At 43.8% G+C, this 57671-nt stretch carries 53 protein-coding genes and 1 riboswitch (1 of these 54 running past the window's edge); of the genes, 36 read left to right on the top strand and 17 right to left on the bottom strand.

Annotated features, from left to right (window positions below; genetic code table 11):
* Positions 1 to 521, bottom strand: partial view of a Xaa-Pro dipeptidyl-peptidase gene (locus K1J10_RS02435; protein ID WP_156676978.1) — the 5' end (the start) only. 1759 nt of this gene lie to the left of the window's left edge; the window shows 521 of its 2280 coding nt (coding positions 1-521); the start codon lies at positions 519 to 521; the stop codon falls past the left edge of the window.
* 101 nt (positions 522 to 622) lie between these two features.
* Between K1J10_RS02435 and K1J10_RS02430 the strand changes: the two genes are divergently transcribed.
* The 7 genes from K1J10_RS02430 (at position 623) to fni (ending at position 7672) form a co-directional block, all read left to right on the top strand.
* Positions 623 to 1903 (top strand): DUF308 domain-containing protein, encoded by a 1281-nt coding sequence (locus tag K1J10_RS02430; RefSeq protein WP_223355759.1) that lies wholly within the window; start codon positions 623 to 625, stop codon positions 1901 to 1903.
* 105 nt (positions 1904 to 2008) lie between these two features.
* The gene (locus tag K1J10_RS02425) at positions 2009 to 2743 is read left to right on the top strand and encodes a CppA family protein (RefSeq protein ID WP_223355758.1); all 735 of its coding nucleotides are present in this window, start codon (positions 2009 to 2011) and stop codon (positions 2741 to 2743) included.
* Between the two features lie 35 nt (positions 2744 to 2778).
* A complete protein-coding gene (locus K1J10_RS02420; RefSeq protein ID WP_223355757.1) occupies positions 2779 to 3732 on the top strand; it encodes a serine hydrolase domain-containing protein in 954 nt (317 codons plus the stop codon).
* Positions 3733 to 3852: 120 nt separating this feature from the next.
* Positions 3853 to 4731 carry a mevalonate kinase gene (mvk, locus tag K1J10_RS02415; protein WP_223355756.1) on the top strand — a complete coding sequence of 293 codons (879 nt, stop codon included), beginning with the start codon at positions 3853 to 3855 and terminating at the stop codon, positions 4729 to 4731.
* Entirely contained in the window at positions 4713 to 5663 is a 951-nt protein-coding gene (gene mvaD, locus K1J10_RS02410; protein ID WP_223355755.1) for a diphosphomevalonate decarboxylase, read from the top strand. Before mvk ends, mvaD begins: the two co-directional genes overlap by 19 nt.
* A complete protein-coding gene (locus tag K1J10_RS02405; protein ID WP_223355754.1) occupies positions 5653 to 6678 on the top strand; it encodes a phosphomevalonate kinase in 1026 nt (341 codons plus the stop codon). The genes mvaD and K1J10_RS02405 overlap by 11 nt, the downstream gene beginning before the upstream one ends.
* On the top strand, positions 6656 to 7672 hold the full coding sequence (gene fni / locus K1J10_RS02400) for a type 2 isopentenyl-diphosphate Delta-isomerase (RefSeq protein ID WP_223355753.1): 1017 nt from the start codon (positions 6656 to 6658) through the stop codon (positions 7670 to 7672). The genes K1J10_RS02405 and fni overlap by 23 nt, the downstream gene beginning before the upstream one ends.
* A 513-nt stretch (positions 7673 to 8185) precedes the next feature.
* On the opposite strand, the gene K1J10_RS02395 is transcribed toward fni, so the two are convergent.
* The 6 genes from K1J10_RS02395 to pflB all read right to left on the bottom strand — a co-directional run bounded on the left by K1J10_RS02395 (position 8186) and on the right by pflB (position 14839).
* Complete coding sequence (locus K1J10_RS02395; RefSeq protein ID WP_223355752.1) at positions 8186 to 9454, bottom strand: hydroxymethylglutaryl-CoA reductase, degradative; 1269 nt, start codon at positions 9452 to 9454, stop codon at positions 8186 to 8188.
* Positions 9447 to 10625: a hydroxymethylglutaryl-CoA synthase gene (locus tag K1J10_RS02390; RefSeq protein WP_223355751.1), complete on the bottom strand. Its 1179-nt coding sequence runs from the start codon at positions 10623 to 10625 to the stop codon at positions 9447 to 9449. Before K1J10_RS02390 ends, K1J10_RS02395 begins: the two co-directional genes overlap by 8 nt.
* A gap of 189 nt (positions 10626 to 10814) precedes the next feature.
* Entirely contained in the window at positions 10815 to 11045 is a 231-nt protein-coding gene (locus K1J10_RS02385; protein ID WP_156676983.1) for a hypothetical protein, read from the bottom strand.
* A gap of 107 nt (positions 11046 to 11152) precedes the next feature.
* A complete protein-coding gene (locus K1J10_RS02380) occupies positions 11153 to 11620 on the bottom strand; it encodes a threonine/serine exporter family protein (RefSeq protein WP_006595564.1) in 468 nt (155 codons plus the stop codon).
* A 4-nt stretch (positions 11621 to 11624) separates the two neighbouring features.
* Complete coding sequence (locus tag K1J10_RS02375) at positions 11625 to 12383, bottom strand: threonine/serine exporter family protein (RefSeq protein ID WP_048688400.1); 759 nt, start codon at positions 12381 to 12383, stop codon at positions 11625 to 11627.
* Between the two features lie 140 nt (positions 12384 to 12523).
* Complete coding sequence (gene pflB, locus K1J10_RS02370) at positions 12524 to 14839, bottom strand: formate C-acetyltransferase (protein WP_223355750.1); 2316 nt, start codon at positions 14837 to 14839, stop codon at positions 12524 to 12526.
* Between the two features lie 225 nt (positions 14840 to 15064).
* Here pflB and dinB point away from each other — a divergent pair, with 225 nt between their 5' ends.
* Positions 15065 to 16177 (top strand): DNA polymerase IV, encoded by a 1113-nt coding sequence (dinB, locus tag K1J10_RS02365; RefSeq protein ID WP_223355749.1) that lies wholly within the window; start codon positions 15065 to 15067, stop codon positions 16175 to 16177.
* Between the two features lie 28 nt (positions 16178 to 16205).
* Here the strand turns inward: dinB and recD2 are convergent, their stop codons facing one another.
* From recD2 to K1J10_RS02345, 4 genes are all read right to left on the bottom strand, one after another.
* Entirely contained in the window at positions 16206 to 18641 is a 2436-nt protein-coding gene (recD2, locus tag K1J10_RS02360; protein WP_223355748.1) for an SF1B family DNA helicase RecD2, read from the bottom strand.
* 93 nt (positions 18642 to 18734) lie between these two features.
* Positions 18735 to 19373 carry a signal peptidase I gene (gene lepB, locus K1J10_RS02355; protein WP_223355747.1) on the bottom strand — a complete coding sequence of 213 codons (639 nt, stop codon included), beginning with the start codon at positions 19371 to 19373 and terminating at the stop codon, positions 18735 to 18737.
* Between the two features lie 3 nt (positions 19374 to 19376).
* Entirely contained in the window at positions 19377 to 20267 is an 891-nt protein-coding gene (gene rnhC, locus K1J10_RS02350) for a ribonuclease HIII (protein ID WP_223355746.1), read from the bottom strand.
* Positions 20268 to 20322: 55 nt separating this feature from the next.
* Positions 20323 to 20802 carry a glutathione peroxidase gene (locus K1J10_RS02345; RefSeq protein ID WP_223355745.1) on the bottom strand — a complete coding sequence of 160 codons (480 nt, stop codon included), beginning with the start codon at positions 20800 to 20802 and terminating at the stop codon, positions 20323 to 20325.
* Positions 20803 to 20954: 152 nt separating this feature from the next.
* On the opposite strand from K1J10_RS02345, the gene zapA reads away from it, so the two are divergent.
* The 5 genes from zapA (at position 20955) to K1J10_RS02320 (ending at position 27467) form a co-directional block, all read left to right on the top strand.
* Positions 20955 to 21245 carry a cell division protein ZapA gene (gene zapA, locus K1J10_RS02340; RefSeq protein WP_023024429.1) on the top strand — a complete coding sequence of 97 codons (291 nt, stop codon included), beginning with the start codon at positions 20955 to 20957 and terminating at the stop codon, positions 21243 to 21245.
* 10 nt (positions 21246 to 21255) lie between these two features.
* The gene (locus tag K1J10_RS02335) at positions 21256 to 21810 is read left to right on the top strand and encodes a CvpA family protein (protein WP_223355744.1); all 555 of its coding nucleotides are present in this window, start codon (positions 21256 to 21258) and stop codon (positions 21808 to 21810) included.
* A 96-nt stretch (positions 21811 to 21906) separates the two neighbouring features.
* The gene (locus K1J10_RS02330; RefSeq protein WP_223355743.1) at positions 21907 to 24243 is read left to right on the top strand and encodes an endonuclease MutS2; all 2337 of its coding nucleotides are present in this window, start codon (positions 21907 to 21909) and stop codon (positions 24241 to 24243) included.
* Between the two features lie 80 nt (positions 24244 to 24323).
* Entirely contained in the window at positions 24324 to 25742 is a 1419-nt protein-coding gene (locus tag K1J10_RS02325) for a C69 family dipeptidase (RefSeq protein WP_223355742.1), read from the top strand.
* 137 nt (positions 25743 to 25879) lie between these two features.
* Positions 25880 to 25970, top strand: a riboswitch (glycine riboswitch).
* 156 nt (positions 25971 to 26126) lie between these two features.
* Positions 26127 to 27467, top strand: a complete 1341-nt coding sequence (locus tag K1J10_RS02320; protein WP_223355741.1) for an alanine/glycine:cation symporter family protein — start codon at positions 26127 to 26129, stop codon at positions 27465 to 27467.
* A gap of 29 nt (positions 27468 to 27496) precedes the next feature.
* Here K1J10_RS02320 and sstT read toward each other — a convergent pair whose 3' ends face one another.
* Positions 27497 to 28714, bottom strand: a complete 1218-nt coding sequence (sstT, locus tag K1J10_RS02315; protein ID WP_223355740.1) for a serine/threonine transporter SstT — start codon at positions 28712 to 28714, stop codon at positions 27497 to 27499.
* Between the two features lie 149 nt (positions 28715 to 28863).
* Here sstT and K1J10_RS02310 point away from each other — a divergent pair, with 149 nt between their 5' ends.
* Complete coding sequence (locus K1J10_RS02310) at positions 28864 to 29715, top strand: mechanosensitive ion channel family protein (protein ID WP_223355739.1); 852 nt, start codon at positions 28864 to 28866, stop codon at positions 29713 to 29715.
* A gap of 27 nt (positions 29716 to 29742) precedes the next feature.
* Here the strand turns inward: K1J10_RS02310 and def are convergent, their stop codons facing one another.
* The gene (gene def, locus K1J10_RS02305) at positions 29743 to 30357 is read right to left on the bottom strand and encodes a peptide deformylase (RefSeq protein ID WP_223355738.1); all 615 of its coding nucleotides are present in this window, start codon (positions 30355 to 30357) and stop codon (positions 29743 to 29745) included.
* A 169-nt stretch (positions 30358 to 30526) separates the two neighbouring features.
* On the opposite strand from def, the gene K1J10_RS02300 reads away from it, so the two are divergent.
* The 4 genes from K1J10_RS02300 (at position 30527) to trxA (ending at position 32765) form a co-directional block, all read left to right on the top strand.
* A complete protein-coding gene (locus K1J10_RS02300) occupies positions 30527 to 31255 on the top strand; it encodes a pseudouridine synthase (RefSeq protein ID WP_223355737.1) in 729 nt (242 codons plus the stop codon).
* 175 nt (positions 31256 to 31430) lie between these two features.
* A complete protein-coding gene (gene rpsO, locus K1J10_RS02295) occupies positions 31431 to 31700 on the top strand; it encodes a 30S ribosomal protein S15 (protein WP_004193424.1) in 270 nt (89 codons plus the stop codon).
* Between the two features lie 513 nt (positions 31701 to 32213).
* Positions 32214 to 32438 (top strand): DUF4649 family protein, encoded by a 225-nt coding sequence (locus tag K1J10_RS02290; RefSeq protein ID WP_223355736.1) that lies wholly within the window; start codon positions 32214 to 32216, stop codon positions 32436 to 32438.
* Between the two features lie 12 nt (positions 32439 to 32450).
* The gene (gene trxA / locus K1J10_RS02285) at positions 32451 to 32765 is read left to right on the top strand and encodes a thioredoxin (protein ID WP_223355735.1); all 315 of its coding nucleotides are present in this window, start codon (positions 32451 to 32453) and stop codon (positions 32763 to 32765) included.
* Positions 32766 to 32839: 74 nt separating this feature from the next.
* Here the strand turns inward: trxA and K1J10_RS02280 are convergent, their stop codons facing one another.
* Entirely contained in the window at positions 32840 to 33631 is a 792-nt protein-coding gene (locus K1J10_RS02280) for a DUF2785 domain-containing protein (RefSeq protein ID WP_223355734.1), read from the bottom strand.
* Positions 33632 to 33685: 54 nt separating this feature from the next.
* Positions 33686 to 35482 (bottom strand): oligoendopeptidase F, encoded by a 1797-nt coding sequence (gene pepF, locus K1J10_RS02275; protein WP_223355733.1) that lies wholly within the window; start codon positions 35480 to 35482, stop codon positions 33686 to 33688.
* Between the two features lie 175 nt (positions 35483 to 35657).
* On the opposite strand from pepF, the gene K1J10_RS02270 reads away from it, so the two are divergent.
* The 9 genes from K1J10_RS02270 to K1J10_RS02230 all read left to right on the top strand — a co-directional run bounded on the left by K1J10_RS02270 (position 35658) and on the right by K1J10_RS02230 (position 46436).
* Positions 35658 to 36635, top strand: coding sequence for a hypothetical protein (locus K1J10_RS02270; RefSeq protein WP_223355732.1), 978 nt, complete (start codon positions 35658 to 35660; stop codon positions 36633 to 36635).
* A 54-nt stretch (positions 36636 to 36689) separates the two neighbouring features.
* Positions 36690 to 37145, top strand: a complete 456-nt coding sequence (locus K1J10_RS02265; protein ID WP_223355731.1) for a hypothetical protein — start codon at positions 36690 to 36692, stop codon at positions 37143 to 37145.
* Positions 37146 to 37763: 618 nt separating this feature from the next.
* Positions 37764 to 39980 carry a polyribonucleotide nucleotidyltransferase gene (pnp, locus tag K1J10_RS02260; protein ID WP_223355730.1) on the top strand — a complete coding sequence of 739 codons (2217 nt, stop codon included), beginning with the start codon at positions 37764 to 37766 and terminating at the stop codon, positions 39978 to 39980.
* A 24-nt stretch (positions 39981 to 40004) separates the two neighbouring features.
* Complete coding sequence (cysE, locus tag K1J10_RS02255) at positions 40005 to 40622, top strand: serine O-acetyltransferase (RefSeq protein WP_135782826.1); 618 nt, start codon at positions 40005 to 40007, stop codon at positions 40620 to 40622.
* A 233-nt stretch (positions 40623 to 40855) separates the two neighbouring features.
* Positions 40856 to 42199 carry a cysteine--tRNA ligase gene (gene cysS / locus K1J10_RS02250; RefSeq protein ID WP_223355760.1) on the top strand — a complete coding sequence of 448 codons (1344 nt, stop codon included), beginning with the start codon at positions 40856 to 40858 and terminating at the stop codon, positions 42197 to 42199.
* Positions 42192 to 42587 carry a Mini-ribonuclease 3 gene (locus K1J10_RS02245; protein ID WP_223355729.1) on the top strand — a complete coding sequence of 132 codons (396 nt, stop codon included), beginning with the start codon at positions 42192 to 42194 and terminating at the stop codon, positions 42585 to 42587. Before cysS ends, K1J10_RS02245 begins: the two co-directional genes overlap by 8 nt.
* On the top strand, positions 42587 to 43447 hold the full coding sequence (locus K1J10_RS02240; RefSeq protein ID WP_223355728.1) for a helix-turn-helix domain-containing protein: 861 nt from the start codon (positions 42587 to 42589) through the stop codon (positions 43445 to 43447). Before K1J10_RS02245 ends, K1J10_RS02240 begins: the two co-directional genes overlap by 1 nt.
* 124 nt (positions 43448 to 43571) lie before the next feature.
* Positions 43572 to 44702, top strand: a complete 1131-nt coding sequence (locus tag K1J10_RS02235) for an ABC transporter ATP-binding protein (RefSeq protein ID WP_006595597.1) — start codon at positions 43572 to 43574, stop codon at positions 44700 to 44702.
* A gap of 66 nt (positions 44703 to 44768) precedes the next feature.
* A complete protein-coding gene (locus K1J10_RS02230; protein WP_223355727.1) occupies positions 44769 to 46436 on the top strand; it encodes an alpha-glucosidase in 1668 nt (555 codons plus the stop codon).
* Positions 46437 to 46494: 58 nt separating this feature from the next.
* Here the strand turns inward: K1J10_RS02230 and K1J10_RS02225 are convergent, their stop codons facing one another.
* Together K1J10_RS02225 and K1J10_RS02220 are read right to left on the bottom strand one after the other, a co-directional pair.
* Complete coding sequence (locus tag K1J10_RS02225; RefSeq protein ID WP_223355726.1) at positions 46495 to 49710, bottom strand: LPXTG-anchored zinc carboxypeptidase; 3216 nt, start codon at positions 49708 to 49710, stop codon at positions 46495 to 46497.
* Between the two features lie 152 nt (positions 49711 to 49862).
* Positions 49863 to 50828 carry an aromatic acid exporter family protein gene (locus K1J10_RS02220; protein WP_223355725.1) on the bottom strand — a complete coding sequence of 322 codons (966 nt, stop codon included), beginning with the start codon at positions 50826 to 50828 and terminating at the stop codon, positions 49863 to 49865.
* A 104-nt stretch (positions 50829 to 50932) separates the two neighbouring features.
* Between K1J10_RS02220 and rlmB the strand changes: the two genes are divergently transcribed.
* The 9 genes from rlmB (at position 50933) to K1J10_RS02175 (ending at position 56856) form a co-directional block, all read left to right on the top strand.
* The gene (gene rlmB, locus K1J10_RS02215; RefSeq protein ID WP_006595601.1) at positions 50933 to 51661 is read left to right on the top strand and encodes a 23S rRNA (guanosine(2251)-2'-O)-methyltransferase RlmB; all 729 of its coding nucleotides are present in this window, start codon (positions 50933 to 50935) and stop codon (positions 51659 to 51661) included.
* A gap of 30 nt (positions 51662 to 51691) precedes the next feature.
* Positions 51692 to 52207, top strand: coding sequence for an NYN domain-containing protein (locus tag K1J10_RS02210; RefSeq protein ID WP_223355724.1), 516 nt, complete (start codon positions 51692 to 51694; stop codon positions 52205 to 52207).
* Complete coding sequence (locus K1J10_RS02205) at positions 52204 to 53067, top strand: DegV family protein (protein ID WP_223355723.1); 864 nt, start codon at positions 52204 to 52206, stop codon at positions 53065 to 53067. Before K1J10_RS02210 ends, K1J10_RS02205 begins: the two co-directional genes overlap by 4 nt.
* Before the next feature lie 152 nt (positions 53068 to 53219).
* The gene (gene rplM / locus K1J10_RS02200; RefSeq protein WP_002876943.1) at positions 53220 to 53666 is read left to right on the top strand and encodes a 50S ribosomal protein L13; all 447 of its coding nucleotides are present in this window, start codon (positions 53220 to 53222) and stop codon (positions 53664 to 53666) included.
* 18 nt (positions 53667 to 53684) lie between these two features.
* Entirely contained in the window at positions 53685 to 54077 is a 393-nt protein-coding gene (rpsI, locus tag K1J10_RS02195; RefSeq protein ID WP_000075969.1) for a 30S ribosomal protein S9, read from the top strand.
* Between the two features lie 150 nt (positions 54078 to 54227).
* A complete protein-coding gene (locus tag K1J10_RS02190) occupies positions 54228 to 54818 on the top strand; it encodes a hypothetical protein (protein ID WP_223355722.1) in 591 nt (196 codons plus the stop codon).
* Between the two features lies 1 nt (position 54819).
* Entirely contained in the window at positions 54820 to 56211 is a 1392-nt protein-coding gene (locus tag K1J10_RS02185) for a hypothetical protein (RefSeq protein WP_223355721.1), read from the top strand.
* Between the two features lie 13 nt (positions 56212 to 56224).
* Positions 56225 to 56521 carry a hypothetical protein gene (locus tag K1J10_RS02180; protein WP_223355720.1) on the top strand — a complete coding sequence of 99 codons (297 nt, stop codon included), beginning with the start codon at positions 56225 to 56227 and terminating at the stop codon, positions 56519 to 56521.
* A gap of 8 nt (positions 56522 to 56529) precedes the next feature.
* Positions 56530 to 56856: a hypothetical protein gene (locus K1J10_RS02175; RefSeq protein ID WP_223355719.1), complete on the top strand. Its 327-nt coding sequence runs from the start codon at positions 56530 to 56532 to the stop codon at positions 56854 to 56856.
* Positions 56857 to 57671: the final 815 nt, after the last annotated feature.

Here is a 57671-nt window from a genome sequence, read left to right as displayed (position 1 = left end):
TCCACATAGACCACTTCACGGATTACATCATGGCAGTTAAAGGTAGCTAGACTTTTTCCGTTGAAAAAGTGGTAGCGATTGTCCTCGGGGATCAAGCCATCGCTGACCAACTGCTCAATTAGTAAATTCCCTTTGACTGTTCGAGTATTGAGGAGGTGATAGAGGTTCTCAACCAAGTTTCCATACTCAATCGGAATTTGGACTTCTTTTAAGAAGCTGTCCGTATTTTCAAAGTCAATAAAATAGCGGAAACCGAGCAATTGGAGGGCCACTGTGTAGAAAATATTTGGAGACCATTCGCGGTCAGATTGGAAATAGCTCAGGAGATCTGTTTCAGCATCCGCCACTAGGTTAGAGAGAGGATAATCTGTATTTTTGTAGGTGAAATAAACCTTGCGAACAAACCATTCAAACAGTTCTTTCTCTGTAAGATGAAGGGGAAGGTCAAACCCGATTTCTTTCAGTTCCTTTAGAATGTCTGCTTGGTCGACTGGTAGATAGCTATATTGATTGAATTTCATAGGATGCTCCTTTTATCAGCTTCACTGTTTCTTTACTTCTTATATTATACTTGATAAAATAGTATTTGTCTAAAGACCTTTCATCTCTGAAGGAGGGTGTCATGGTGAGAACATTATCTGTTGAAGAAGTTGCAAGAAGACGGACTTTATTGTTTGGGGTTCTTGCCGTCATTTTTGGGATCCTCATTTTTCGAAACGGCGTTGGTTTCACCAAATTTTCCTTGGATCTATTAGCTGTTTACTTTTTAGTCGATGGACTAGGAAGCTTTCTTCTTCGCTTTATGTTGCGTCGCAAGTCTATTTCCTATAGCCACTCTATTTGGTTTATTTTTCTTTCACTTGCTTTGAGCTGGCTGAATCGATTGAGTAGTCTGCCCGTAAACTTAGTTGTGATTTGTTTAGGGGCATATCAGTTGGGGACTGCCATTGTCTATGGGATTACATTTTGGCTTTATAAGGCCAATCGGGTAAAAGGAGGCTGGCTCTATTTATGGGATGCGCTTTTAAACGGTGGGATTGGTCTAGCAAGTGTCTTGGGACCAGGTTCAGATGGACACTTCCAATTTATCCTCTTGGGGGCTTATCTGGTCTTGTTGGGGATTTCTAATATTCGAGATGGTATTTTATTTGACAAAGACCAACAAGGCCAAGAGTTAAAACGTCGCTTTCGTATTAGCCTACCGGTTATCTTTGCAGCCTTTATCCCAGCTGAGGAGTTAAAACGGTTTAACCAGTTTCTTCAAAAAGGGAGCTCGGCGGGACACACAGGCCCCTATCGGCTGGTGAAAAAAGAAGAAGAGGCAAGGGAATTAGAAATTTTGGTTCATACTTCTGACAGCAACTTATTTGGAGCGATTGGGCATGTAGATATTTTTTATCAGGGGAAGGTCATTTCTTACGGAAGTTACGATCCCTTTTCAGAGCGTCTGTTTGGGACGATTGGGGATGGCGTACTGTTTAAAGTGGATAAGGAACCATATATCGAACTATGTAAAAGAGAGAGTCACAAGACGCTGTTTGGCTACAGCCTATCCCTTACCGAAGAAGAGAGTCAGGCAGTGGAGAAGCGTCTAGCTGAAATTGATCAGTTGTTAGAACCTTGGGATCCACCTAGGAGGTTACAGGAAGATGGTCAGCCGACCTACGCTTACAAATTGAAATATGATTTAGGGGCTGAATTATATAAATTTACTTCTTCGCGTTTTAAATCTTATTTTATTCTATCTACGAATTGCTGCCTGTTAGCAGATTCCATTGTGGGACAGGCGGGAACGGCTGTATTAGATGTGCGTGGAGTGATTGCACCAGGGACCTATCAGGATTACTTAGAATACGAATTTGAAGCTCCAAACGGGCGGGTCCATACACGAACAGTATATTAAGTAAAGAAAGACAGATTCAAAATTTTGAGAAATCTGTCTTTTTTGCACAAGATTTCTTGTAAAAAAAAAGAAAATCTTTTAAAATATAAAAGACTTGGAGGAATTATGTGCATAAATAAGATTAGTAGTATTTCACCTGTATTAAAAACAAACAATCGAAATGTCAATCAAGAATTTTTTGAAAAGGTCTTAGGAATGAAAACCCTGTTGGAAGATGGGGCTTTATTATCCCTTGGAGATCAATCGAAGACAGATCGCCTCTATTTAGAGGAATCCCCTAGTATGAGAACCCGCAAGGTGGAGGGTCCAAAACGCCTGGCTTGCTTAAAGATTCGCGTGACCAACCCACAAGAAATTGAGTGGCTTCTGGCTCGGGGGCATCAAGTTGATCGCCTCTTCAAAGGAAAAAATGGCTATGCCTTTGAAGCCCTTTCGCCAGAAGGAGATCGTATCTTGCTCCATGCGGAAGAGCAAGTGGACAGTTTAACTGAAATTGAGGAAGCTCCAGATTTTCAAGCGAATGAAGAGTTTACAACCTTGACGGAGTTTTTCGTAGAAAAGATGGTGCTTCGTGTACCTAATGTAGAGACTTCTACAGCTTTCTATCAACAACTACCTGGCTTAGAAGAGTATTTAGACTTAGAAGCATCAGATGGTCCGGACCTCACACTAGCAAATGGACAGACTTGGGACCTTTGTCAGGTCAAGGTCATTCTAGAGCCATTTGTAGCAAGTGAAGTAGCCTCCTGCTTTGGAGATCAGGTAACTTTTGTACCAAAAAGGCAACAATTTGTCTTGGTTGAGGATCCAAGCAAGATTGAATGGTGGTTCGAAGCTTAAGCAAGTCTTTGGCTGATTGAAATGAGTGAAGAAAAATGGAAAAAATCATCCAAAAAATTCAAGAGCAAATAGGAGCAGGCATCTACCCAGGTGCCTCTCTTGCGCTCTATCAGAAGGGAAGCTGGCAGGAGTATTACTTGGGACTGGCTGATCCAGCCAAGCAAGAGCCAGTTGTAGCCGGCTTGACCTATGATTTGGCCAGTGTGAGTAAGGTCGTCGGAGTTGGTACGGTTCTTGCTTTTCTGGTCCAACAAGGGCAAATCGATATCGATCGCCCCTTAGCTTCCTACTATCCGGATATGGAGCAGGCAGAGGTGACCATCCGTCAGCTCTTGACCCATACTTCTGGGCTGGATCCTTTCATCCCCGGACGAGATGACTTGGATGCTAAAGGACTAAAAGAAGCCCTGCACCGTTTGAAGCTCAAGGACAATCGCCAGTTCCACTATACAGATGTCAATTTTCTTTTGTTGGGCTTTCTTCTGGAGAAGTGGTATGGTCAGGATTTGGCCCAGATTTTTCAGGAGCAAGTCTTTGCACCTTGGCAAATGAAGGAGACTACTTTTGGCCCGGTTTCTCAAGCGGTGCCAACCCTTCGTGGCGTTCCAGCTGGTGTCGTCCATGATCCGAAAGCGCGTGTACTGGGAGTCCATGCCGGAAGTGCTGGTCTGTTTTCAACTATTAAAGATATGGAAATATTCTTGGAGCACTACTTACAGGATCCTTTTTCAGAAATCCTCTCCCAGAACTATGCCTTAGAGGAAGGGAAGACGCGCTCTCTGGCCTGGAACCTGGAAGGAGACTGGCTGGACCATACAGGTTATACAGGAACCTTCCTTCTCTATAACCGCAAGCTCCAATTGGCAGCTATTTTCCTATCCAATCGGACCTATGAAAAAGATGAGCGGGCCCAATGGATTATAGATCGGAATCAACTCATGGAGCTCATCAAAACAGAAATGGAGGGGACCGGCAAAAATCCTTCCTAAGACGGAGAAAGAAGCGTGGTTTAGCCATCGCTTTTTTCCTTTTTTTATATTAAAATGGAAGGAGAGAAGATTGTATCTAGCAATCTATAGCAGAAAAGAATGAAGATAACTGAGAGACGTATGACGAAATCGATAGGTGTCGGCCAGGCACATAGCAAGATTATTTTAATAGGAGAGCATGCGGTTGTTTATGGCTATCCAGCCATTGCCCTGCCCCTCCTTCACATTCAGGTCACTTGTCAGATTGTACCTGCGGAGCGTCCGTGGGTCCTTTTTGAGAATGACAGCTTATCGATGGCAGTCTATGCTTCCTTAGAGTATTTGGGGATCGAGGATGCGGCCATCGCTTGCAGGATTGACTCCATGATTCCAGCTCAGCGGGGGATGGGATCCTCGGCTGCTGTCAGTATCGCGGCAATTCGGGCGGTCTTTGATTACTTCAAGCGAGATTTGAGTCAAGAAACCTTGGAAATCTTGGTTAATCGAGCAGAAATGATTGCCCATATGAATCCAAGTGGGCTGGATGCCAAGACTTGCCTAAGTGATCAGCCGATTAAATTCATTCGCAATGTCGGTTTTAGTGAGTTAGAAGTTGATTTGGGTGCCAAGCTGGTCATTGCAGATACAGGTATCCATGGACATACCAAAGAAGCCATTCAGAAAGTCAAGGACTTGGGAACAGCGGCACTTGCTAGTTTCCATGAAATCGGGCTTCTTACCGAGCAAGCAGAAAAAGCCCTTGCTCAAAAAGATGCTCCCACCTTGGGACGTATCTTAACAGACTGCCATCATCATTTGCAGGCAGTGGGAGTGAGTTGTCCAGAAGCCGATCAACTGGTGGAACTAGCCTTAGCTAGTGGAGCCTTGGGAGCCAAAATGAGCGGTGGTGGGCTCGGTGGCTGTATCATTGCCCTTGCTGCAGACCAGGAACAAGCAGAAATCATCGCAAAAGAACTAAGAAATAAAGGAGTGAAGGAGTTATGGATCGAAAGCCTGTAAGTGTAAAATCGTATGCCAATATCGCCATTATTAAGTATTGGGGCAAGGAAAACAGTGAAGCCATGGTGCCATCAACTAGTTCCATTTCCTTGACCTTGGAAAATATGTATACAGAGACGCGCCTCAGTCCTTTAGGTCCTGAGGCCAAGGCCCATGCCTTCTATATTGATGGGGTCTTCCAAAATGAAGCGGAGCAGGCCAAGATTGGAGCAGTCATCGACCGCTTTAAACCAGAAGGGGAAACAGGCTTTGTGCGGGTTGATACCAGCAACAACATGCCGACAGCTGCAGGACTTTCTTCTAGTTCCAGTGGTCTATCTGCCTTAGTAAAAGCCTGCAATCGCTATTACCAACTGGGGATGACGCAGGCAGAACAAGCTCAAGTGGCTAAGTTTGCCTCCGGTTCGTCTTCCCGTTCTTTCTTTGGCCCTTTAGCGGCTTGGGACAAGGATACCGGAGCGATCTACCAGGTGGAAACAGATCTCAAACTGGCTATGATTATGTTGGTGTTAAATGACCAGCAAAAGATTCTTTCTAGTCGGGAAGGGATGAAACGGTGCACGGAAACCTCTAGCAATTTCCAAGAATGGATTCGCCAGTCAGCTCAGGATTACCAAGATATGCTGGCATACCTGAAGGACAATGACTTTGAAAAAGTAGGGGAATTGACCGAACGGAATGCTCTTCTCATGCATTCTACAACCAAGACTGCTAGCCCAGCCTTCTCCTATTTGACGGAAAAAAGCTACGAGGCCATGGATTTCGTGCGCTCTCTTCGTAACGAAGGAAAACGGTGCTACTTCACCATGGATGCAGGACCGAATGTAAAAGTCCTCTGTCTAGAAGAGGATCTGGAAGAGTTGGTTCCACTTTTTGAACAAGACTATCGTATCATTGTTTCCAAGACCAAGGATCTAACCCATGAAGAATAAGAAAGCAGTTCAAGCAGGTGGGAAGCTGTATATCGCTGGGGAATATTCTATCCTAACCCCGGGACAAACAGCCATTATTCAGTTTATTCCCATTTACATGCAGGCAGAAATCCAACCAGCATCTACTTATCGGGTTCAGTCGGACATGTTTTCCTTTGCGGTTGATTTGACTCCGCAGGCAGACTATGCCCTGATCCAAGAAACCGTGCATCTGATGAATGCCTACCTCCAGTCACAAGGAGTGGCACTTGCTCCCTTTGATTTATGTATTGGGGGGAAATTTGAGCGAGAGGGTAAGAAATTCGGAATTGGCTCTAGTGGCAGTGTGGTCTTGTTGACCCTCAAAGCCATGGCAGCTCTTTACGATTTTCCCCTGTCAGCAGATTTGCTCTTTCGTTTGGCCTGTTTGGTCTTGATTCAGCGTGGAGACAATGGCTCTATGGGAGACCTAGCTTGTATTGCCTATGAAGACTTGGTTAGCTACCGCTCTTTTGACCGACGGGCACTGGCTCAGCAATTACAAGATCAGGATTTAAACCAAATCTTAGCCCTGGATTGGGGATATGAAATCCACCCTCTTGCTCCTCAGTTGTCCTATACTTTCTTGGTGGGCTGGACCCAGGAACCTGCTATTTCAAGAGACTTGATTAACCAGGTTCGTTCAGCTATTGATTCTGTCTTCTTAGAGGGGACGGAGCAGGCTGTACAAGACCTTTTAGTGGCCTTTCAAGATGCAGACCGAGACTTGGCCTGGTCTTCTATCAGTCGGGCTAGTGATTTACTTCGATCTCTCAATGAGGTGATTTATACCAAAAAATTGGCCCAATTAAAGAGGGCAGAAGAGGGACTAGAGGCCATTGCAAAATCCAGTGGCGCTGGAGGAGGAGATTGTGGGATCGCCCTCGCATTTGATGAGGCTGCTGCCCAAGAAATCGTCAGACGCTGGCAAAAAGCAGGGATTGATTTATTATATGCAGAAAGGATGGGAGAGTATGACGACCAACCGAAAGGATGAACATATTCGCTTGGCCTTGGAGCAAACTCCGGGTTACAATAGCTTTGATGAGGTTGAGTTGATTCATTCCTCTTTACCAACTATCGATTTAGATCAGGTGGATGTGACGACCCATTTTGCAGGCCGTGACTGGGACTACCCTTTTTATATCAATGCCATGACAGGTGGTAGTGCCAAGGGAGGAGAAATCAATCGAAAATTGGCTCAGGTGGCAGAAGCCTGTGGCATTCTCTTTGTGACGGGTTCCTATAGTGCAGCTTTAAAGGATCCCCAGGACAGCTCCTATCGAGTCAAGGACCTTTATCCGGACCTTCTCTTTGCGACCAATATCGGGATTGACAAAACGCTTGAACTGGGCTTACAGACCATTGAGGAGACCCAGCCTCTCTTTCTCCAACTGCATGTCAACCTCATGCAGGAGCTTCTCATGCCCGAAGGGGAACGAAGCTTTAGAAACTGGCAAGACCATTTAGCAGACTATGCAAAGCAACTACCAGTGCCGTTGGTGCTAAAAGAGGTCGGTTTTGGTATGGACGCCAGAACTATCCAAAGAGCCATCGAACTAGGTGTCAGGACCGTTGATATTTCTGGTAGAGGCGGGACCAGTTTTGCCTATATCGAAAACCGTCGAGGAGGCAATCGTTCCTATCTCAATGACTGGGGACAAACAACGGTTCAAGCCTTGCTTGGAGCTCAACCATTGATGGATCAGGTCGAGGTTCTCGCCTCTGGTGGCGTTCGTCATCCTTTGGATATGATCAAGGCACTGGTTCTAGGAGCCAAGGGGGTCGGTCTTTCTCGGACCATTTTAGAATTGGTAGAGACACAGCCGATTGAAAAGGTCATCGCCCAAGTCAATGCTTGGAAAGAGGATTTACGCCTGATCATGTGTGCTCTTTCTTGTCAGACACTTGCCGATTTGAGAAAGGTTCCCTACCTTCTTTATGGCCGCGTAAAAGAAGGATACGAACAAATCTCCTCTATTCATGATTAACTTTAGGAAACTAGCAAAAATCCCTCCGTGTAAACGGAAGGATTTCAGATTGAAGATAAAGTAATTTTAGAAACTTTCCTTAGGTGAGTACGGACGTTAGGTGAAATTATCCAGTGGATGATTTCAGCAATCCAGGAAGTTCCATGACTAATTAAGATACGAAGGGCGTTTGCGGATAAAGTCAAAATAGGAAGTTTGACGCAGAATCTTTAGATTCTAGGAGAACTTATCTTTTTGACACAATCCGCAGCCCGTGTTCAATTAGTTTTGAACCCCCCTCGCTCTTTAATTTCCGGGCTCAGGCTAAAACAGTTTCCCAAACTGTTTTACTCTCAAAACTCCCGAGTGCCTGAAACACAGTTGTTTCAGGCACTTTTCTCACGGCGTAAAGTTTTTCATCTTCTTAAATGACTAAAAAATGAAAGTTATTTTTTGAAAATCATCCAGCTGTTTTATAAAAAAATAATAGTTTGTCTGCATTAAAAAATCCCTCCGTGTGAACGGAGGGATTTTTTAATTGCTTTGACGAATGTTCTCTAATATAGCTTGGGCTTTTTCCAGGTTAAAGGGTTTGTCTTCTAGCAGGGCTTGGACCACCGGAGCTACCTCTGACGGACTAGCGCCAGCAAGTAGGGCAAGTGACTTAGCTTGGAGTTTCATATGCCCATGCTGAATACCGGTGCTGACCAAGGCCTTAAGCGCTGCAAAGTTTTGAGCCAGGCCAACGGAAACAATGATCCGCGCAAGAGTTTGGGCGTCGGGATTTCCAAGTAGGTCATGAGCCACTTGGACACTTGGATTGAGTCCGATGGAGCCTCCCTTGGTAGCGATAGGCATGGGAAGGGTCAGCTGGCCTTTTAGGACTTGCTGATCTGGATGAGCTATCCAATTAGATAGTCCTTGAGCTTGTCCAGATCGACTAGCATAGGTATGGCCACCCGCTTCAATCGCCCGCCAATCATTCCCAGTTGCCAAGACGACAGCATCGATGCCATTGAAAATTCCCTTGTTGTGAGTCGCTGCTCGATAAGGATCAACAGCCGCTAATTGACTGGCCAGAGCTATTTTCTGAGCGATTTCGGCAGCTTCTTTGGGATCGCGACTGAGGAAGCGGTAGTCTATGTGACAGCTTGCCGTGACCAGGGCATCTGTAGCTAAGTTAGATAGAATAGCCATTAATCCTTGCCCCTCGGATAAATCTTCTAAAGGGTCGACCAGGGCTTCCAACATAGTGTTGAGCATATTAGCCCCCATGGCCTCTTTTGGATCAACGGATAGGTAGCAAATGAGAAAGTCACCTTTCACCTCTGTCCAGAGATCTCGTGCCCCACCTCCCCGTTTAACGATGGAAGGATAGGCTTGATTGGCCAGTTGGAGCAGTTCTTCTTTAGCTTCTGCAATCGCCTGACTGGCCTTTTCTTTATGGCTAACGTCATAAAGAGCTACTTGACCGATCATTTGACGCTTGTGAACCTGGGTCTGAAACCCACCTGAGCGCTTGATTAGTCCAGCAGCGTAAGAAGCAGCAGCGATGACAGAGGGTTCTTCCGTCACCATTGGGACTTGGATTTCCTGACCATCTACCTGGAAGCCAGGAGCCAGACCAAAGGGTAAAGCCAAGGTGCCGAGGACGTTTTCGACCATTTCATTGGCAAGAGAAAGGGGCAATGTGTCATTGTCCCTTACTGTTTGTAGACCTTCTTCTGAGAGGAGTCCGGCCTGAACCAGTTTCTCGATGCGCTCTGCTGGACTTGCTTTTGAAAAACCAGTTAATTTAACCATGGTGTTCTACCTTTACATAGGTTCGTTGGTGTTCGTTGATTTCTGATAAGGCATAAGTTTGATCTTGGTAACCTTGGAAGGTTTGATTGCCTTCAGCATCTAATTGTGCCTCTTCGAAGAAGATCTTCTCATATTCGGCAATCGTAAGAGCTTTTCGCTGATCCAATTCTGCCATACGATTTGGATGGAGCATTCGCTCATATCCTTCGACCAAGTGAGCACTAAAAATCTCAGCGACTGCACCACTTCCATATCCATAGAGGGCGATGCGATCGCCAGCCACTAGTTGAGGCTGATTCTCTAAGAGAGAAAGCAAACCTAGGAAGAGGGAACCCGTATAGATATTCCCAACCTTTTGGCTGTAGAGAATGGATTGTTCAAAATTGTATTGCAATTGGGCTTGTTTCTCAGGAGAAAGACTCTTGTCAAGAATCTTTTTTAAGCCCTTTAGAGCGAGCTTGGGATAAGGCAAGTGGAAGCAGACCGCCGCAAAATCATCCAAGGTTAAGCCAGTTCGTTTTTGATACTCTGTCCAAGTTGTTTTCAAGCAATCCAAGTACTGTTGGGTCGAATAAATCCCATTGACAAAGGGTGTGCTTGAATAGTTGGGACGCCAGAAATCCATCACATCACGGGTCTGAGCTACATTATCATCATTAAATGCTAGGATACGTGGGTTCTGCGTCACCAGCATAGCGACAGATCCAGCTCCTTGAGTCGGTTCTCCAGGGGTGTCGATCCCATATTTTGCAATATCGCTGGCAATGACCAAGACCTTGCTCTGTGGGAACTTTTCAACATGAAGTTTAGCATAGTCCAAAGCGGCCGTTGCAGCATAGCAGGCTTCCTTCATTTCAAAGCTCCGAGCAAAGGGTTGGATTCTTAGGAGACCGTGAACGAAAACAGCAGCAGCCTTACTCTGATCAATTCCTGACTCGGTCGCTAAGATGACCATATCGATTTCTTCTTTTTCTTCTTCGGTTAAAATACTATGGCTGGCACTTGCTCCAAGTGTGACGATATCCTCTGTAATAGGGGCAATACTCAGTTCTTTCAATAAGAGCCCTTTACTGAGTTTTTCTGGATCAGTTTTTCGAGCAGCCGCTAGCTCACTTAAGCGCAAGACATACTGGCTGGTCGCAAATCCAATCTTATCAATACCGATTGTCATAAATAACCTCTTTTAATTTGATATCTACTAGTATATTTCGTTACTATTTTACCATATTTGAGAGCAAAACTCCCTTGAAAAAGCCAGAACAGAATGGAAATCATTCTTAGGACCGAGTTTTGCAAGAGGATTTTTTGAAAAAAAGAGGGCGAAAAACAAAAAAGCCATCCTTAGATGGCTTTTCAACTCTTATGCTTGCTTATCTTTTTTAGGATTGCTCATGATTCGTATGAAGAGTTCTTTGCATTTGTCTCTTAGAACTTTTTCGTAGAAGACGAGTATAGCGATGTCCGCAATCAGAAAGATCAAGGTCAGATAGAACAAGTCAAATGAATTGCGGGCATAGTAAGTCGCTGATAGATAGGAGGAGAAGGCTCCTAGAATCACCCAAGGAAGATACTTGATATACTTGTTTACCATCGTACAGTACCTCACATACTTTAAAGGATTTGTTTTTTTCACTATCATTGTACTCCTTTTAATCAAAAATGCAAGCGATTACATAGATAAGTTTTGAAAAACCAATGCTAGTTGGCATTGGTCATTTTTCTTTTTTGATGGCGTTGGTAAGAATGGTAGAGTTTCAAGACGACAGAGCCGCTAGCCATCCCGATAGAGATGACCAAGGCTAGAATAACAACCAAGGTTACACTGGTCATGGCTTGCCGATATTGGCCACTAACAAAGAAGGAGGTAGTCCGATAGGAAATATATCCAGGAACCAGGGGAGCGAGAATAGCCAGCATAAAGACAACGACAGGCGTCTTGTAGATGATACTTAAAATTTGACTGATACAAGAACCGACAATGGCGGCGATAAAAGTCGCGATAATAACATTGGTAGGTCCTTTCAAGATATAGTAGAGCAACCAAATAGCCATCCCTAAAATTCCTCCAGGGATTAACATGGAACGTTGCACGTTGAGGACGATTAAAAAGGTAATGATGGCAATCAAACTCGCCACGGCTTGGATTAAAAATTCGATTAGATTCATGATTCTATTTCATAAGGACAAGAGCGACGGTCGTTCCGGCACCAAGGGCAAGGGTAATGAGCAGGGTTTCAAAGAGTTTACTCATCCCAGAGTTGAGGTGGTTGTTCATCAGATCCCTGACGGCATTGGTCATGGCAATCCCAGGAACGAAAGGCATGACACAACCCGCAATAATGAGATCGGTATTGGAAGGAAAACCACTATAGCGGGCCCAAATATGGGCCAAAAAGCCAAAGACAAAGGCTGCCGCAAAAGCAGTGGCAAAAGGGATGCGCACGTATTTCTCAACTACTAGAGAGAAAGCATAGGCAAAGACAGTCGCAATACCTGCTCCTATCGCATCATAAAAATTCCCGCCAAACATAATGGAGAAAAAAGGAGCACTTAGAGTAGCCGCAATGGTTAACTGTAGATTGGTATAAGGCACTGCCTTCTGCTTCAATTGGATCAAGGCTTGGTAGGCTTCTTCGAGATTGATGTGCCCAGAGACTAATTGGCGAGAAATCTGATTGACATCACAGACCTTCTCGATATTGTAATTGGTCCGCAGGATCCGCTTCATCCGCGTGATATTGGCATTTTCGATTGAAAAGAAAATAGCGACTGGCATCGCTAAGGCATTGCAATCATCGATTCCTTGAGAATGAGCAATCCGGATCATGGTATCCTCCACCCGATGGATTTCAGAACCACTCTCTAAAAGGAGGGTTCCTGCCAACATGAGGACGTCAATCACGCGGTCCATATCTTTAGACGCTTCCATTGTTCTTCCTGTTCTGTTAATAGATTGTCTCCATTATATCAAAATTTCACTGATTTGTACTAGTGTTACCACGGATTTAGTCAAGACAGGACAAGAAAAAACCAGCCGTTTCCGACTGGTTTGAAAAATCTATTTGAATCTTAGCTCAAGGCATCATCCATAGAAAGAACTTCGTGGAAGACACGTTGTGTCAATTCAGTTTTTTGTTCTGGAGTGAGGTATTTAGTGTTTACACAGTATCCAGAGATACGTACGATAACATCTTCACCGCTCATGATCTTTTCGTAAACGTCTGACAAGTCCATAACGTTCAAGTTAACGTGTTGTCCACCGTTTTCGAAGTATCCATCAAGGATAGTTACCAAGTTGTCTACTTGTTCGTCACGAGTTTTACCAAGAGCACGAGGTGACACTTGAGTAGTGAGTGAGATACCGTCAGCTGCGTAACCAAAGTCAAGGCTAGCAAGTGAGTTCAAGTTTTGCAACCATCCACCTTTAGCTTTGTTAGATGGGTTAGCACCTGGTGAGAAGAATTCCAATTTGCTTGTGTTCACAGAACCATCTTCGTTGAGGAATACCCCTTTGTGGACTGGTGAGTTACCAGTTTGTTTAGAGTAAGCAACGTTAGAAGTGATGGTAAGAAGTGACACAGTTGCTTCAGCGTTCTTGTAAAGTTTGTGGCTGCGAAGACGAGTAGTGTAAGCTTCGATCAACCATTCTGCCAATTCGTTAGAACGTGGGTCATCTTCACCCCAACGTGGGTATTCACCGATTGTTTCGTAATCGTAGATGTAGCCATCTTCGTCACGGATTGGTTTAACAGTAGCGTATTTGATTGCTGACAAGGTATCAACAGTGTTAGCGAAACCACAGATACCGAATCCCATGTTTGCGCGTTGGTGAGTTGGCAAGAAGGCCATTTGAACTGCTTCGTAGTTGTACTTATCAGTCATGTAGTGGATGATGTTCAAAGCATCTACGTAAGTGTCAGTCAACCAGTCAAGTGATTTTTCGAAGTTTGCTTTAACTGATTCGAATTCAAGAACTTCGTCACGGATAGGATCGATGTCAAATACTTTGTAGTCTTTATGAACGTCGTCGTAACCACCGTTCAAACCAGTAAGAAGAGCTTTAAGAACGTTTACACGAGCACCGAAGTACTGGATGTTGTGGCGTTGTTCTTCGTTTTCTGGGTCAAGTGGAGATACACAACATGAAATACAGCTCATTTCACCGTATCCGTCTTTAGCCATTGTTGTAACACCTTCGTATTGGATAGAAGAGTGTTTGTGGCTCATGTGCATACAGTAGCGACGGAAGCTGTATGGCAATTTGTCAGTCCAAAGAACTGTCAAGTTTGGTTCTGGAGAGTTACCGATGTTGTCCAAAGTGTTCAAGAAACGGTAGTCCATCTTAGTAACACGGTGACGTCCGTCGTTACCCATACCAGCCATAGAAGTTGTGATGAAGGTTGGGTCACCTGAATACAATTGGTCGTAAGCTTTTGTACGAGCAAATTTAACTGTACGAAGTTTCATAACGAAATCGTCAACGAATTCTTGGATTTCAGACTCAGTGTAAGTACCACGAGCCAAGTCACGTTCAGCGTAGATATCCAAAACGATTGGCACACGTCCAAGAGAAGTAGCAGCACCGTTGATCACACGGCAGACAGCCATGAAGGCGATGTTTGTCCATTGGATTGCTTCTTTTGTATCGAAGGCAGGACGACGTACGTCTACACCATAAAGGTCACCCAATTTAACAACTTCTTGAAGTGCTTGGTATTGAAGGTTTACTTCTTCACGAAGACGGATTGATTCTTCATCGATTTCAGTAATCGCGTTCCAGTCGTTTGCTTTTTCAGCCATCAAGTAGTCAGCTCCGTAAAGGGCCAAACGAGCATAAACCCCGATGATACGTCCACGTGAGTAAGCATCTGGAAGACCAGTTACAGTGTGAGCGTGACGTGCACGACGGATGTTTGTAGTATAAGCACGGAAGATACCGTCGTTAACTGTTGTTACATATTTAGTGAAGATTTCATGCACAGCTGGATCTGGCTCATATCCATTTTCTTTCAAAGTAGTTTCCGCCATACGGATACCACCACGAGGCATGAAGTTCAATTTGAACAACTCATCGTTTTGGATACCGAAGATGAGTTCGTTTTCTTTGTCGATGTATCCAGCTGCAATATCAGCGATAGATGTTGGACGAGTATCGTATGGGAAACGAGTTTCTTCGTAGTGCGCTTTTGTTTCTTCAACAATCTTTTTGATGTGAAGAGAACGTTCAGTTGGTCCAGCTAGGAAGCTTTCATCTCCATCATAAGGAGTGTAGTTAGCTTGTACAAAGCGTGAGACGCTGGCTCTTTCTTTCCAGTCTTCCCCTTGGAAGCCTTCCCAGGCTTTGTCAAAAATGTCTTGTGCTTCAACAACTGTTTTAACAACCATGTTTAAATCCTCTTATATCTTTCTAGCAACAAATCTGTTGCACTTACAATAGTAGTATACCACATAGAAATCGGTTTCACAAAGGGAATGGCAAAAAGATTTTGGATTCTTTTATAATACAGAAGGGAATATATGGATAAACTGTATTATATTTTTGCCTTGGGAGAAGTAAAAATTAGTAGGAAAAAATCGGTGATAGGGATATAATGAAAGAGGAGGTTGCCCATGCTCATATTTCCTTTAGTAAATGATACGAGCCGTAAAATCATTCATATCGATATGGATGCCTTTTTTGCGTCCGTTGAAGAGCGCGACCATCCTGAATTGAAGGGAAAGCCTGTCATTATTGGCCATGATCCCCGTTTGTCTGGCGGAAGAGGAGTGGTGTCGACTTGCAATTACGAAGCCAGAAAATATGGTGTCCATTCGGCTATGAGTTCCAAAGAGGCCTATGAACGGTGTCCTCAGGCAGTTTTCATCTCTGGCAACTACGAGAAGTACCAGGCTGTCGGTCTCCAAGTCAGAGAAATATTTAAACGTTATACCGATCTGATTGAGCCCATGAGCATTGATGAAGCCTATCTGGATGTGACCAACAATAAGCTTGGTCTTCAATCTGCTGTCAAGGTAGCTCGCTTGATTCAGCATGATATTTGGAATGAGTTGCATTTGACTGCTTCTGCCGGAGTTTCCTACAATAAGTTTCTAGCAAAAATTGCCAGTGATTACCAGAAGCCTCGGGGACTGACCGTCATTTTACCCGAGCAAGCTCAAGGCTTTTTAAGTCAGCTGGATGTAGCTAAGTTTCATGGTGTGGGGAAACGGACAGTGGAGCGACTTCATGATTTGGGAATTTATACAGGTGCAGATCTCTTAGAAGTGCCGGAAATGACTCTCATCGATCACTTTGGTCGCTTTGGTTTTGATCTCTATCGAAAGGCTCGGGGGATCCATAACAGTCCAGTCAAGAGCAATCGCATTCGCAAGTCCATTGGGAAGGAACGCACCTATCGAAAATTGCTGGTGGCCGAGGATGATGTGCTAAAAGAACTAGCCAACCTATCTGAAAAGGTAGCGAACAGTTTGGCCAAGCATCAGAAAATTGGTAAGACCTTGGTGCTCAAGATTCGTTATGCCGATTTTACGACCTTGACCAAGAGACGAAGTTTAGAGGAAGCAACCAGAGACCCAGAAGTCATTCAGAGACTGGCCCAGGAGCTCTATCAGAGCCTAGAGAGTAATCCCTCAGGTATTCGCCTTTTAGGGGTGACCCTCACTAATTTTTCTTCCGAGTCTCAGGAATCTCATGAAGGATCTCTAATAGAAGAAACCCCGTAGGTATACTTGACCTACGGGGAATTTTTAATTAGTTTTTGAAGAACTGTTGAATTTCTTCCTCTGTGAGGCCGATCATGGGATCAATAGTCAAGTAATTGTCCTCTGTCAAATGATAGCCTTGTTGAGAAGGTTGGGAAGCAGGTGAGTCAGAGTGGTTTTCAATTGAGACAGGCTCCCTTTGGGGCTCAGCTTTTTTAGCAGACTCTTTCAGGTTTTCAGTGCTGGATGAAGAAGAGTCAGAGTTTTGAGGAAGCCCATCTGAAAAACGCTCAATCAGATAGGTTTTGCGAGCAGTTCCAGTATTCTTTGTCGCAAAGTCAAATGCGGTGTATTCTCCTAGGAGAATGAGCTTGCTTTTGGAACGGGTGATGGCCGTGTAGATCAGATTGCGTTGGAGCATGCGCCGACTCTGATTGGTCAGAGGAAGGATGACCACAGGAAATTCGCTTCCCTGTGATTTGTGGATACTCATGGCATAGGCCAGGCGAATCTTGTACCATTCATTGCGGGGGTAGACCAATTCATTGCCATCAAATTGGATGGTGAGTTCATCTTGCTTGGATTCGGTATACTTAGCTGGCAAAAGGTCGGTAATGTAACCAATATCTCCGTTAAAGACATTGCTTTCGGCATCATTGACCAGGTGGATGACCTTGTCACCATTTCGATACTGGCAGTCCAGTGATTGAAAGAATAGAGCATCTGTTTCTAATGGATTGAGAAGCTCTTGCATGAGACTGTTTATTTGATCAATACCTGCAGAACCTCGATACATCGGAGCGAGGACCTGGATGTCTCGAGCCGGAATGCCGTTGCGAAGGGCAGCGCTGGTGATTTTTTCAATCATGGGAGCGATGAGCTCACTCGGCGCTTCAAAGTAGGAACGATCAGGTTTTTTCTCTGTGAAATCAGGAGGCAGTTGGCCTTTGCGAATCTGACTGGCCAAAGTGACGATGGTCGAATCCTCACTTTGACGGAAGATGTGTTCCAGTTTGACTTGAGGGATGCTGGGAATCTGTAGGAGATCGGACAGGACTTGTCCAGGACTCACAGAAGGGAGTTGATCCGCATCACCAACGATTAAGAGTTTGGTATTGGAGGAGATGTTGCTGAGAAGCTGATTGGCCAGCCAAGTATCCACCATAGAGAATTCATCGACAATGATAAAATCCGCATCGAGATAATCGTCCAAGTGACTCGTGTCGTCGTCTCCCGTCATTCCTAAGTGACGATGAATGGTGGCGCTCGGAAGGCCCGTCAGTTCACTCATTCGACGGGCTGCTCGACCAGTTGGAGCAGCTAAGAGGATTGGTAATTGAGATTTCTTGCGAAGGTCCAATTGGTGCAGGCGGGCATAGGTCCCGATGATCCCATTGATAACAGTTGTTTTCCCCGTTCCTGGTCCACCTGTAAGGACAAAGACCTTTTGCTGGATGGCTTCTTGGATAGCCTTCCGTTGGATGGGGTCGTAGTGAATGTGGAGTTCATCTTCAATGTCATCAATCGTTTGTTCGATTTTTTCTGGGTCGAAAGATTCTTGCTTTCCTTTTTCTAGCAGGCGACCGATATGGCTTCGGATCCCTTCTTCCGCAAAGAAGAGGCTGTTGTTGAAAATCTTGGTGTCAATGTTTTGCACCTTGTCTTCTTCGATGAGACTGGCCAATTCTTGGGCGATGCTGGCTGGATCGAGCTCGACTGGACGAGAAGCTTCTAAGAGTTGGATGGTGGCCTGGAGCAATTCTTTGGCTTCGACGTAGGTGTCCCCTGTTTCTAAGGAGAGGGTTAAAAGACTATGGACCAGTCCAGCTCGAAAGCGTTCAGGTGCATCACTGGCTATCCCTAATTCTTCTGCTAATTGGTCAGCAATCTTAAAGCCCATTCCTTGAATATCTTCGACCAGTTGATACGGAGCCGATTCGACGATTTGCAAGGTTTCTTCCTTGTAGAAATCTTGGATTTGGAAGGCTAGTTTATTAGGGATGCCATAGTTAGCAAGTTGGGCGAGGACTCGTTCCGTACCATAGTTGAGCTGTAGTTTTTCGACAAAGGCCTCGCGATTCTTTTTAGAAAGTCCGGAGATAGAGGCTAGCTTTTCAGGTGCTTGCAGAATTTTATCAATGGTATCCTCACCATAGAGATCCACGATTTTTTGGGCCGTTTTGAGTCCGATCCCTTTAAAATGATCGCTAGAAAAGTATTTCACCAAGCCTTTGCTAGTGGGTTTGGCTCGTTCATAGCGATTCATTTGCAACTGTTGGCCATATTTCGGATGATGGACCAGCTCTCCCCAGAAGGTATAATCTTCCCCTTCGACGATATCTGCCATCGTTCCAGTAACGATAATTTCAAAGTCATCATAGTCCTCTGCATCTGTATCATTGATATCCAACAATAAGATACGGAAAAAACTACTTTGATTTTCAAAAATGACCCGCTCAATGGTTCCTGAGAAATAGTATTCCATGCAGAGTTTCCTTTTAAGTAAAAGTCTGAGAGAGCTTATCTCTCATGAAGATATTGAAAGAGATTGGAACAAGAGTCCCAACCTCATCATGGGTTAATACGTCTGGAATGGAAGGAGCGGCCAGAGGCGAAGGACAGCTTCCCCTTTGATTTGTTCCTTTTTGAAAGCCCCCACCTGGCGGCTATCTTTTGAAACGATTCGATCATCACCAAGGAGTAGATACTCATCATCCAAGAGCTTTTTCGTGAAGGTCGCACTTCCATCTTTATCAACGGTGAAAGCTTCGGCTATCTGTGCCATTTGGCGGAAGAGCTCTCCATTTTCTTCAAACCCTTTTCCAGTGTAGGTGGACTGTAATTTATCTTCTTTAAACTTCTTGATGTATTCCTTCAAGTAAGGTTCATCTGTCTTCTTTCCGTTGATATAGAGGGTATCGTTCTCGTATTGAATGGTGTCACCTGGAAGACCGATAACCCGCTTGACAATTTCTTTGGTCTTTCCATTCTCTGTTTCACTAGCAACTACGATATCAAAACGGTCGATAGGCAGTTTATTGATAACGAGAAGGTATTCACTGTCTGCCAAGGTCGGATCCATAGAATGGCCATCGACACGGACAGGCGTCCACAGATAAATACGAGAGAGAATAATGACTCCAATAATGAGGCCGAAGAGCGCCCATTCTTTCAGGAAAGAACGGACTGGATTAGTTGATTTTTTTGAATGTTTCATGCTTTATCTTTCTATCAATTTTTTTGCTTTTTCTGTATTTTTAAAATGAAGTTTGGCACTGTAGTCAAGGGCTTGAATGCCATAGGCCTGTAATAGTTGAGCAGCTACCTTATCTGAGGGCGTACCAGCTCCACTAGGAAGGGTATAGCCGAGTTCTTGACTCAAATCTTCCAGATTTTGGAGGAAGAGGTCACGGGCAATAATGGAACTCACAGCTACTGCCAAGTATTTTCCTTCGGCCTTCTCTTCTAGGGTGACGACTTGTGGGACCTGATTCGCTTCTGCTTGAACATAGCGATCATAGTTTTTCTTGGTCGTAAATGCATCGACTACAATCTTTTGAGCTTTTGCCCCTTGTTGCAAGAGCAAAAAAATGGCTTGATTGTGAAGAGCAACCTTGACAGATACCGCATTGTAGCCAGAGGCGATGACCTGATTGTATTTTTTAGGTGTCAGCAGTAAGGCCTGATGCGGGATTTCTTTTTTGAGGATCGTTGCGAGAGCTCGAATTTTTTGATCATCTAAGGTCTTAGAATCCCCAACTCCTAGACTTTTTAAGCGGGCATGTTGTTCCGGGCTGACCAGTGAAGCTACGACGGCAAGCCCTCCAAAGTAAGAGCCGTTTCCGACTTCATCCGTTCCGATTAAGGGAAAGTCTTGTCCTGGGCTTGCTTGGTCTATCGAATCTTGTTGGTAACCGAAGAAGGCAGCATAGCGCGTCGCCTGACTACCTTGTAGGACAACCTTTCCTGATGTGTAAATCGAAATGGTTGCACCAGGTGCCTTGAAAAAATAACGGATATATGGATTTTTTGAAGGTGCCAGGTGGTCTTGGTACTGACGAACAAATGCTTGGATGTCCTCGTTTTGAGGGGACAATGTAATTGTTTCCATAGCCCTTATTGTATCATAAAAGCTAGATGAAAGGCCAGAAAAAGACCAGCCGAATTTAGTCTGAAAGAACTTCTTTTAGGCTTGCTTCAATTGCTTGAGGATCAGTTTTTGAAGAGAAGCGGTGGATGACTTGGCCTTGGCGATTGATCAAGAATTTGGCGAAATTCCATTCAATGCGGGAGCCCAAGGGACCACTAGCTTGTTCTTTTAACCATTGGTAGAGGGGGCAGGCTTCTTTCCCATTGACTTTTATTTTTGCAAAGCGTGGGAAGCTGGTTTGGTAATGGAGGCTACAAAATTGATTAATCTCCTCCGCACTACCCGGTGCTTGGCCCATAAATTGATTGCATGGAAAGTCAAGGATTTCAAATCCTTGGTCATGGTAGCGCTCATAGAGCTCTTGCAATCCCTGGTATTGAGGCGTCAGACCGCAACCAGTTGCTGTATTGACGATGAGGAGTACTTGGCCTCGATATGCTTCAAGGGAGAAGGGGCTCCCATCTTGGGCCATTACGGTGAAATCATAGATAGTCATTTTACACGTCCTTTCCTACTTTCTCTATTGTATCACGCTTGAGTCGAAAAAAGTTAAACCGTGGCCCTAGTGTCCAGTATTTCCTATGGGAAGGGGATTTTCCTACTGACAAGCGGGCTAGATTTTGATATAATATCGTGAGGTGATTTTTTATGTCCAGCTTAAATAGATACAAATTTACTTTCGGTAATAAATCGCTGACTCTTACAACTAATCATGATAATCTCTTTATGGAAGAGGTTGAACGGGTCGCGAAAGAAAAATATGAAGCGATTAAAGAACAAATGCCAGCTGCTGATGATGAAACCCTGGCCATTTTACTAGCAATCAATAGTTTGTCAACACAATTGAGTCGTGAGATTGAGTTTGACGATAAGGAAAAAGAATTGGAAGATTTTCGTCGCAAGGCCCTAGATGGCCTGGTCGGTAGATCATCTAATTAAGGGGAGTTGCATGTTTTCAATCCTGATTTTATTCATCCTAGCTTGGAGTTTTTATATTGGGTATTCACGAGGGATTTTGCTTCAGGGATATTATTTTTTAACCATGATTGTGGCCATGTTGGTCGCAGGATCAGGCTATCAGTCCTTGGCAAAAACCATTAGTCTATGGATCCCATTTTCGAGTGCAACACAAGCTTCAAAAAGCTATTTTTATGGTGCAGATCAACTCTTTCACTTAGACAAAGTTTTTTACGCTGGTTTGGCTTATTTCATCTTGTTTGTTTTAGTCTATGCGATGGGTCGAGTGATTGGACTTTTTATTCCCTTAATTCCAACGCCTGAAAAATGGGAGGATTATCCGTTTCAGATTGCCAGTGGTGTGTTAGCTGTACTGGTGACCTACTTTGTTCTACAAATGGGATTCACGATTTTGTCAACCATCCCCATGGCGGCCATTCAAGATCGACTCCATGGAAGTTTCCTCATTCGATTTATGGTGCAGTATAGCCCCCTTACAGCAGGCCTCTTGAAACAACTTTGGGTTGTAAAAATCTTAGGTGCGTAATCACTTCTCATCATGTCTAACAGTTCATGAGAGATATTATAGAAAGGAAGGGGAGGCTCAGACCAAAATCAGCCTCCTTTTCTGTTGTGGAGAAACATGAATCAAAAAATTCTCGAAACCTTAGAGTTTCAAAAAGTCAAAAACTTAGTAGAGCCTTATTTGCAAACGGAGCAGGGCGAAGTGGAGTTGCAGGAATTAGCCCCACTTGCTAAAAAAGAAGCAATTGAAACCGCCTTTCTTGAAATGGCGGATATGGCTCAGATCTTTGTGGAGCATCCGCACTTTAGCGTGCCCACCATCCAAGAAATTCGTCCAGTGACCAAGCGTTTAGAACTAGAAACATCGCTCAATATCGATGAATTGTTAGCGGTGAAGAAAGTCCTGCGCGTGACCCACGAATTGCGAAATTTTTATGATGAATTAGAAAATGTCCGCTTGGAAAAACTGGATCGGATATTTGAAAATCTAGTCGACCTTCCACAGTTGCAGGGAAGTCTCCATGCCATTAATGAGGCAGGATTTATTGAAAACTTTGCCAGTGAAACCTTGGCAAAAATTCGTCGACGGATTCAAGAGAATGAACACCAAGTGCGAGACATTCTGCAAGAATTGTTGAAGACCAAGTCCGAAATGCTGGCTGATCAGGTCGTAGCGAGTCGGAATGGACGAAATGTCTTGCCAGTCAAAAACACCTATCGGAATCGGATTGCCGGTGTGGTGCACGATATTTCAGCCAGTGGAAATACCGTCTATATCGAACCTCGGGCGGTCGTCAATCTTAATGAAGAAATTGCCAACCATCGTGCAGATGAACGCTTCGAGATGCTCCGGATCTTGGAAGAAATTTCAAACCTCCTTCGTCCTCATGCGGGGGAAATCCGAAACAATGCTTGGCTGATCGGTCATATTGACCTCGTTCGGGCCAAACATCGCTTTTTACAGGACCGAAAAGGGACTATTCCAACCTTGTCAGATCAAGGGGAGATTCAGCTCTTGCAGGTTCGCCATCCCTTGATTGAGAAGGCTGTTCCCAATGATATCCACTTTGGCAAAGACCTCACAGAGATTGTGATTACCGGACCGAATACGGGTGGGAAGACCATCATGCTCAAGACCTTGGGACTAGCCCAATTAATGGCCCAGTCGGGCTTGCCAATCCTAGCAGATGCTGGGAGTAAGGTGGCTGTCTTCACACAAATCTTCTCTGATATCGGGGATGAGCAGTCGATCGAGCAAAGCCTGTCTACCTTCTCTAGTCACATGACCAATATTGTCTCTATTTTGGAGCAGGTCGATGAGGAATCCTTGGTCTTGCTGGATGAGTTGGGAGCTGGAACGGATCCTCAGGAAGGGGCTTCACTGGCGATCGCCATCCTAGAAGATCTCCGCTTACGAGGGATCAAGACCATGGCAACCACCCACTATCCAGAACTTAAGGCCTATGGGATTGAGACCCTGGGTGTTCAAAATGCCAGCATGGAATTTGATACGGACAGCCTGCGTCCGACCTATCGGTTTATGCAGGGGGTACCAGGACGTTCCAATGCCTTTGAAATCGCGCGTCGTCTAGGCTTGTCAGAAGTGATTGTTCGTCAAGCGCAGGGGTTGACCAATCAGGATCGGGATGTCAACCGCATCATTGAAAAGTTGGAAGCTCAGACCCTAGAAAGTCGCAAACGACTCGAGTCCATCCGAGATGTCGAACAGGAAAATCTAAAATTCAACCGCGTCCTCAAGAAATTGTACAATGAGTTGACCCGAGAGCGGGAAACAGAGCTCAACAAGGCGCGTAAAGAAGCGCAAGAAATTGTAGATCTTGCTCTAGCAGAAAGCGACCAGATTTTGCAAGGTCTCCATGCCAAATCGCAACTCAAGCCCCATGAAATTATTGAAGCCAAGTCTCAGTTGAAGAAATTGGCCCCAGAAACGGTCGACCTATCGAAAAACAAGGTCTTGAAACAGGCTAAGAAAGCCCGTACTCCAAAAGTCGGAGACGAGATCTTGGTCATCAGCTATGGACAAAGAGGAAGTCTTACCAAGCAGCTCAAGGATGGTCGCTGGGAAGCCCAAGTGGGTCTGATCAAGATGACCTTGGAAGAAAAAGAATTTAATCTGTTAAAAGCTGACAAAGATGCTTCACAACCGAAAAAACGCCAGGTCCACGTCGTCAAACGTTCCAATGCCAATGGACCTCGGGCTCGCTTGGACCTTCGTGGCAAACGGTATGAGGAAGCCATGGAAGAATTGGACAGCTTTATCGACCAAGCCCTTCTCAATAATATGGCCCAAGTCGATATCATCCACGGTATCGGAACTGGGGTCATCCGGGAAGGAGTTACCAAGTACCTTCGTCGCAATAAGCATGTCAAAAGCTTTGAATACGCTCCTCAAAATGCAGGAGGAAGCGGAGCGACAATTGTGACCTTTAAATAAGCAAAGAGTCAGTCGTGCCTTTTAATCAGGCACGCTTTTTGCTATAATACAGTCAGTTTAAACGGAAAGAAGGAAAGCATATGACCCCTAATCGTTCGTCGGATTCTTGCACCACCATACTCGTCGGAAAAGATGCCAGTTATGATGGTTCAACCATTGTAGCTCGCACGGAAGACTCTCAAAATGGAGTGTTTACCCCTAAGAAATTTATTGTTGTTCAACCTGAGGACCAGCCTCGTCATTATCGGTCGGTCCTATCCCCTTTTGAGATAGAACTGCCTGACAACCCTGTTCGTTACACAGCTGTTCCAGATGCTATTCCTAAGGATGGTATCTGGGGAGAAGCAGGGATTAATCGTTATAATGTGGCCATGAGTGAAACAGAGACCATTACGACCAATAGCCGGGTCTTGGGTGCGGATCCTCTGGTGGAAAGTGGCATTGGGGAGGAAGACATGCTGACCTTGGTTCTTCCTTATGTCCAGACTGCCCGAGAAGGAGTGCTTCGCTTGGGGAAAATCTTAGAGGAATACGGAACCTATGAGTCTAATGGAGTGGCTATCAGCGATGTCCATGAAATCTGGTGGTTGGAAACTATCGGAGGTCATCACTGGATGGCCCGCCGTGTGCCAGACGATGCCTATGTGACCAATCCCAATCAATTGGGAAGTGATCGCTTTGAGTTTGATCGCCCAGAAGAATTCTTGTGTGATCCAGATTTGAAAGATTTTGTGGAACGCCATCACCTGGCCTTGGATTTTGACGGTTCGTCCTTTAACCCTCGTTATGCTTTTGGGAGCCAACGAGACAAGGACCGCCATTACAACACGCCACGGGCTTGGGATATTCAACGATTCCTCAACCCAGAAGTGGAGCAAGATCCTCGTTCCTTCTTCCTTCCTTGGTGTCAAAAACCTTACCGCAAGATTACGATTGAAGATGTCAAATATGTCCTCAGCAGTCACTACCAGGATTCAGCCTATGATCCTTATGGTTCAGAAGGAGATAGTCATAGCCGTCGGACCTTCCGTACCATTGGCATTAACCGGACCAGCCAGACGGCCATTCTTCAATTGCGGCCAAATCGTCCTCATGAGACAACCGGGATTCAATGGATTTGCTATGGGTCTATGCCCTTCAATACGGCGGTTCCATTCTTTACCCAGGTCGATACGACACCGGATTATTTTGCCAATACGACAGAAAAAGTGACGACAGATTCCTTCTATTGGACCAATCGGATCATTGCTGGTCTGGCAGATGCCCACTATAGTCATCATGTTGGAGATTTAGAAGATTACCAAGAAAGCACTATGGCCCTTGGGCATGCCCGGATTGGACGAGTGGATCAAGCCTTGGCAGCAGGACAAACTGTTGACTTCGAAAGAGAAAATCAGGAAATGAGTGATCAGATTCAAGAAGCGACGGATCGCTTATTGGACAAGATCTTGTTGGATGCTAGCAACCTGATGACCAACCATTTCTCTTTGAGTGACTAGTTGAGTTAAGCTGTACTATTTTCATGATATTTTCTGAAAACATTGACCTTCTTTTCAAATTGTGCTAAAATAGAACAAATTGAACATCATACCGGATGAAGTTTTTCAGAAGTAGGGCCTTCCTATGACTGTGAAATGGACGGAACTCTGGAGAGACCGTAAAGGCACCGAAGGGGCAAGGTAGAGCATTCTACTCAAACTCTCAGGTAAAAGGACAGAGCAAAAGATAGAAGCCTTTTTGGTTTTTATTTGGAGCACCAGAGTACATGTTTTGACATGTGCTCTTTCTTTTTCTCTTTGGATGATTGCTTGGATGATGTGGAGGAAGTGGATGGCTATCCCTTTCTAAAGCTAGACAAATGATAAAAGGAGAAATAGATAAGGATGACAAATTGGTTGGCGTTTTTTAAACAAGTAGATAATGTGGTCTGGGGGGCTCCCCTTTTGATCCTCTTGGTGGGGACTGGGATTTATCTGAGCTTCCGCTTGGGCTTGCTTCAAGTTTTTCGTTTACCCCAAGCCTTTCGGCTCATTTTTACAGAAGATCAAGGAGAAGGGGATATCTCTAGCTTCGGAGCCTTGGCAACAGCCTTGGCGGCGACAGTTGGGACAGGAAATATTGTCGGAGTAGCGACAGCTATTCAGACAGGAGGTCCAGGTGCCCTCTTTTGGATGTGGATGGCGGCCTTCTTTGGGATGGCGACCAAGTATGCAGAAGGTTTGTTGGCCATTCGCTACCGGACCAAGGATGACAATGGTCATATTTCAGGAGGGCCCATGTACTATATTCTCCATGGGATGGGAGAGAAGTGGCGTCCCCTTGCCATCTTCTTTGCCCTGGCAGGTGTCTTGGTGGCTCTCTTTGGGATTGGAACCATGACCCAGGTGAATGCCATTACGGGCGCTTTGAAGACTAGTTTTCAACTTTCCCCACAAGTCGCTAGTCTGGTCATTGCAGGAATCGTTTCGGCTGTCATATTTGGGGGAATTCATTGGATTTCCAAGGTTTCCGAAAAGGTGGTTCCTTTTATGGCAGCAGCCTATATCTTCGCGACAGTTTACATTATTGTCTTGAATATGGACCAAGTGCCGACCGTTCTATCCCAAGTTTTCCAAGGTGCTTTTACAGGAACCGCGGCTATCGGTGGTTTTTCTGGAGCCTTGGTGAAAGAGGCTATTCAAAAAGGGGTGGCGCGTGGAGTGTTCTCCAATGAGTCAGGACTAGGATCGGCGCCGATTGCAGCAGCTGCAGCGAAGACGGAAGAGCCAGTGGAGCAAGGTTTGATTTCTATGACTGGGACCTTCATCGATACCATAATTATTTGTAGCCTAACTGGTCTAGCTATTTTAGTATCTGGCCAGTGGACAACAGTGGGGCAAGTTGGGAGTGATTTGACCCAACAGGTCTTTATCTCGACCTTTGGCCACATCGGTGGGATCATTCTGACTCTTTGTTTGGTCTTGTTTGCGACGACGACCATTTTGGGTTGGTCTTATTATGGTGAACGCTGTGTCGAATTTTTGACGGGTGTCAAACTCATTCCCTATTACCGTCTTCTGTTTATCCTGATGGTGGGGGTAGGAGGCTTTCTTCAGTTGGAGTTGGTCTGGATCATTGCCGACATTGTGAATGGTCTCATGGCCTTGCCGAATCTCATAGCCTTGTTAGCCTTATCGCCTATTGTTCTAAAGGAAAGCAAACGATATTTTAAGAAAAAGAAATAGACCAGATCGTGTGATCTGGTCTTTCTGTCTTAATAGCGTTTTTCTTTAGGCCAATCTTTCATTTCAGAAATGGCTGTAAAGAGGACGTCTGTTGATGAGTTGAGGGCTGTTTCACAAGAATCTTGGATGACGCCAATAATGAAGCCTACACTAACCACTTGCATAGCGATATCATTGTCGATACCAAAGAGGCTGCAAGCGACAGGTATCAAGAGGAGGGAACCACCGGCTACTCCAGAAGCCCCACAGGCTGAAACAGCTGCAACGATACTGAGGACCAGGGCAGTCCCAAAATCGACTTGAATGCCTAAGGTGTTGACAGCAGCTAGGGTCAAAGTATTAATGGTAACGGCAGCTCCGGCCATATTAATAGTAGATCCCAGAGGGATAGAGACCGAGTAAGTATCAGGGTTGAGACCTAGTTCCTTACAGAGCTTCATATTGACAGGGATGTTAGCAGCAGAGCTTCTAGTAAAGAAGGCAGTCAGTCCACTGACTCGTAGACATTTGAAGACGAGCGGATAAGGATTTTTGCGAATCATGATGTAGACAAAAATCGGGTTGATGACTAGAGCGACGAAGAACATGGTGCCAACCAAGAGGAGTAAGAGGAGGCCATAGCTCTTGAGCCCATCAAAACCTTGTCCTGCAATCGTTGTATAGACCAAGCCAAGAATTCCAAATGGCGCAAGGTTAATGATCCATTCGACAATTTTGGAAGTGATATCTGCCAGGGTTTGAAGGAGGTCCTTGCTATGCTCGCTGGCTTCTCTCATAGCAACACCAAAGACGACGGCCCAGGATAAGATTCCGATATAATTGGCTTGAATAAGGGCGTTGAGAGGGTTGTCCACGATTTTTAAGAGAAGGTTGCTGATGACTTCCCCTAGTCCATCGGGAGAAGTTCCCTCAGCACTGGTTCCCGTTAAAGAGATGGTAATAGGAAAGAGATAGTTCACCAGGACCGCTACCAAGGCTGCCGCAAAAGTTCCCAAGAGGTAGAGGGTAATGACTGATTTCATATTGGTTTGGGTTCCCTTTTGGTGCTGGGAGAGGGCGTTAGCGACTAGAGCAAAGACTAGAAGAGGAGCAATTGCTCGCAAGCCCCCTACAAAGATTTCCCCTAATAGACCAATTGCAGATGCTTTAGGAAGTAGCAGAGCTAAAAGGGCTCCAACGAAGATTCCGATTGCAATCCGCTTCATCAGGTTGGTTTTGTTCCAAGTTTGAATGAGTCGTTTAACCATAAGGACCTCCTTTATTGAAAGTTTACCGTCCATTATACGATAGTTAAATCTTAAAATCAAGGTGAGTATAGGAGGAGGTTACTGGTTCTAAAGGTTAAAATCTGATATAATCAAACCAGGAAAAAGAGAGAAGGAGAGTGATAGAAGGTATGAAAAACATTTTTTCTCGCTATATCAGTCAGTTTGATTGGACCAAGATGATGGATGAATTGGTTTCGAAATTGATTTCCTTAGCTATCTTATTCGTCTTATTTTTACTTGCAAAAAAACTAATCCATAGTTTGGTGAAACGCATCTTGAAGCCTTCTCTGAATTATGTAGGGCAAGACGAAGCGCGTAGGAATACTATTTTAAGGCTGGTAGAGAGTCTGTTGAATTACTGTCTCTATTTTATCCTGATTTACTGGATTCTTTCTATCTTGGGCTTACCAGTCTCCAGTCTCTTAGCAGGTGCAGGAATTGCCGGAGTTGCCATTGGGTTAGGCGCACAGGGGTTCTTATCGGACTTGGTCAACGGGTTCTTTATCCTTCTGGAACGTCAGTTAGATGTTGGAGATACCGTTCGTTTGACCAATGGTCCGATTACCATCGCTGGAACCGTCTCTAGTGTGGGCATTCGGACGACCCAGGTGCGAGATGCAGATGGGACCTTGCATTATGTACCCAATCGCAATATTATGGTTGTCAGCAATCTTTCTCGGGGTAACCAGCGCGTCCTCATCGATATGCCGATTTCTGCTCAAACTGACCTAGACAAGATCTATCAAATCTTCCAGCAAGTCAACGATGAACAAGCCCAGAAACATCCAGAAATCTTAGATGGTCCAACGATTCTAGGCCCTCAAATCGAAAAGGGGACGGGTCGCTATTCCTTCCGCGTCGCCATGATGGTCCAGTCGGGAAGCCAAGTGGCCATTTACCATCTTTATTACAAACTCTATCATGATGCACTCTTACAAAATGGGATTGAGATTCCGACCACTTTCTCTGTCACACCATAACAAAAAAAGACCTATTGGTCTTTTTTCTTATTCTAAAATAAGCATGCCATCTTTGACAGCGAAAGGATCTTTCGGATTGATCCGATCGTAGAACATAACGCCATTGATGTGGTCAATTTCGTGTTGGACTACCATGGAGTTGTAGCCTTTGAGTTTGATACGGTGCTTTTCTCCGGTCTTGTCATAGTAGTCTACCGTTACGCGCGCGTGGCGAACCACATAACCAGGAACATTACGGTCTACAGAGAGACAACCTTCGCCATCTCCTAGAGCCGCATCTTGGACTGAGTGGGAGACAATTTTAGGATTGTACATGACTTCTTGGATGGAGTAGGCTTCTTTTGGAGGATTTCCTTCTTCGTCCTCTGGATTTGGGACGAGAACGGCAATGATGCGCTTAGAAATGTCCAACTGAGGGGCGGCGAGTCCAACTCCACCTCGGAGACCCAATTTTTCTGCCATGACAGGATCCTGTGAATGGTGCAAGAACTGCATCATTTTTTCCCCTAGGATGATGTCTTGATCTGACAGTGGGAAAGTGACCTCTTCAGCGATAGCACGTAAAGTTGGGTGGCCTTCGCGAATAATATCATTCATATCAATTAGATGGGCAGCTTTTGTAATGGTTTCGATTGCAGACATGTTCTCATTCACTCCTTTTTTCTAGAAACCATCATATCATAATTCCTTCTAGAATGAAAGTTTCCCAATTGCTTGATGGGTTAACAAACTAGACGGACTGTAAAGTAGAAAAGGAAAGAATCCTAGTCCGGTTCATGGTATAATGATAAGAAGAATGAAGGAGACAAGCATGCGTCTAGATAAATATTTAGTGGACTGTGGAGTGGGAAGCCGGACAGAGGTCAAGCAAGTCCTCAAGCAAAAAAAGATTCAGGTCAATGGAAAGGTGGAAACCTCTGCCAAGGTTCATATTGATCCAGATAAGGATCAAGTGACCTATCTGGGAGAAAGTTTATTCCATGAAGAGTTTGTTTACTATCTGCTCAATAAACCCAAAGGGGTCATTTCAGCAACGGAAGACGAGCACCATCAAACAGTCTTGGATTTGCTAGATGACACGGCCAGACACAAGGAAGTCTTTCCTGTTGGACGGCTAGATATCGATACCCATGGCTTACTCCTCTTGACCAATAATGGTAAGTTGGCTCATGCCATGCTCTCGCCTAAGAAGCATGTGGACAAGGTCTACCGTGCTCAAGTAGCTGGAATCATGACCCAGGAAGATATCGACCGCTTCAAAGAAGGAATAGAATTGAAGGATTTCACCACCCTGCCAGCGGAGTTGGAAATATTGGAGGTCGATCAAGAAGCTAATAGTTGCTTGGTTCAGATCCGCATCGCTGAAGGAAAATTCCATCAGGTCAAGCGCATGGTCGCAGCTTGTGGCAAAGAAGTCACCGATCTCGAGCGGATTTCCATGGGGCCATTGAGCTTGGATCCTAGTCTCGAATTGGGGGAGTGGCGTAGATTGACAGCAGAAGAAATAAAGCTCTTAACTGACTTTCGGGTCAACCTATAATGAGAAGTCATTGTAGTCTTGGGTTTGAAGAACTCTGTTGGAAAAAGCAGAAGTGTTTGACAGAAAGATGAAATCTTGGTAGAATGAATAGGTCGAATAGACAACTAACTCTTTCTTGGTAGCAGGCTATGCCAAACCTGCCACTCGGATAGAGCATAAAGAAAAGGAGCTTATCATGGCAATCTCAAAAGAGAAAAAAAATGAAATCATTGCACAATACGCACGTCACGAAGGTGACACTGGTTCAGTAGAAGTACAAGTTGCTGTCCTTACTTGGGAAATCAACCACTTGAACGACCACATCAAACAACACAAAAAAGACCACGCTACTTACCGTGGTTTGATGAAGAAAATCGGTCGCCGTCGTAACTTGTTGGCTTACCTTCGTAAGAACGACGTGAACCGTTACCGTGAGTTGATCAACTCTCTTGGACTTCGTCGTTAATCATGATGCTAAGGGCGCCAAAAATCCGTATGAAAATAGGGAAACGACACAGTGTTCGATGAACACAAGGAGTTTCATCTTTTTCACTAGGATTTTAGCCCGAGCTCAAAACAGCTCTCTAAATTCAGAGGGCTGTTTTTTTTGCCAAGTGCTTAGGCCGTGTTCAATTGAATACAAAAAAGTTAAGTTACTCTATTGTAGAGTAGCTTTTCTTTTTCACTAGAATTATAGTATAATCTCCGGCTGCGGTTCCTAGCATCGTAAGGTAAAATAGACCAGATCTATCTCCCTTCGGGGAGATTTTTTGTTTTCAGAAGAAATCTAGTACAATCTTCGGTTTGTCGCTTTATCTAGAAACGTTTTATCCAGCAAGAATGGAGCCCTCTGAACTCAGAGGGCTTTTTTGTTATCTTTTTTCGGACAAGATTCATTATTCTGAGTAAGTCGTTTTGTTTGACAGATGTAATTAACAGAGTTACAATAGACACATCTTAAGAAATAGAGGTTATCGATATGATTGATATTACATATCTAGATGGTGCAAAACAAGAAAGAGTCATACATTTTGATTCCTATGAAGAATTTGAACGCTCCCAACAGACCTGCTTGATCGGTGTAGCGGATTACTATCCCGTACAAAAATTGACCTATAATGGGCACGAACTCAATTACCATGGAACTTACGGAGATGTCTTCTTCTATTTGATGAAGCAAGACCTCGATCAATACAAAAACTAAAGGAGAAAAACAATGGCAAAAGCAATTACAGATGCAACATTTGAAGCAGAAACGAAAGAAGGATTGGTCTTGGTAGACTTCTGGGCAACCTGGTGTGGTCCATGTCGTATGCAAGGACCAATCTTGGATAAATTGTCTGAAGAACTTTCAGAAGATGTCTTGAAAATCGTTAAAATGGACGTTGATAAAAATCCAAATACAGCGCGTGCTTTCGGCATTATGTCTATCCCTACTCTTCTTTTCAAAAAAGATGGACAAGTGGTTAAACAAGTTGCTGGTGTTCACACTGCAGAACAAATCAAGGCCATTGTGGCTGAGTTGAGTTAAAAGCATAAGCACTCCCATTAATAAAATGGGAGTGCTTTTTTATATGAGATAAATTGCAAGAATAAGTGCAATAGTTAGTATTGAAAAGATTGAATGGCCTCTTTCAACTCATCTTGTAAAAAGTCTCTCTGATCAAGTTGAATATAGACTTCTAACAGACAGGATCTAAGGTTGGAAAATTTATAAAAATCTCCCCTCTCCTCTATTGGAAAGTCAAGCGTTTTTATCCAAGAAGCTACTTGTTCTTGCTCGATTTTCCCTTGCAAAATAGGTTCATAGAGCACTCTAGCTAAACGCCAATCCTCATCATCGGTAAAACGAATTGAAATTCTTTTAAAGATTTGTACAAGTATGTTCAATCCTTCGTGAACTTTGTTATTAGGAAGGTCTGGATGACAAACTACTTCTGTTAAAAGATCAGCTCCATGCGCAAAAGCGTGAACCCAACCATACTGGCTGGAAAAACCTGTTGTATCCTTTTCTTTTAAAAGATAGTGTAAGCCTTGATCCAGTAAAATATATCTTATATCAGCTTTTAATCTTTGATAAAAAATCGATTGTTGGTTGGCATCTGCAGACAAGAGATTGGCATAAATCAGTGCTCTAAAAGAACGATCAAGTGTCGATAGTCCAATCTTGTCAATCTCTTTTTCTACTCCTTCATCGGATATAATCGTCTCAGCAATGAAATGAAATTGTTCTTGTGTAAAGAGTTCTTCTTGAATTCCTCTAGCCAAGCTTGTAAAAGCAAGATCATCGCGAATTTCTGGTGAAGGGTCTCCTAAATGTTCCAGCAACCACTGGATTTCTTCTCGACGATAGCTTGGTTTTTCTTCTGTCACTTTACTTTGTAATTCTTGATACATCCTTAGCACCTCTGCATTTTTACTAGCTTATTTTAGAGTTAGCTGTAGAGGAGTTTATTCTCCCAATTCTGCACTGTAAGCAATGATTTGATCCACAGTGTCTGAAAGGAATTGGATGGTATCGCGGAGTGGTTTGTCAGTGGAGATATCTGCTCCGATGATCATGGCTGACTCAAGTGGGGTCTTGCTGCCACCTGATTTGAGGAGGTCTAGCCAATCTTTAGCTCCGTTTTCGGAGTTCTTCAAATGTAGGTAACCGGCTGTTGAGATAACTAGGCCAGCTGAGTAGGTGTAGCTGTAAAGTCCCATGTAGTAGTGGCTTTGGCGCATCCAGGTCAAGGCTGCATCGTCATCGATTTCAACAGCGTCTCCCCAGAATTCGGTCAAGACTTCCTTCATGATGCTGTTGAGCTTGCTAGCGCCGAAGGTACCACCTTCTTCAATCAGGGTGTAGACCTTGCGTTGGAAAGCCGCTTCCAACAAGTGGGTGATGAAGTTGTGGAAGTAGGTATCTGTCAAGCGGTGAGCTAGGGCAAAGCGTTTTTGACGAGGATCGTCAAACTGGTGTTCCAAGTAGTCGCTGAGGAGGAGCTCGTTAAAGGTAGAAGGAGCTTCCACATAGTAGGTCGACATGTGGGCGTTGAAGTAGCTTTGGTTGTTATCTGAGAAGATGAATTGACCAGAGTGTCCAATCTCGTGGATCAGGGTATAAACATCGCTCATTCGTCCTGTCCAACTCATCAGGACATAAGGATGGACGCGATAAGGGTCAGCTGCATATCCACCTGAATCCTTGCCTTCATTAGCAGCAAAGTCGACCCAACGTTCGGTTTGGTAGCGGGCAATTTCGCGAGAATATTCTTCGCCAAGAGGTGCCACAGATTTCATAACCAAGTCATAAGCGTCATCAAAGGTGACATCTGGGTTAAGTGCACTGTCCAAGTCCAACTTCCAATCAGCAAAGGTCATTTTTTCAAGGCCGTTGACCTTGGCCACGTGTTTGAGGAATTTTTGAGCGACTGGAGCGAATTCCTTCATGATCAGGTCAATCTGACGGTCAAACATGGCACGATCCACTTCCTGCTCAGCCAAGAGATAGTCAAAGACGGAGTCGTAGCCTCGCATGTCTGCGATTAGTTTTTCAGATTTGACTTGGGCTAGATAGGTGGCAGCAGCTGTGTTTTGGTGATTGCGGAGACCTTCTGAGAAGGAACGAAAGGCTTTTTCACGGACTTCTGCATTCTCATGGTTTTGATAGAAGTTTTCATAGGTGACAAAGCTATTCTTGTAAACTTTTCCATCTACTTCAAAATCAGCCATTTCAAAGTCGCCCGCCCGCATCTTGGTATAGATGTCTTGCGGTCCGTAGAAGACTTCACCAAGGTTAGTCAGAGTTTTTTCCACGTCAGCTCCCAAGTAGTGAGCTTTTTTGATTTTAGCCTGACGAATGGCAAAAGTGAGGTGAGGGAGTTGTCCGAGACGTTCAAGGACCTCCTCATCCGCTTCGACTAAGGCATCATCAAAGAAAGAGAGTTCGACGCTGGCCCAAGTTTCGAAATCCATCCCTGCTTGGGCAATTTCTGCAAAAGCTTCATCCCCAAAGTCCGTCGTTTGGGGCATAAAGCTGTAGTTACCAATGTGGCTGAGTTGGATCTGAATTTGTTCAAAGATGGCAAAGGCAGCTTCAAAGTCTTCAAAAGTGTGGAGCCTACCCTTGTAGTTACGGACGAATTCATTAATTTCCTCGCGAGTCTTTTCGATGGCACGCAAGAAGTCTTCCTGGTCTTGGTAGAGGGCTGTGAGGTCCCAGAGTTCCTTCTCAGGAAATTCAGAGCGTTTTTTTAATTCCATAGTGTTCTCCTTTTGATCAAATAACTATACTCAGTATAGCAGAAAAGAGGACAGAATGATAGGCGAATGGGGGATCTTATCAAAGTCTGCTTTATCCAATGAGAAAACAAGGATTTTCTAGCATTTTTACTTTCTTTTGGTATAATAAAATGGAGAAAGTTTTAGGGAGTATATGATGAAAAAAATCTATAAAGTTAGCTTGATAGCGATGACGTTGTTAACCCTGGTGGCATGTGGGCCTAAGCGACGTCCTAGGACGCAACCTTCTACAGTTCAGAGTGAAGTAGCAGATGGGAAAAGTTCCAAGAAGACATCGTCTGGGCATGCGTATTATCAAACAGTTCTTGAACGTTATCAGGCTTACTCTAGGGCTATCGAGGCAGGTGATAGTGCAGGTCTAGTGGCTAAACTAAAAGAATTTGAACCCGCCTCAGATGAATACTCTTATGTATTCAATCTTCAAACCTTAGGAACTAAGGCGATCCTTTCCTATGTATTTATGGATTTGGACAAGGATGGGAAGGATGAGCTTGTGCTGGGTGATGGTCAGTCTGTTTCTGCAATCTATTATTTGAAGAATCAAAAGCCAACACTCCTTCATACTGCCTTTGTAGCTTCTGCTGGAGGATTTCGTTCTAGTCTGCAGTTATTTGATGATGGATCGGTTATCTATGCGACCTTTTCATCTCTTAATCCGGAGATGGATTTGACCTATTATAAATTTCAAAAGGGAGGATTGGAAGTTTTAAAAGAGGCACAAATAAGGATAGGTGCCAATCAGAAGGCAGAGCAAGTGCTCGGAATCAGCGCTAAAGAATTGGATCCAAGCAGATTTAAGTGGAAAGAATTGGGAGAAGAAAAGAATTCTACGAGCAAAGTCAGTAGTAAAGAGGAAACATCAACGAGCTTCCAAGTACAGGTCAGTGTGTTGGATCTCCGGATTCGCAAGGAGCCAACTGTGAAGGGACAAGAAGTTGGGAAGATTTCGAAAGGGATTCATACCATCACAGAAACCAGATCAGCAGATGGGTATACCTGGGGGAAATTGGAATCGGGCCAAGGCTGGATTGCTCTTGAGTTTACAACGAAATTGGATGGGAAGAATGCTAGTGCTCTTGATGGATTAAGCGTGGAAGATCAAGAAGATATTTGATCAGTAGTCCAAAATGGTTATTCTTTATCATTTTCGAGATTGGTGAGACCAACTATGATTCTCGAACTTGCTAATGAACATAGTGGTATTTATGCGTATTCGCAAGCAATGTTTCTGGATTACTACAATACTTATACACCGGATACCTATCAGCTTGCAGACGTGATTAAAAAACTTGAGGCTAAAGAAACTTCAGAATCAATTCAATCAATGTCTGAAGAGCAGTTGATTCAACTTGCGAGTGAGAAGAAGCAAGCCTGGCTATACTCTTCAAAAGACAAGATGTTTTTTGAATTAGTCCCAGGAGGCCGTGGTGGAGCAGCACCTGAAATGGAGATTCCATCAGCTAATGAGTGGGTGGTTGAGGGCGATACAGTTGTAGTTACGACTCGTATTAAATCCACCTCTCAACCAATGGAACGCTATGTCCTAAAACGTAATCAGAAAAAATACTCTGGTGGTGAGCATAAAACTCGATTCTATGTTGTTAGTAAAGAATTTGTGAATTAAGAAGCTTAGATACTGACTATAACTAGCTCTAGAATTTTAAAATAAATGGAAATCAAATATTCCTCGAAAAAGGCTTTTAAAGCCTTTTTCTTTTGGGCTTGAATATGGTAAAATAAAGGTTATACGTGCTTGGATACAAAGATGAGGATATAACATACAGAAAGGCTGTTGAAATCCATATTTCGTTAAGCGGTTTAATGCCTTAGTATCTTGATTAATTGAATTTTGGCCTCATTTCTTAGGAAAAAAGATAAGCTTCCTAGCACTCATCGAGTGTGGCGTCACCTTCCTATTTTTCTACAGAAATGTTCGGCAAGCCGAACCGTCCAAAATATCTTGATCAACTGAACACGCCTACAACTCTGTGGAAAAAGATAAATCTACCTAGGAGCAGTCGCTCCGTCGTTCGATTTCCTATTTTCTTTTGAGTTGCTTAACGGCTTAGTATCTTGATAGTTGAACACGGGCTAAATCCCTAGTGGAAAAGATAGATTTCCTGATGTGCATCGCACACTGCGTCAATCTCCTATTTTCATACGGGATTCTTAACGCCCTTTGTATCCTGATTTTTGTAGGCAAGTCGTATAAATATTTCAATCCAAAGGGGATTACATATAAATGACAAAACAAGTGTTTCAAACGACTTTTGCGGGTCGTGAGTTAATCGTAGAGACTGGCCAGGTTGCTAAGCAAGCAAATGGCTCTGTTGTCGTGCGTTATGGGGAGTCAACTGTCTTGACTGCTGCCGTTATGTCTAAGAAGATGGCAACTGGGGATTTCTTCCCACTTCAAGTCAACTACGAAGAAAAAATGTATGCAGCTGGGAAGTTTCCTGGTGGCTTTATGAAACGGGAAGGACGTCCGTCTACAGACGCGACTTTGACAGCGCGTTTGATTGACCGTCCAATCCGTCCAATGTTTGCGGAAGGTTTCCGTAACGAAGTGCAGGTGATTAACACAGTCCTTTCTTACGATGAAAATGCATCTGCACCAATGGCAGCGATGTTTGGTTCATCCTTGGCCCTTTCTATCTCAGATATTCCGTTTGACGGACCAATCGCTGGGGTACAAGTGGGTTATGTCGACGGGGAAATCATCATCAACCCAACGCAAGAACAAGCCGAGCGCTCTCTTCTTGAATTGACAGTAGCTGGTACCAAACACGCTATCAACATGGTAGAGTCTGGTGCCAAAGAATTGTCAGAAGAAATCATGTTGGAAGCTCTTTTGAAAGGGCACGAAGCTGTTAAAGAATTGATTGCCTTCCAAGAAGAAATCGTAGCAGCAGCTGGGAAAGAAAAAGCAGAAGTGGAATTGCTTCATGTAGATGCTGACTTGCAAGCTGAAATCATCGCAGCCTACAACAGCGACCTTCAAAAAGCGGTTCAAGTAGAAGAAAAATTAGCTCGTGAAGCTGCAACTCAAGCAGTAAAAGACCAAGTAACAGCAGTCTACGAAGAAAAATATGCAGATCACGAAGAATTTGACCGGATTATGCGGGATGTAGCTGAAATCTTGGAACAAATGGAACACGCAGAAGTGCGTCGTTTGATCACAGAAGACAAGATTCGTCCTGATGGTCGTAAGGTCGATGAAATCCGTCCTTTGGATGCGGTTGTTGACTTCGTTCCCCGTGTGCACGGTTCAGGTCTCTTTACTCGTGGACAAACTCAGGCTCTTTCTACCTTGACTTTGGCGCCAATGGGTGAAACTCAAATCATCGATGGTTTGGATCCAGAGTACAAGAAACGCTTTATGCACCACTATAACTTCCCACAATACTCTGTAGGTGAAACAGGTCGTTACGGTGCGCCTGGTCGTCGTGAGATTGGTCACGGTGCTCTTGGCGAGCGTGCTCTTGCTCAAGTATTGCCAAGCTTGGAAGAATTCCCATATGCGATCCGTTTGGTAGCAGAAGTTTTGGAATCAAACGGTTCTTCATCTCAAGCCTCTATCTGTGCGGGAACGCTTGCCCTTATGGCTGGTGGTGTGCCAATCAAGGCGCCAGTAGCAGGGATTGCCATGGGTCTCATTTCTGACGGAAATAACTATACAGTATTGACAGATATCCAAGGTTTGGAAGACCACTTTGGAGATATGGACTTCAAGGTTGCAGGTACTCGTGACGGTATTACAGCCCTTCAAATGGATATCAAGATTCAAGGGATTACTGCAGAAATCTTGACTGAAGCTCTTGCTCAAGCCAAGAAAGCCCGTTTTGAAATCCTTGATGTGATCGAAGCAACCATTCCAGAAGTTCGTCCAGAATTGGCTCCAACTGCTCCGAAAATTGATACCATCAAGATTGATGTGGACAAGATCAAGATTGTCATCGGTAAGGGTGGAGAAACGATTGATAAGATTATCGCTGAAACAGGCGTTAAGATTGATATCGACGAAGAAGGTAACGTATCTATCTACTCGAGCGACCAAGATGCCATCAGCCGTGCTAAAGAAATCATTGCTGGTTTGGTTCGTGAAGCCAAGGTGGATGAAGTCTACCATGCCAAAGTGGTTCGGATCGAGAAATTCGGTGCCTTTGTTAACCTCTTTGACAAGACGGATGCCCTTGTTCACATCTCTGAAATGGCTTGGACACGTACCAACCGCGTCGAAGATTTAGTGGAAATCGGAGACGAAGTCGATGTCAAGGTCATCAAGATTGATGAAAAAGGTCGTGTAGATGCTTCGATGAAAGCTCTTCTTCCTCGTCCTCCAAAACCGGAACATGCAGAAGACAAAGGGGATAAGGGTCATCGTCATGGCGATCGTCCTCGTCACCACAAACCTAGAAAAGACTTTGCCAAAGATGCAGGTCAAGAAACAAAAGAATAAGCAATCAAAAGAAAGGAGCACGGTATGGGATGGTGGCGTGAAACCATTGATATTGTAAAAGAAAATGACCCAGCAGCACGTACCTCGCTGGAGGTCCTCTTGACCTATCCAGGGGTTAAAGCACTGGCTGCTCACCGTGTTTCTCACTTTTTGTGGAACCATGGCTTTAAACTCCTAGCTCGCATGCATAGCCAGTTCTGGCGTTTTTGGACTCAGATTGAAATCCATCCAGGTGCGACCATTGCTTCGGGAGTTTTTATCGACCACGGGGCAGGTCTCGTTATTGGTGAGACAGCCGTTGTTGAAAAAGGCGTTATGCTCTACCATGGGGTGACGCTCGGTGGAACTGGAAAGGATACAGGGAAGCGCCATCCAACCGTCAAGGAAGGAGCGCTGGTGTCTGCCCATGCTCAAGTCATTGGACCTATTGAGATTGGGGCCAAATCCAAGGTTGGAGCAGGTGCCGTCGTCGTTTCTGATGTGCCGAGTGATGTCACTGTTGTGGGGATTCCGGCTAAAATTGTTCGTGTTCACGGCAAGAAGGATGAACCGATTATTCACCAAGAAGAGGAAAAACGGGAATACTATGTTCAAAAACTTGAACACTGTAAAGAAGAAAGTCACGAGTCTTCTAATCTCTAGAACTTTGCATGAATGAAATAAGAATTTGAGCCTAAACGGTAGTCTGAGAAAAAGGCTTCACCGCTTTTAGCTCATTTTCTACTTTTCTTGCTTCTTCTCTTATTTTTAGATAGAAAGGATGGAGGGCTTTTAAGGGACCTTGTCGCTTAGATTATTTTACTGCTGAAAGTAGGCGCGGATTTGTATCCCTTGTCAGACTTAGTAGAATAGAAGATGCCCTTACAATCTTGTTTATGATTAAAATCTATGATACTATGTCTCGTGATTTGCGAGAATTTGTCCCCATCGAGGAAGGAAAGGTCCGCATGTATGTTTGTGGGCCAACTGTTTACAACTATATCCACGTAGGGAACGCCCGTTCAACGGTAGCCTTTGACACGATTCGTCGCTACTTTGAGTATCGTGGCTACCAAGTTAACTACATTTCCAACTTTACAGATGTGGATGATAAGATTATCAACCGTGCCAAAGAGGAAGGCATTACGCCTCAGGAAGTGGCAGACAAATACATTGCGGCCTTTCGTGAGGATGTGACGGCTCTTGGAGTGAAACCTGCAACCCGCCACCCTCGTGTGGTCGAGTTTATGGATGACATCATTCGCTTCGTCACTGACTTGATCGAAAAAGGCTATGCCTACGAGAGCCAAGGGGATGTTTATTTCCGTGTGGAAAAATCCCACAACTATGCCAAATTGGCCAATAAAACTTTGGAAGACTTAGAGCTAGGTGCTTCTGGTCGGACAGATGAAGAAACGGCCCGCAAGGAAAATCCGGTGGATTTTGCCCTCTGGAAAGCTGCCAAACCAGGTGAAGTTTCTTGGGAAAGCCCTTGGGGACCTGGTCGTCCGGGTTGGCACATTGAATGTTCGGTTATGTCAACGGGGATTTTAGGGGATACTATTGATATCCACGGTGGTGGAGCTGATCTTGAGTTTCCACACCATACCAATGAAATTGCCCAGTCAGAGGCTAAAACTGGTCAAACCTTTGCCAACTACTGGATGCACAATGGCTTTGTCAATATCGACAATGTCAAGATGTCCAAGTCCTTAGGCAACTTTATCACTGTGCATGATGCTTTGAAGACCATCGATGGTCAAGTGCTTCGTTTCTTCTTTGCGACCCAACACTACCGCAAGCCCATCAACTTCACAGAAAAAGCTGTACGCGATGCGGAGACCAACCTCAAGTATTTGAAAAACACCTATGAGCAACCCTTCACCGGAGAAGTAGATCCAGCAGACTTGCAAAGCTTTGTGGACAAGTTTATCGCGGCAATGGATGAAGATATCAATGCAGCGAACGGGATCACCGTTGTCTTTGAAATGGCCAAATGGATCAACTCAGGTCATTACAACCAAGACGTCAAGGAGGCTTTGGCAAAGATGTTAGAAGTCTTTGGTGTAGTCTTTATCGAAGAAGTTTTAGCTGCGGATATTGAAGCCTTGATTGCAGAACGACAAGAAGCACGGGCTAATAAAGATTTTGCGCGAGCAGATGAGATTCGAGATGAGCTAGCAGCTCAAGGGATTAAACTGTTAGACACTAAAGAAGGTGTAAGGTGGACACGTGATTGATATCAATCTAATCAACGGCATAGCTCTTGCCTTTGAAGGGGATGCGGTTTATTCCATGTATATCCGTAAGCATTTGATTTTGCAAGGGATGACCAAGCCTAATAAACTCCACCAGAATGCAACTAGGTATGTCTCTGCCAAGGCTCAGGCTAATCTGATTGCGATGATGCTTGAGGAAGATGTTTTGACAGTGAAAGAAGTCGAAATCTATAAACGCGGTCGTAATACCAATAGCCATACCAAGGCCAAAAATGCCGACGTCGTGACCTATCGTATGTCGACAGGCTTTGAAGCGGTTATGGGTTACCTGCATTTGACCAATGAAATTTCTCGTTTAGAAGAACTGGTAGCTTGGTGTATCCAAAAAGTGGAAGAAGGGATAAAGTAGTGAAAGATATCAGAGAGTGGTTCCCTCATGCTGAGGTGACGGATCAACCGACTCCACCAGCGGGTTTTGTAGCCATCCCTCTTCAGGCCCAGCAATGGTTGCTACTGAAGGAAGAAGAGCTGACCGAGAGAGAAAAACAATTGATTGCCTGGTTGGCTAGTGAGGAAGATCTTGCCCCCAATCCTTGGTACCAATACCTGATCGATGGGAAGGGAAAAGCTCCTCAAGTCATCAAAAAAATGCAACTTGTCTATTGCCACGTCTCGCATTCGACAGCGGAAGGAACGGCTTCTTGGTTAGAGATGATGCAGACACTCTTGCCCAACTTTCGAGCAGCCTTGCAACTGAGTGGGCAAGATTATGTGTTCGTTCTAGATCAAGACCAGTCGCTAGCTGTGGCTGCTATTTTAAAAGATACTGTTTCTGCCATGGAGTATGATTTCAACCTCAATCTTTCCATCATGGTGGGACAGGTTTGGGGAGAGTCTAAAGATGGGAAACTGTCTTCAATGATTCGGACAGAGAGGGCAGTTTTTAGGTCCTGGATTCGACAAGGTCATCAGGGAGTCTACCGCTTTTCTCAACTCTATCTGTGGGGAATCGAACAGACTGATTTGGATCTACATCCTATCAAAGAAGGCTTGCGTCAGTTGATTGCGAGTCAAGATCAGTTGCAGGACATCATTGTTGCACTTTGGGACAATGGAGCAGTTGTGACCAAGGCGGCCCAGCAACTCTATCTCCATCGCAATTCCCTTCAATATAAGATGGATAAATGGGAGGAGCTAACGGGTCTCCAGTTAAAAAATCTGACAGATCTGGCTCTTTGCTACCATTTAGTCTTGCAAGATGTAATTTAAACGGAATCAATCGAGAGTTTTGTGCAACTTGCACAAAACTCTTTTTCTTTTTTGTGAGACCTGCCATAGATTTGTAAAGCGTTTTCATTTACAATAGAACTATAAAAATCAAAGGAGTACCATCATGGTAGAATTAAATCTTAAAAATATTTACAAAAAATATCCAAACAGCGAACACTATTCAGTTGAAGACTTCAACTTGGACATCAAAGACAAAGAGTTTATCGTTTTCGTAGGTCCTTCAGGATGTGGTAAATCAACAACTCTTCGTATGATCGCTGGTCTTGAAGATATCACAGAAGGTGAATGTTCCATCGATGGTACTGTTGTAAACAACGTAGCACCTAAAGACCGTGACATCGCCATGGTATTCCAAAACTACGCTCTTTATCCACACATGACTGTTTACGATAACATGGCATTTGGTTTGAAATTGCGTAAATACAGCAAGGAAGATATCGACAAACGTGTACAAGAAGCAGCTGAAATCCTTGGCTTGAAAGAATTCTTGGATCGTAAACCAGCTGACCTTTCTGGTGGTCAACGTCAACGTGTGGCTATGGGACGTGCGATTGTCCGTGATGCAAAAGTGTTCTTGATGGACGAACCTTTGTCAAACTTGGATGCTAAACTTCGTGTATCGATGCGTGCTGAAATCGCGAAAATCCACCGTCGTATCGGTGCTACAACCATCTACGTAACTCACGACCAAACAGAAGCGATGACATTGGCAGACCGTATCGTTATCATGTCAGCTACTAAAAACCCAGCTGGTACTGGTACAATTGGACGTGTGGAACAAATTGGTTCTCCGCAAGAAGTGTACAAAAACCCAGTTAACAAATTCGTAGCTGGATTTATCGGAAGCCCTGCGATGAACTTCATCAATGTAAAATTGGAAGGTGGACACATCGTTGCCAATGGATTGAATTTGAAAGTTCCAGAAGGTGCTTTGAAAGTCTTGAAAGAAAAAGGCTATGATGGTAAAGAATTGATCTTTGGTATCCGTCCAGAAGACGTGAATACAGAAGCTGCTTTCCTTGAAACATTCCCAGAATCAGTCGTGAAAGCAACCATCTCAGTGTCTGAGTTGCTTGGTTCTGAATCTCACTTGTACTGCCAAGTTGGTGACAACGAATTTATCGCAAAAGTAGATGCGCGTGACTACCTTGGAACTGGTGAAACAATCGAACTTGGATTTGACTTGAACAAAGCTCACTTCTTCGATAAAGAAACTGAAAAAACAGTATACTAATACCTACTGACACTATAGAGACTGAGACGATTTGTCTCGGTCTCTTTCATTTTAAGGAGACAAGACATGGAAAAAGACTGGTGGAAGGGGAAGGTCGCTTACCAGATCTACCCAAAAAGCTTTAAGGACAGCAATGGCGATGGTGTTGGTGATTTAAAAGGAATCACGGAGAAACTCGATTACCTTCAACAGTTGGGGATTGATATTCTCTGGTTATCGCCTGTTTACAAGAGCCCTTTTATTGATCAGGGATATGATATTTCCGATTATTATGCCATTGACCCCCTTTTTGGGAGCATGGAAGATATGGAAGAGTTGATTGCGGAAGGTAAGAAGCGAGGGATTTCTATCATTATGGACTTGGTGGTTAACCATTGCTCCAGTCATCACGAGTGGTTCCAAAAGGCTTTAGCGGATCCAGATGGTCCTTATGCGGATTACTTTTATTTTATCGAAAGTGACAAAGAACCCAACAACTGGGAAAGTTACTTTGGGGGCAGTGTTTGGGAGCCGGTTCCTGGCACCAACAAATACTATCTTCATTCTTTCCACAAGGATCAGCCAGATCTCAATTGGCAAAATCCTGTCTTGCGCGAAGAAATTTACAGGATGATCAATTGGTGGTTGGACAAGGGAATCGCGGGTTTCCGGATTGATGCCATCATCAATATTAAAAAGGATTTAGAATGGCGTTCGCTTCCGTCCGATCGTGACAATGGCCTGGTCCCAGTGCCGGAGTCGCTAGTGAATGCGCAACCCATTGAACCCTTCTTGCAAGAGTTAAAGGAGCGAACCTTTGCCAAGTACAATGCTTTCACTGTAGGAGAAGTTTTCAATGAAACCGATGAAGAGTTGCACTTCTTTATTGGAAAAGATGGTGTCTTCTCTTCCATCTTTGACTTCAAACAAACCATGCTGGGTCAGGAAGGAAAAGGCTGGTTTGACCATAGTCTTCCAACAGCAGATGAACTCAAGGAAAGTATTTTCCAAGCGCATGAGCGCGCAGATAGGATTGGTATTCTCTCGACCATCATCGAAAACCACGACGAACCTCGTGGGGTGTCCCATTATATCGCAGAAGGTCCAGTAAACGATACCAGTAAAAAAGCCCTGGGAACCATTCAGGTTTTGCGCAAGGGAATTCCGTTTATCTATCAAGGTCAAGAAATTGGAATGGAGAACCAAGTCTTTGAATCAGTGGAGGACTTTGATGATATCGCGACCATCAATGGCTACCACGTTGCTAAAGAAGCTGGTTTGAGTGAGGAAGAAGCCTTAGCAGTGATTGCCAACTATAGCCGAGACAATGCGCGGACACCGATGCAGTGGACAAGAGAGCCAGGTCTGGGCTTTAGCGATGGACCAGCCTGGCTGATCAGTCCCAAACCAGACTATTCTATTAATGTAGAGGACCAGGAAAAAGATCCAGACTCCATCTTGAATTATTACCGCCAGTTAACGGCCTTGTATCGCCATCCCCTCTATGGAAATACCATCCGGTTTGGAGATATGATCCCAGCTTATCGGGAAAGTGAGAATATCATCGCCTTCGAACGTCGTGGGGACAAGCGTCTCTTGGTAATCAGCAATTTCCAAAATCGCCAGGCCACTTTGGAGTTGACAGCTCCGATTAAAACGGTCGTTTTAAATAATACCGCAGGGTTGTTCCAAGAAGGAGACCAGGTATTAGAATTGGCCCCTTACCAAACCATCGTGCTGGAATTGGTGGAATAGAAAGAACCTTCGCGTCTGCGAAGGTTCTTTTCATGTCATCCAAGTCTAAACCTGGAACTTACTCAACTTCTTTCTTTTTCAAGAGGAGGAAGCCTCCGCTAACTGCTAGCAAGAAGCTTGAAAGGACAAAGTGAGCTATAGACTCATCTCCTGTTTGTGGGAGAGCTGGAGCTTTGTCTTCCTCTTGGAAGCTTTGTCCTACATGGTAGCTGAGTGAATGAACGACACCAGATTCTTTTTCTTCTTTAGGAGTAGTTGGTAAAGGAGCATGAGGTTGCTCTACCTTTTTCTGTTCTCCTTGGTTGTAGATTGGAACCACTACCCGATCTGGTTCTTTCGGTGGGATGTAGTCCGTCAAGGTTGCCAATTGGCTACCGAAGATAGCGTTGGTTACCCAGCGGAAGAAGTGGACAGGGTGTTGACGGTTAGTTGGATTTCCGGCATAGACAAAGAGTGGTTGCCCAAGAAGTTCTCCAGAGATGGCCATGACCTTATTGGCTAGGACTTCATTTTTTGGCCACCAACCAGCGACATAGTAGTCGTTAGGAGCGATGTTCATCAAGGTCTTGAAGTTGCTTGGCACTTTTTCAATCCAGTTACCAGAGTTGGAGTAGAAGAGGGTGTTCTTCTTATAACCACTAGTCAATGGATCTTGATCGTCAATAATAGCTTTCATCAAGCCTTCGTAGTCACTGCCACCTTTTAGTTTTTCAGCGTCAAATCCTTCTAGGACACCCAATTTTTCTAGTTTCTGCATAGCACTACCACCGATGACAAGAGTTGGTTTCTTACCAAAGATGGAAGCATCAAAGCGATTGCTTTCAAGAACCACTACATCGGCTTCTTCTGGTGTATCAACGATTTGGAAGCCAAGTTTTTCAAGTACCAAGCTAGTATGGGCTGGTGAGTCGACTCCTGCCCAGTAATAGTGATAAGAAGGTGAGTAGATCTTCAAAGGTTTCAAGGTTGGGCCGTTTGGAACCTTGTAGAGGGCATCTCCGTAGATAGCATAGTTTGGAAGGAGCGATGCAAAAGTATCGCGATCAACGATGTAACCATCATCTGTTAGGTAGACAGATTTTCCTTGAGAAATCGCCTTGTTAACAGCTTGGACAGCACTAGCAGAGGTATTGGCAATGACATAGTATGGCGCTTTTGGATCGATTTCTGAGGTTCGAGTGGCACGGGTAGTTGTCACTTCTCCTAGTTTGCCTGTAAAGAGACCGTCTTTAAAGACTGGTTCTGCCTTGAAACCTCTCATATCAGGGAAGTTGACGAGAAGTTCTGCATACATGGCAGCCCAGGCTGATTCGTTGGAACCTTTGTAGAGGATATGGTTGGCATAGCCCCGTTTGGCTTGGGCCATATCAATGACGAGATCTCCTTTTTTGTAGGTGCCTGTATCTTCTTTGAGTTCTTTAACGAGAACGCCATTTCGTTTGAAATAGTCGATCATATTGAAGGCTTCTTGGGCATCGTTATCTTTGTCCAAGCCCATTGGGATGACATAGTAATCCGGGAAGAACTTCGGACGACCATTCTTCACACGACCGACAACTTCACCAGTTGGTCCAACTAGTTCGTTCTCTGCTTTTGGATCTTCAATCTTGTTGAGGCCACGTAGGTAGAAGTTGAGGCGCATCTCAAGAAGCTTGTCTGGATCTTGGTTGAGGAAGTCAATGCCACCAAGGACAGCATTGCGTCCAGCATAGTAGGACTCTTGGTTGGATTCTGGAATTTCGATGGTATGTCCTAAAATACCGTGGTAAACGGCATAGACACCTGTATAACCAGAGAAGGAATCATCCCAGCCATCTCCCCAATCCAGTTTTGGAATGATGTAGCTGTCGTATTTGGAATTGGCAACTCCAGCTCGTCCCATATGATGAGCATTTTCCAGCATGAGATTGGACATGAGGTCGTATTCAAAGTTCGGATCATGTGGAGGTGTTGCAGGCTCAATCAAGAATTCTTTGACAAATCCATGGATATCATAGAGAGCAATTGGATTCCACTTGTTAATCATTTGGATGACAGTGCGGACTTCAGGGTTGGTTTGGTAACTAGCATCCCGGTTTGGATCCAGTCCATTGGCCAAAGCGCGTAGGTTAAGGGCATCCCCGTCAGGGTTTTCCGTGAAGTCAAACAAGAAGATAAATTTGTTTAAAAGAGTTGGGATGTCCAGGGTCACATTCTTGACGTTACCAGCTTCGTCTGTCGTTTTAAAAGTGACTTGATTTTCTGTGGCGAAGGTACGGAAGAGACCGGTGATGATATCAATCCCAGGTTGTTCATCCGCATGCGTATTATGAACCAGGACAGGCAGTTTGTAATCCAAGGTCTTGTCCTTTAGAGCTGCCAGCATTTCACTTGGTTTGGTAAGAGCTGTTGGATTGGTAGATGAGAGGTAATGGTCAATACTTGCTTGGTCCTTACTTACAATTCCCATCTTCATATCCCGTCCTTGGGCACTCTTGCCCAGAGTTTCAATCTGAACTAGACGGTCTGTTTTGGCTTCTGCCCTTGTCTGCTCAATGGAAGCTAGCATTTCCTCGTGGGTATGGAAATCTTTATATGGACGGAATGTTAGATTCTTGCGAATGGTTAGGCCAAGATCAGCGCTGGTTCCAACCAAAGTGTGGTCACCGATATAGTTCCGATAGGTCCGACGGATATTATTAGGAGTCCGAAGGCTTAAATCTTCGCCAAAGAGTTCCTTGACCGTAAAGGTCAGATCCAAATCGTTTCCGTTTTTGTTCTCTTCAATTGTGATGAAGGGATCTTTGGATAGAGTTCCTTTCTCCATGTCCCAAGTTTTCCACTCTTCCAGTGGTTTGTCGTCCAAAGTCCAGCTAATCTTGCCAGCAGCCTGAGCTTGATCCTTAACGGTATCCGTCAGCGTTTCTTTTTCAGACATGTAAACAGGACTATCACTAAGGCTGATAGATGGCTCTGCGTTTGCTGCTCGCTCTGTTCCTGTGTTTTCTGGCTTAGCACTAGGGCTAGTAGTGTCTGAAGCAGTAGAAGAGCTTGCTTCTGGGCTAGCAGGACTAGCAAGCGTATCTGCTGCAGGAGCAGGACTGGTGGCCTCTGTACTGCTTGCCGGACTAGCACTTGATGCCTCTGGTTTGAGAACACTTTCTACTGGCGAGCTAGGATTTGCTGTCTCGACAGTATCTGCGGCTACCTGTCCCTGAGCTAGGAAGGCTAAAAGGACGGCGGTAGAGAGACTGAGGGCGTTTGTGTATAAACGTCTCTTGTATGAAGAATTCATCGTGATGACCTCCTATTGATTTGCTATATCCCTATCATAACACTTTATGACAGCGCTTTCAATATATATGGAAGTTTTTCTCTTGAAATTCGTTACAGATTGATGGCAAAGAAAAAGAGCTGGGAAAATCTTCCCAGTCTCTAAAGAAGGGTTTATGCTTGCAGTTCCTTCAGGTAGGTTTGATAGAATTCCACCTTGATGGAGATAAAGGTTTCAAGATCCCGGAGGAGCTGCAGAAGGGTCGCTCGGGTTTCAAATTCTTGACGAGATCGAGGGAGAGGTCGCTCGCGGAAGACTGCTAGATAGCGGTTGATTTCGTCAAGTAGGAATTGGGCTGGATTTTCCTGACTGAGCTGGCTGGCTGTTTTAGCAAAGAGTTGGGCCAAAATAAGACTCTCGCTCGCAGCTAATTGGCAGTTGTTTACATTATTGGCCATGTCCCGCAGGATATTATTTTGGCGCTTGCGCATCTCAAAATAGTGGATATGGTAGTTGGTCTGATGGAAGAGGTGATTGGAGTGGTCTAAATAGACTAAATCGAGAGCTTCTTTTAAGATGGTATCTAGCTCACGAATCAAGCTAGCATCGTTGCTCCCATCTCCTTTTCCTAGAAACTCTGCAAAGCGATAGAGAATTTTCTTGAGTTGCTCCTCGACAATTTCATGATAGCGATCAATTTCTTCCTGTCGAGAAGGCATATAGAGATTGGCTAGGAGGGCAAAGCTGGTTCCGATTAGGAAAATAGCTACTTCATTTCCCAATAAAGAAAGTGAAGTGGATTTTTCTAGCAGGAGATGGGTAACCAGGACAGAGCTGGGCGTGATACCAATTTCCCAGCCTTGTAGGAAAGCAAGGGGCACATAGGTGGCCAGATAAAAACCAAGGGCCCAGAGATTGAAGCCGAGAATCTGAAAGGCTAAGCTTCCAAGGAGGAGAGCAAGAAGCATGGACATAAAGCGATTATAGGCTAGTTTGGCGGTACTTCTACGGGTATCGCTAATGCTGAGAATGGCAATGATCCCCGCAGAGGTGGCGTAGGTCAGACCTAAAAACTCTGCAAGCAAGATGGCCAAACAGGTGGCGAGGACCATCTTGATGGTTCGGTGAATAAGTGGCATAATGCGGATTCTTTCCTTTTTCTAAACTAGTTTTATTATACCACAAGCAAACTGGGCTACTCCAAATGTTTCACCAGATATGGCAATTGTGTTATACTAGTTTCATGGAAAAAAACGATATTGTTTACGGTGTTCATGCCGTCACAGAAGCACTGATTGCAAATACAGGAAATAAATTGTATATCCAGGACGATTTGCGTGGAAAAAATGTAGAAAAAATCAAGGATCTGGCAGCAGATAAAAAGGTGTCCATTTCTTGGACTCCTAAGAAGACCTTGCAAGAGATGACAGAAGGGGCTGTCCACCAAGGTTTTGTCTTGCGGGTTTCGGAATTTGCCTATACGGACTTGAATGAGATCTTGACCCAGGTTGCTAATCAAGACAATCCTCTGCTCTTGATTTTGGATGGTTTGACCGATCCGCATAACTTAGGATCCATTCTCCGAACAGCCGATGCTACTCAGGTAGCGGGAGTCATCATTCCCAAGCACCGTGCTGTTGGGGTGACCCCAGTTGTCGCCAAGACCTCAACTGGAGCAGTGGAGCATGTTCCCATTGCTCGTGTGACCAACCTTAGCCAAACCTTGGATAAGCTCAAAGAAGCAGGTTTTTGGATTTTTGGAACCGATATGAACGGGACGCCTTCTCACAAATGGAATACCAGTGGGAAGCTAGCCCTCATCATTGGAAACGAAGGCAAGGGCATTTCGACCAATATTAAAAAGCAAGTGGATGAAATGATTACTATTCCGATGCAGGGGCATGTCCAAAGTCTGAATGCCAGTGTCGCTGCAGCGATCCTTATGTATGAGGTCTTTCGCAACAAACTATAGTAGAGGAAAATCGTAGGAAGGAGGCAGTCGATGAAAGAAAAGATCTTGTTAGTGGATGGCTACAACATGATTGCCTTCTGGCAGGAGACCCGCCAACTCTTTAAGAAGAGTGAGCTGGATGCTGCACGAACGATCCTCTTAGAGAAGCTGAGCCACTATGCCAGCTTTGAAGGCATTCGCGTGATTTGTGTCTTTGATGCCCAATACATGCCAGGGATTCGCCAGACCTATGAAGAATTTCAGGTCCAAGTGGTCTTCACAGCGGAGGAGGAGACCGCCGATGACTACATTGAACGTTTGGCAGCAGAGCTCAATACACCCCTTCACCAAGTATCCGTCGTGACGAGTGACTTGAATGAGCAATGGACGGTCTTTGCTCAAGGAGCACTTCGTGTTTCGGCGCGTGAGCTGGAGAAGAGAGTTGCCGTTGTCAAGGCCGACTTGAACCAGGCGCGAGGAGCCGTCAACGATCAAAAACCACCGATACGACCTTTTGACCAAGAGGGCCTACGTCAACTACAAAAAGAGATGGGAGCAAGTAAATGACCTTTAAAATTTTAACAGATTCAACTGCAGATTTAGATGAAAGATGGGCACTGGAGCATGATGTAGAGATCGTCGGTTTGTCAATCCAAATCGATGGGACTCATTATGAGACAGTAGGTCCAGACAAACTCACCAGCCCCCAATTATTAGCAGAAATGCAAAAGGGTGCTAAACCAACGACCAGTCAGGTCAATGTTGGGCAATTCCAAGAGATTTTCAAAGGCTACGCTCAACGCAAGGAAAATCTCCTCTATATCGCCTTTTCTTCAGTTTTGTCAGGGACCTACCAGAGTGCGGTCATGGCAAGAGACTTGGTCCTTGAAGACTACCCAGAAGCTGTCATCGAAATCATCGATCCAAAAGCTGCAGGGATAGGAGAAGGCTACTTGTCTATGCTAGCAGTTGAGGCGCGTGATGCCGGCAAGAGTTTGGATCAAGTTAAGGAAGAACTGATGGAAGTGGCTCCTAAGTTGCGGACCTATTTCTTGGTGGATGATCTCTACCATCTTATGCGTGGCGGACGTCTTTCTAAGAGTTCAGCCATCGTCGGAAGCTTGGTCAACATCAAACCCCTTCTTTGGATTGATGAAGAAGGCAAGTTAGCTCCAATCGCTAAGGTACGCGGACGTAAAAAAGCCATGCGGGAAATGCTCACCCTCATCCAGGAAGATATCGGCCACAGCACAGCCTTGGTATCCTATACAGATGATTTGGCAGGAGCAGAAGAGCTCAAGGCTCAATTGTTGGAGAATCCGGCCATCTCCCAAGTCTTGATTATGCCACTAGGGCCAGTCATTGCTGCCCACGTCGGTCCTAATTCTCTCATCGGCTTTGTGATAGGAAAAGAAAATCGCAAATAATTTTTCAAATCGGTTGACTTTTATTTAAAAAATTTGATACAATAGTAGGCGGTATTGTTTACCCCATTTGTAAGGCCCCGGAACCTTTCAAATAACTTGCGGACCGGAACATCCGCCCTGTAAACAAAAACGACATTCATATAGGAGAAATCATGAACAAAACTACATTCATGGCTAAACCAGGCCAAGTAGAACGCAAATGGTACGTTGTTGACGCAACTGATGTACCTCTTGGACGCCTTTCAGCAGTTGTTGCTAGCGTGCTTCGCGGAAAAAACAAACCAACATTCACACCACACACTGATACAGGTGACTTCGTAATCGTTATCAATGCTGAAAAAGTTAAATTGACTGGTAAAAAAGCAACTGATAAGATCTACTACACTCACTCAAACCACCCAGGTGGATTGAAATCAATCTCTGCTGGTGAACTTCGTTCTAAAAATGCAGTTCGTTTGATCGAGAAATCAGTTAAAGGTATGCTTCCACACAATACTCTTGGCCGCGCTCAAGGTATGAAATTGAAAGTATTCGTTGGAGCTGAGCACACTCACGCTGCACAACAGCCAGAAGTTCTTGATATTTCAGGACTTATCTAAGGAAAGGAACAATAAAGTATGTCACAAGCACAATATGCAGGTACTGGACGTCGTAAAAACGCTGTTGCACGCGTTCGCCTTGTTCCAGGAACTGGTAAAATCACTGTTAACAAAAAAGATGTTGAAGAGTACATCCCACACGCTGACCTTCGTTTGGTCATCAACCAACCATTCGCAGTTACTTCAACTGTAGGTTCATACGACGTTTTCGTTAACGTTGTAGGTGGTGGATACGCTGGTCAAGCAGGAGCTATCCGTCACGGTATCGCTCGTGCCCTTCTTCAAGTAGACCCAGACTTCCGCGATTCATTGAAACGCGCAGGACTTCTTACACGTGACTCACGTAAAGTTGAGCGTAAGAAACCAGGTCTTAAGAAAGCTCGTAAAGCATCACAATTTAGTAAACGTTAAAACTTATTTACACTTATTGAAAGCATTTCGTATCAAAAATACGGGATGCTTTTCTGTTTGGCTAAATGTTACAAATTGGGAATTATGTTATAATAAGTAATATAGTTGCATGAAAAAATGGTGGATAATCAATTAGATCGGAGGCGACTAATGAGAAATAAGGTTACTAAAATAATTGCTATTGTAATCATTCTTATATTTGGAGGAACATATATGTATAACAAGCTGACTAAACCAAATCTTGGTCCCAAAACAGCCAAACTCTATCAGCATGGCTTTCGTTTGCTAGAAGAACAACTAGGAACTTATATAAAAGAGCATTACTCAGGGGTTGAAAAGATTGAGTTTTCCCCAATCTACGTTACTGAGGAAGGATCAACTTTCTCAAATGTCTATATCCGTCCCACTATTTATGATAAGCACGGAAATGAAGCTACTCTTGGTACTGAAGTTAAAAATGTAATCTCAAGTGACATTGGTATCGTCTCACATATAATAGTAGATTTTGATGGAGATGGGAATGAAGTTATAGAATTAAAGGACTCAAATGGGAAATTTATTGATGTTTCCAAAGAACAACATTTACCTAATGAAGTTAAACTGACCAAACAGCCTTTTATAGATGGAAATATCGAATTATTAGTAGAAGATGGTCAGTTAAAAGGAGTTGTGAAGGATAGTAAAGGGAGTCCTGAAGCTGAAATCATTTATAATGTTGAGCTAAGCAAAGGAGACGAATGATATGGCTTTGTCTGATGAAGAAGTACAGAACTTACAGTTAGGGCTTAAAAGTAAGGTCAGGGAAAAGCCTGGTAAGGTAATAAAGTATTATATAAATGATGAGGTGAGATATTTCCAAATCGTTAACAGTATGGATGCTACAACTCAAGCATTGGCAGTTGTGCCTGTTGATAATGAAAAAGGGGAGAATCCAAATTATAAAGAAACAACAATAGTTGTTGCTGGAACACAGATTCCTTTTGAACATTTAAAGTATTTTGATGAGCAAGGTTATTTTTGGAAAAAAGATTTCGATATTACGTTTTCCTTTTCAAATGCCATAGGTTCTACAGTATTTGGGTTGACGGCTCAGGCAAAGGATATTGATAAATTTTACTTAGATACACAACAGAAGATTGAATCCAAAGATAAAAATGCTGTAATCTCTAACATGTCTGGTCATAGTCAATCAGGTCCAGGAGTTGCCTATACAGCTTCAAAGTATGGTCTTAAAGAAAATCGAACTATTAAAGTTACAAATTTCATGGATTTTGCTGCCAAAAAAGCAGTTGACACAGGCGGTATATCAAAAGAACAAGTTGCCTATCTTAATAAAAACGCGACTATTTATAGAGATAGTCGGCGTGATGTTGTTAAACTTGATGGTAATGGTGGTGCTGTTCCCTACGGAAAAACAATGATGTTTGAAGTTGTTGGTGACGAAGATGGACATTCACCTAGGACACCACATATGAAGGGAAACGCTTTAGACGTTGACTGGTATTATAAACGTAATCGTTTTGCCTCTGGTATGACAGAAAAGCAGGTTCGTAAGATAGCAGAATATAAAGCAAGAAATCCTCAGTTTACAAATTCAATTTATAATTATGGTTTAGAAATGGACAAGGTGACTCCTGAATACTATGTTCGTGAGTATTTAAAGAATTATGGAGACTTCGCTCCTGAGCCAACTAAACAAGATTTGATTTCTTTAAATATCAAACAAATCAAAGAATTAAAGGATTCCTTAAAGACTAGTTCTGGTAGTAAAAAAATTAGTTTAAGAGAAGAATTGGTCCGAGTAAGTGCGGAAACCACGAAACTTCAAGCTGAGGTTTACGAGGAAGAAATTAAATCAAAAATTGAATCTGCAAAGGAAAATGTCTCTCAAAAAATTTCATCCCTTAAAACTGAAGCATATAGTATTGCTCGTCACTTACCATCTAGTGAAGTAGAGGCTCTATTATCTGAACTAAGTTTGGATACTGCATGGAACAGTGGGAAAGAGACAAAAACGATCACTTCAGCAAGCGATTATAAGAATAGAATGTCTCAAATTTCAGATAATCTGAATAAAGTTGCTGATAGAATTATTGAAAGTGATCAAATAGGGGCCAAGATTTTTAGCAATTAAAAGGAGTTAATGAATGATTGAACCGAATACTGAAGATCGATTAGAAGCAGAGCGCATAAAAACTGAATACATGAAAGTTCAAGAACGATTAGCAATCCAGGCCCTAGTTTCAGCAACAAAAGCTGCCCTAATGGCTGAAGGAGCTATTTTACAAACATGGCTGGCTAATCAGGCGTTTAAAATGCAAAATTTTGCTATTTCTCAAGTACCTGCTTCCCTAGAAGGAGGATTAACAGGTGGTGCTGCTGATGCCATCAACAAGATTTTAACTGAAGTGCCTAAACCTGATCTTACCAGTCCAATACTTTAGGAGAATTCATGAATATTAATGATAAAATTAGTAAAGTTGAGAGTGATCATCAAGCTTTTAGAAGGAAAGTAGCAGATTATGAATTAGATTATCAAGATATGAAGCGAGATGCAAAAAGACTATCTGAAGATATGACTGACTTTATCATCTCCTATTGTCATAAACATCATCAAGAACTTCCAATACATGAATTGCGGCAATTAGAAGAAAATAGAGATAATTTTGAAAAGAGAATTTCTAGGTTTGAAACTAGATTAAGTCAAACATATCAGGAAGAAAATAAACTTTACAATAAAAGCATGGAATCTCTTGAAAAAGAAAAGAAGAAGGTTTAACTCCTATCACTATTTATAATACTTTATAGTAATACTACTTGCTCCAATTGTCCGAAAATTTGTGTAAATTCCAAATTGAAAATAAACCAATTTTTGATAGCGATTCCTTTTATTTATAAATACGTCAACTCGTTGTAAAGGTTGTTTGATCAAGAATTTTTGTAAAATCTAGATGTTGTTTTAATCTCTACCTATTTTCTAAAACTGGGAAAAATCTGATATAATAAGCTTTGTAGGTGTATTATATAAATGCATACAGAACTGAACTATTCCCCTATTTAAAAAATATTGATTCAAATTTTATGAAATTAAAAAGTAGATATCGTTCTGAAAACCCTTGATATTACGCTGTTTTTAATTCAACTGAAACCCATACTTTCCAAACCAGGCTTGAAAAAAGCTCGTAAAGCATCACAATTCTCAAAACGTTAATCAACACGATTATATCAACGTTTACAGACATTCAAGAATTTTCTCTTGGATGTCTTTTTTTGTTCAAAAAACTAAAGTTCACCCTATTGCTTTTTGAGACTTCTAAAGGCTATTTCTCCTGCTGTTTGATTTACTGTTTCAGTAGTATTGACATAAGTCTTCGTTATTTGGATGTCACTATGAGTAAGTGCTTCTGAAATAGCTTTGATAGATATTCTAGCCTGTTTGGCTGGTGTGGCGCCTTGAATATTATGCTTATCCATAGTATTTTGTGTTATAATGTAGAAACAATACAGAAAATAAAAGAATCCCCAATTGTCAAGTCAAGTGCAACAAAGTCATTCCTCTGATTAAGCGAGTGTTCTTCCAGCTGTTTGAGCTAG

Origin of the sequence: Streptococcus australis (genome assembly GCF_019930045.1) — a bacterium.
Classification (GTDB): domain Bacteria; phylum Bacillota; class Bacilli; order Lactobacillales; family Streptococcaceae; genus Streptococcus; species Streptococcus australis_D.
The sequence above is the reverse complement of the archived record's forward strand: the minus strand, read 5'-3'. Positions and strand labels throughout refer to the sequence as shown.

Excerpts from the sequence above, each read along its gene's own strand:
- K1J10_RS02430 (WP_223355759.1), top strand. The coding sequence starts at position 623 with ATGGTGAGAACATTATCTGTTGAAGAAGTTGCAAGAAGACGGACTTTA.
- K1J10_RS02425 (WP_223355758.1), top strand. The coding sequence starts at position 2,009 with ATGTGCATAAATAAGATTAGTAGTATTTCACCTGTATTAAAAACAAAC.
- K1J10_RS02420 (WP_223355757.1), top strand. The coding sequence starts at position 2,779 with ATGGAAAAAATCATCCAAAAAATTCAAGAGCAAATAGGAGCAGGCATC.
- mvk (WP_223355756.1), top strand. The coding sequence starts at position 3,853 with ATGACGAAATCGATAGGTGTCGGCCAGGCACATAGCAAGATTATTTTA.
- mvaD (WP_223355755.1), top strand. The coding sequence starts at position 4,713 with ATGGATCGAAAGCCTGTAAGTGTAAAATCGTATGCCAATATCGCCATT.
- K1J10_RS02405 (WP_223355754.1), top strand. The coding sequence starts at position 5,653 with ATGAAGAATAAGAAAGCAGTTCAAGCAGGTGGGAAGCTGTATATCGCT.
- fni (WP_223355753.1), top strand. The coding sequence starts at position 6,656 with ATGACGACCAACCGAAAGGATGAACATATTCGCTTGGCCTTGGAGCAA.
- K1J10_RS02395 (WP_223355752.1), bottom strand. The coding sequence starts at position 9,454 with ATGGTTAAATTAACTGGTTTTTCAAAAGCAAGTCCAGCAGAGCGCATC.
- K1J10_RS02390 (WP_223355751.1), bottom strand. The coding sequence starts at position 10,625 with ATGACAATCGGTATTGATAAGATTGGATTTGCGACCAGCCAGTATGTC.
- K1J10_RS02385 (WP_156676983.1), bottom strand. The coding sequence starts at position 11,045 with ATGGTAAACAAGTATATCAAGTATCTTCCTTGGGTGATTCTAGGAGCC.
- K1J10_RS02380 (WP_006595564.1), bottom strand. The coding sequence starts at position 11,620 with ATGAATCTAATCGAATTTTTAATCCAAGCCGTGGCGAGTTTGATTGCC.
- K1J10_RS02375 (WP_048688400.1), bottom strand. The coding sequence starts at position 12,383 with ATGGAAGCGTCTAAAGATATGGACCGCGTGATTGACGTCCTCATGTTG.
- pflB (WP_223355750.1), bottom strand. The coding sequence starts at position 14,839 with ATGGTTGTTAAAACAGTTGTTGAAGCACAAGACATTTTTGACAAAGCC.
- dinB (WP_223355749.1), top strand. The coding sequence starts at position 15,065 with ATGCTCATATTTCCTTTAGTAAATGATACGAGCCGTAAAATCATTCAT.
- recD2 (WP_223355748.1), bottom strand. The coding sequence starts at position 18,641 with ATGGAATACTATTTCTCAGGAACCATTGAGCGGGTCATTTTTGAAAAT.
- lepB (WP_223355747.1), bottom strand. The coding sequence starts at position 19,373 with ATGAAACATTCAAAAAAATCAACTAATCCAGTCCGTTCTTTCCTGAAA.
- rnhC (WP_223355746.1), bottom strand. The coding sequence starts at position 20,267 with ATGGAAACAATTACATTGTCCCCTCAAAACGAGGACATCCAAGCATTT.
- K1J10_RS02345 (WP_223355745.1), bottom strand. The coding sequence starts at position 20,802 with ATGACTATCTATGATTTCACCGTAATGGCCCAAGATGGGAGCCCCTTC.
- zapA (WP_023024429.1), top strand. The coding sequence starts at position 20,955 with ATGTCCAGCTTAAATAGATACAAATTTACTTTCGGTAATAAATCGCTG.
- K1J10_RS02335 (WP_223355744.1), top strand. The coding sequence starts at position 21,256 with ATGTTTTCAATCCTGATTTTATTCATCCTAGCTTGGAGTTTTTATATT.
- K1J10_RS02330 (WP_223355743.1), top strand. The coding sequence starts at position 21,907 with ATGAATCAAAAAATTCTCGAAACCTTAGAGTTTCAAAAAGTCAAAAAC.
- K1J10_RS02325 (WP_223355742.1), top strand. The coding sequence starts at position 24,324 with ATGACCCCTAATCGTTCGTCGGATTCTTGCACCACCATACTCGTCGGA.
- K1J10_RS02320 (WP_223355741.1), top strand. The coding sequence starts at position 26,127 with ATGACAAATTGGTTGGCGTTTTTTAAACAAGTAGATAATGTGGTCTGG.
- sstT (WP_223355740.1), bottom strand. The coding sequence starts at position 28,714 with ATGGTTAAACGACTCATTCAAACTTGGAACAAAACCAACCTGATGAAG.
- K1J10_RS02310 (WP_223355739.1), top strand. The coding sequence starts at position 28,864 with ATGAAAAACATTTTTTCTCGCTATATCAGTCAGTTTGATTGGACCAAG.
- def (WP_223355738.1), bottom strand. The coding sequence starts at position 30,357 with ATGTCTGCAATCGAAACCATTACAAAAGCTGCCCATCTAATTGATATG.
- K1J10_RS02300 (WP_223355737.1), top strand. The coding sequence starts at position 30,527 with ATGCGTCTAGATAAATATTTAGTGGACTGTGGAGTGGGAAGCCGGACA.
- rpsO (WP_004193424.1), top strand. The coding sequence starts at position 31,431 with ATGGCAATCTCAAAAGAGAAAAAAAATGAAATCATTGCACAATACGCA.
- K1J10_RS02290 (WP_223355736.1), top strand. The coding sequence starts at position 32,214 with ATGATTGATATTACATATCTAGATGGTGCAAAACAAGAAAGAGTCATA.
- trxA (WP_223355735.1), top strand. The coding sequence starts at position 32,451 with ATGGCAAAAGCAATTACAGATGCAACATTTGAAGCAGAAACGAAAGAA.
- K1J10_RS02280 (WP_223355734.1), bottom strand. The coding sequence starts at position 33,631 with ATGTATCAAGAATTACAAAGTAAAGTGACAGAAGAAAAACCAAGCTAT.
- pepF (WP_223355733.1), bottom strand. The coding sequence starts at position 35,482 with ATGGAATTAAAAAAACGCTCTGAATTTCCTGAGAAGGAACTCTGGGAC.
- K1J10_RS02270 (WP_223355732.1), top strand. The coding sequence starts at position 35,658 with ATGAAAAAAATCTATAAAGTTAGCTTGATAGCGATGACGTTGTTAACC.
- K1J10_RS02265 (WP_223355731.1), top strand. The coding sequence starts at position 36,690 with ATGATTCTCGAACTTGCTAATGAACATAGTGGTATTTATGCGTATTCG.
- pnp (WP_223355730.1), top strand. The coding sequence starts at position 37,764 with ATGACAAAACAAGTGTTTCAAACGACTTTTGCGGGTCGTGAGTTAATC.
- cysE (WP_135782826.1), top strand. The coding sequence starts at position 40,005 with ATGGGATGGTGGCGTGAAACCATTGATATTGTAAAAGAAAATGACCCA.
- cysS (WP_223355760.1), top strand. The coding sequence starts at position 40,856 with ATGATTAAAATCTATGATACTATGTCTCGTGATTTGCGAGAATTTGTC.
- K1J10_RS02235 (WP_006595597.1), top strand. The coding sequence starts at position 43,572 with ATGGTAGAATTAAATCTTAAAAATATTTACAAAAAATATCCAAACAGC.
- K1J10_RS02230 (WP_223355727.1), top strand. The coding sequence starts at position 44,769 with ATGGAAAAAGACTGGTGGAAGGGGAAGGTCGCTTACCAGATCTACCCA.
- K1J10_RS02225 (WP_223355726.1), bottom strand. The coding sequence starts at position 49,710 with ATGAATTCTTCATACAAGAGACGTTTATACACAAACGCCCTCAGTCTC.
- K1J10_RS02220 (WP_223355725.1), bottom strand. The coding sequence starts at position 50,828 with ATGCCACTTATTCACCGAACCATCAAGATGGTCCTCGCCACCTGTTTG.
- rlmB (WP_006595601.1), top strand. The coding sequence starts at position 50,933 with ATGGAAAAAAACGATATTGTTTACGGTGTTCATGCCGTCACAGAAGCA.
- K1J10_RS02210 (WP_223355724.1), top strand. The coding sequence starts at position 51,692 with ATGAAAGAAAAGATCTTGTTAGTGGATGGCTACAACATGATTGCCTTC.
- K1J10_RS02205 (WP_223355723.1), top strand. The coding sequence starts at position 52,204 with ATGACCTTTAAAATTTTAACAGATTCAACTGCAGATTTAGATGAAAGA.
- rplM (WP_002876943.1), top strand. The coding sequence starts at position 53,220 with ATGAACAAAACTACATTCATGGCTAAACCAGGCCAAGTAGAACGCAAA.
- rpsI (WP_000075969.1), top strand. The coding sequence starts at position 53,685 with ATGTCACAAGCACAATATGCAGGTACTGGACGTCGTAAAAACGCTGTT.
- K1J10_RS02190 (WP_223355722.1), top strand. The coding sequence starts at position 54,228 with ATGAGAAATAAGGTTACTAAAATAATTGCTATTGTAATCATTCTTATA.
- K1J10_RS02185 (WP_223355721.1), top strand. The coding sequence starts at position 54,820 with ATGGCTTTGTCTGATGAAGAAGTACAGAACTTACAGTTAGGGCTTAAA.
- K1J10_RS02180 (WP_223355720.1), top strand. The coding sequence starts at position 56,225 with ATGATTGAACCGAATACTGAAGATCGATTAGAAGCAGAGCGCATAAAA.
- K1J10_RS02175 (WP_223355719.1), top strand. The coding sequence starts at position 56,530 with ATGAATATTAATGATAAAATTAGTAAAGTTGAGAGTGATCATCAAGCT.